The organism is Micromonospora fiedleri (assembly GCF_016774385.1).
GTDB classification, from domain to species: domain Bacteria; phylum Actinomycetota; class Actinomycetes; order Mycobacteriales; family Micromonosporaceae; genus Micromonospora; species Micromonospora gifhornensis.
The window spans coordinates 228,577-286,247 of sequence record NZ_JAETXL010000001.1; the positions used below are offsets into that span (position 1 = coordinate 228,577).

48 protein-coding genes, 2 pseudogenes and 1 riboswitch (2 of these 51 only partly in view) are annotated in these 57,671 nt (G+C 72.5%); of the genes and pseudogenes, 13 read left to right on the plus strand and 37 right to left on the minus strand.

Going from position 1 to position 57,671, the window contains the following annotated elements; all coding sequences use genetic code 11:
• The 7 genes and pseudogenes from JMF97_RS31695 to JMF97_RS01085 all read right to left on the minus strand — a co-directional run.
• Window positions 1-163 carry the 5' end (the start) of a hypothetical protein gene (locus tag JMF97_RS31695; protein ID WP_377676526.1) on the minus strand. It extends 338 nt beyond the left edge of the window, so only the first 163 of its 501 coding nucleotides appear in the window; it begins with the start codon at window positions 161-163; its stop codon lies off the left edge, out of view.
• Window positions 164-334: 171 nt separating this feature from the next.
• Window positions 335-889, minus strand: a pseudogene (locus JMF97_RS32290) (LAGLIDADG endonuclease); the annotation flags it as partial.
• 60 nt (window positions 890-949) lie between these two features.
• A pseudogene (gene recA, locus JMF97_RS31705) lies at window positions 950-1,801 on the minus strand (recombinase RecA); the annotation flags it as partial.
• 185 nt (window positions 1,802-1,986) lie between these two features.
• The gene (locus JMF97_RS01070) at window positions 1,987-2,187 is read right to left on the minus strand and encodes a DUF3046 domain-containing protein (RefSeq protein WP_013732231.1); all 201 of its coding nucleotides are present in this window, start codon (window positions 2,185-2,187) and stop codon (window positions 1,987-1,989) included.
• Window positions 2,187-3,566: an MFS transporter gene (locus JMF97_RS01075; protein ID WP_203219810.1), complete on the minus strand. Its 1,380-nt coding sequence runs from the start codon at window positions 3,564-3,566 to the stop codon at window positions 2,187-2,189. The genes JMF97_RS01070 and JMF97_RS01075 overlap by 1 nt, the downstream gene beginning before the upstream one ends.
• Before the next feature lie 365 nt (window positions 3,567-3,931).
• Window positions 3,932-4,624 (minus strand): UdgX family uracil-DNA binding protein, encoded by a 693-nt coding sequence (locus tag JMF97_RS01080; protein WP_203219811.1) that lies wholly within the window; start codon window positions 4,622-4,624, stop codon window positions 3,932-3,934.
• A 482-nt stretch (window positions 4,625-5,106) separates the two neighbouring features.
• Window positions 5,107-6,447, minus strand: a complete 1,341-nt coding sequence (locus JMF97_RS01085; protein ID WP_203219812.1) for an aminotransferase class I/II-fold pyridoxal phosphate-dependent enzyme — start codon at window positions 6,445-6,447, stop codon at window positions 5,107-5,109.
• A gap of 34 nt (window positions 6,448-6,481) precedes the next feature.
• Here JMF97_RS01085 and JMF97_RS01090 point away from each other — a divergent pair, with 34 nt between their 5' ends.
• Window positions 6,482-7,723, plus strand: coding sequence for a bifunctional pyridoxamine 5'-phosphate oxidase family protein/GNAT family N-acetyltransferase (locus JMF97_RS01090; RefSeq protein ID WP_203219813.1), 1,242 nt, complete (start codon window positions 6,482-6,484; stop codon window positions 7,721-7,723).
• Window positions 7,723-8,385: a leucine efflux protein LeuE gene (leuE, locus tag JMF97_RS01095; protein ID WP_203219814.1), complete on the plus strand. Its 663-nt coding sequence runs from the start codon at window positions 7,723-7,725 to the stop codon at window positions 8,383-8,385. The genes JMF97_RS01090 and leuE overlap by 1 nt, the downstream gene beginning before the upstream one ends.
• A 96-nt stretch (window positions 8,386-8,481) precedes the next feature.
• On the opposite strand, the gene JMF97_RS01100 is transcribed toward leuE, so the two are convergent.
• From JMF97_RS01100 to JMF97_RS01145, 10 genes are all read right to left on the minus strand, one after another.
• Window positions 8,482-9,390, minus strand: coding sequence for a sporulation protein (locus JMF97_RS01100; protein ID WP_203219815.1), 909 nt, complete (start codon window positions 9,388-9,390; stop codon window positions 8,482-8,484).
• A gap of 11 nt (window positions 9,391-9,401) precedes the next feature.
• Window positions 9,402-10,469: a hemolysin family protein gene (locus tag JMF97_RS01105; RefSeq protein WP_013732224.1), complete on the minus strand. Its 1,068-nt coding sequence runs from the start codon at window positions 10,467-10,469 to the stop codon at window positions 9,402-9,404.
• Window positions 10,466-11,818, minus strand: a complete 1,353-nt coding sequence (locus JMF97_RS01110; RefSeq protein WP_203219816.1) for a hemolysin family protein — start codon at window positions 11,816-11,818, stop codon at window positions 10,466-10,468. Before JMF97_RS01110 ends, JMF97_RS01105 begins: the two co-directional genes overlap by 4 nt.
• A gap of 224 nt (window positions 11,819-12,042) precedes the next feature.
• Complete coding sequence (mnhG, locus tag JMF97_RS01115; RefSeq protein ID WP_043723396.1) at window positions 12,043-12,372, minus strand: monovalent cation/H(+) antiporter subunit G; 330 nt, start codon at window positions 12,370-12,372, stop codon at window positions 12,043-12,045.
• 29 nt (window positions 12,373-12,401) lie between these two features.
• Window positions 12,402-12,644 carry an MrpF/PhaF family protein gene (locus JMF97_RS01120; RefSeq protein WP_238358597.1) on the minus strand — a complete coding sequence of 81 codons (243 nt, stop codon included), beginning with the start codon at window positions 12,642-12,644 and terminating at the stop codon, window positions 12,402-12,404.
• 17 nt (window positions 12,645-12,661) lie between these two features.
• Window positions 12,662-13,258, minus strand: coding sequence for a Na+/H+ antiporter subunit E (locus JMF97_RS01125; RefSeq protein ID WP_203219817.1), 597 nt, complete (start codon window positions 13,256-13,258; stop codon window positions 12,662-12,664).
• Window positions 13,255-14,757: a Na+/H+ antiporter subunit D gene (locus tag JMF97_RS01130; RefSeq protein WP_203219818.1), complete on the minus strand. Its 1,503-nt coding sequence runs from the start codon at window positions 14,755-14,757 to the stop codon at window positions 13,255-13,257. The genes JMF97_RS01125 and JMF97_RS01130 overlap by 4 nt, the downstream gene beginning before the upstream one ends.
• Window positions 14,758-14,791: 34 nt before the next feature.
• Window positions 14,792-15,262, minus strand: coding sequence for a Na(+)/H(+) antiporter subunit C (locus JMF97_RS01135; protein ID WP_203219819.1), 471 nt, complete (start codon window positions 15,260-15,262; stop codon window positions 14,792-14,794).
• Window positions 15,259-18,099: a Na+/H+ antiporter subunit A gene (locus JMF97_RS01140; RefSeq protein WP_203219820.1), complete on the minus strand. Its 2,841-nt coding sequence runs from the start codon at window positions 18,097-18,099 to the stop codon at window positions 15,259-15,261. The genes JMF97_RS01135 and JMF97_RS01140 overlap by 4 nt, the downstream gene beginning before the upstream one ends.
• A gap of 306 nt (window positions 18,100-18,405) precedes the next feature.
• Window positions 18,406-18,765 (minus strand): hypothetical protein, encoded by a 360-nt coding sequence (locus JMF97_RS01145; protein ID WP_013732216.1) that lies wholly within the window; start codon window positions 18,763-18,765, stop codon window positions 18,406-18,408.
• 189 nt (window positions 18,766-18,954) lie between these two features.
• On the opposite strand from JMF97_RS01145, the gene JMF97_RS01150 reads away from it, so the two are divergent.
• Entirely contained in the window at window positions 18,955-23,538 is a 4,584-nt protein-coding gene (locus JMF97_RS01150) for an ATP-dependent helicase (protein WP_307816717.1), read from the plus strand.
• A gap of 28 nt (window positions 23,539-23,566) precedes the next feature.
• On the opposite strand, the gene JMF97_RS01155 is transcribed toward JMF97_RS01150, so the two are convergent.
• Window positions 23,567-24,151: a hypothetical protein gene (locus JMF97_RS01155; protein WP_203219822.1), complete on the minus strand. Its 585-nt coding sequence runs from the start codon at window positions 24,149-24,151 to the stop codon at window positions 23,567-23,569.
• 147 nt (window positions 24,152-24,298) lie between these two features.
• Between JMF97_RS01155 and JMF97_RS01160 the strand changes: the two genes are divergently transcribed.
• Both JMF97_RS01160 and JMF97_RS01165 read left to right on the plus strand, forming a co-directional pair.
• Complete coding sequence (locus JMF97_RS01160; protein WP_203219823.1) at window positions 24,299-25,135, plus strand: SAM hydrolase/SAM-dependent halogenase family protein; 837 nt, start codon at window positions 24,299-24,301, stop codon at window positions 25,133-25,135.
• Window positions 25,136-25,199: 64 nt separating this feature from the next.
• Complete coding sequence (locus JMF97_RS01165; protein ID WP_307816718.1) at window positions 25,200-25,427, plus strand: CPCC family cysteine-rich protein; 228 nt, start codon at window positions 25,200-25,202, stop codon at window positions 25,425-25,427.
• A 75-nt stretch (window positions 25,428-25,502) separates the two neighbouring features.
• Here the strand turns inward: JMF97_RS01165 and JMF97_RS01170 are convergent, their stop codons facing one another.
• Window positions 25,503-26,699 carry a DUF8814 domain-containing protein gene (locus JMF97_RS01170; protein ID WP_203219825.1) on the minus strand — a complete coding sequence of 399 codons (1,197 nt, stop codon included), beginning with the start codon at window positions 26,697-26,699 and terminating at the stop codon, window positions 25,503-25,505.
• A gap of 111 nt (window positions 26,700-26,810) precedes the next feature.
• Here JMF97_RS01170 and JMF97_RS01175 point away from each other — a divergent pair, with 111 nt between their 5' ends.
• Both JMF97_RS01175 and JMF97_RS01180 read left to right on the plus strand, forming a co-directional pair.
• On the plus strand, window positions 26,811-27,605 hold the full coding sequence (locus JMF97_RS01175; RefSeq protein ID WP_203219826.1) for a DNA-formamidopyrimidine glycosylase family protein: 795 nt from the start codon (window positions 26,811-26,813) through the stop codon (window positions 27,603-27,605).
• Between the two features lie 196 nt (window positions 27,606-27,801).
• Window positions 27,802-31,443: a hypothetical protein gene (locus JMF97_RS01180; protein WP_203219827.1), complete on the plus strand. Its 3,642-nt coding sequence runs from the start codon at window positions 27,802-27,804 to the stop codon at window positions 31,441-31,443.
• Between the two features lie 77 nt (window positions 31,444-31,520).
• Here JMF97_RS01180 and pspM read toward each other — a convergent pair whose 3' ends face one another.
• The 7 genes from pspM to JMF97_RS01215 all read right to left on the minus strand — a co-directional run bounded on the left by pspM (window position 31,521) and on the right by JMF97_RS01215 (window position 37,764).
• Complete coding sequence (pspM, locus tag JMF97_RS01185; RefSeq protein ID WP_126711480.1) at window positions 31,521-32,303, minus strand: phage shock envelope stress response protein PspM; 783 nt, start codon at window positions 32,301-32,303, stop codon at window positions 31,521-31,523.
• 23 nt (window positions 32,304-32,326) lie between these two features.
• The gene (locus JMF97_RS01190) at window positions 32,327-33,190 is read right to left on the minus strand and encodes a PspA/IM30 family protein (protein ID WP_203219828.1); all 864 of its coding nucleotides are present in this window, start codon (window positions 33,188-33,190) and stop codon (window positions 32,327-32,329) included.
• 196 nt (window positions 33,191-33,386) lie between these two features.
• Complete coding sequence (locus tag JMF97_RS01195; RefSeq protein ID WP_203219829.1) at window positions 33,387-33,839, minus strand: helix-turn-helix domain-containing protein; 453 nt, start codon at window positions 33,837-33,839, stop codon at window positions 33,387-33,389.
• Window positions 33,840-33,964: 125 nt separating this feature from the next.
• Window positions 33,965-34,492 carry a CinA family protein gene (locus JMF97_RS01200; RefSeq protein ID WP_203220275.1) on the minus strand — a complete coding sequence of 176 codons (528 nt, stop codon included), beginning with the start codon at window positions 34,490-34,492 and terminating at the stop codon, window positions 33,965-33,967.
• A gap of 103 nt (window positions 34,493-34,595) precedes the next feature.
• Complete coding sequence (pgsA, locus tag JMF97_RS01205) at window positions 34,596-35,189, minus strand: CDP-diacylglycerol--glycerol-3-phosphate 3-phosphatidyltransferase (RefSeq protein WP_203219830.1); 594 nt, start codon at window positions 35,187-35,189, stop codon at window positions 34,596-34,598.
• A gap of 53 nt (window positions 35,190-35,242) precedes the next feature.
• Window positions 35,243-36,721, minus strand: coding sequence for a 30S ribosomal protein S12 methylthiotransferase RimO (gene rimO / locus JMF97_RS01210; protein WP_203219831.1), 1,479 nt, complete (start codon window positions 36,719-36,721; stop codon window positions 35,243-35,245).
• 113 nt (window positions 36,722-36,834) lie between these two features.
• Window positions 36,835-37,764: an ornithine cyclodeaminase family protein gene (locus tag JMF97_RS01215; protein ID WP_203219832.1), complete on the minus strand. Its 930-nt coding sequence runs from the start codon at window positions 37,762-37,764 to the stop codon at window positions 36,835-36,837.
• Between the two features lie 94 nt (window positions 37,765-37,858).
• A riboswitch (guanidine-III (ykkC-III) riboswitch) is annotated at window positions 37,859-37,924 on the plus strand.
• 57 nt (window positions 37,925-37,981) lie between these two features.
• Between JMF97_RS01215 and JMF97_RS01220 the strand changes: the two genes are divergently transcribed.
• Both JMF97_RS01220 and JMF97_RS01225 read left to right on the plus strand, forming a co-directional pair.
• Complete coding sequence (locus JMF97_RS01220) at window positions 37,982-38,296, plus strand: DMT family transporter (RefSeq protein ID WP_013732201.1); 315 nt, start codon at window positions 37,982-37,984, stop codon at window positions 38,294-38,296.
• Window positions 38,297-38,378: 82 nt separating this feature from the next.
• Window positions 38,379-38,606, plus strand: coding sequence for a hypothetical protein (locus JMF97_RS01225; RefSeq protein WP_013732200.1), 228 nt, complete (start codon window positions 38,379-38,381; stop codon window positions 38,604-38,606).
• Between the two features lie 108 nt (window positions 38,607-38,714).
• Here JMF97_RS01225 and JMF97_RS01230 read toward each other — a convergent pair whose 3' ends face one another.
• The gene (locus tag JMF97_RS01230; RefSeq protein WP_203219833.1) at window positions 38,715-41,159 is read right to left on the minus strand and encodes a DNA translocase FtsK; all 2,445 of its coding nucleotides are present in this window, start codon (window positions 41,157-41,159) and stop codon (window positions 38,715-38,717) included.
• Between the two features lie 113 nt (window positions 41,160-41,272).
• Between JMF97_RS01230 and JMF97_RS01235 the strand changes: the two genes are divergently transcribed.
• Window positions 41,273-41,752, plus strand: coding sequence for a type III secretion system chaperone family protein (locus JMF97_RS01235; RefSeq protein WP_203219834.1), 480 nt, complete (start codon window positions 41,273-41,275; stop codon window positions 41,750-41,752).
• Window positions 41,753-41,787: 35 nt separating this feature from the next.
• Window positions 41,788-43,506 carry a type III secretion system chaperone family protein gene (locus JMF97_RS01240; RefSeq protein WP_238358487.1) on the plus strand — a complete coding sequence of 573 codons (1,719 nt, stop codon included), beginning with the start codon at window positions 41,788-41,790 and terminating at the stop codon, window positions 43,504-43,506.
• A gap of 141 nt (window positions 43,507-43,647) precedes the next feature.
• On the opposite strand, the gene JMF97_RS01245 is transcribed toward JMF97_RS01240, so the two are convergent.
• The 6 genes from JMF97_RS01245 to JMF97_RS01270 all read right to left on the minus strand — a co-directional run bounded on the left by JMF97_RS01245 (window position 43,648) and on the right by JMF97_RS01270 (window position 50,577).
• Complete coding sequence (locus JMF97_RS01245; RefSeq protein ID WP_203219836.1) at window positions 43,648-44,829, minus strand: S1 family peptidase; 1,182 nt, start codon at window positions 44,827-44,829, stop codon at window positions 43,648-43,650.
• A gap of 70 nt (window positions 44,830-44,899) precedes the next feature.
• Window positions 44,900-46,591 carry a ribonuclease J gene (locus JMF97_RS01250; protein WP_203219837.1) on the minus strand — a complete coding sequence of 564 codons (1,692 nt, stop codon included), beginning with the start codon at window positions 46,589-46,591 and terminating at the stop codon, window positions 44,900-44,902.
• A gap of 52 nt (window positions 46,592-46,643) precedes the next feature.
• Complete coding sequence (gene dapA, locus JMF97_RS01255) at window positions 46,644-47,570, minus strand: 4-hydroxy-tetrahydrodipicolinate synthase (RefSeq protein ID WP_203219838.1); 927 nt, start codon at window positions 47,568-47,570, stop codon at window positions 46,644-46,646.
• Window positions 47,571-47,652: 82 nt separating this feature from the next.
• Window positions 47,653-48,396 carry an FAD-dependent thymidylate synthase gene (thyX, locus tag JMF97_RS01260; protein WP_043723373.1) on the minus strand — a complete coding sequence of 248 codons (744 nt, stop codon included), beginning with the start codon at window positions 48,394-48,396 and terminating at the stop codon, window positions 47,653-47,655.
• 193 nt (window positions 48,397-48,589) lie between these two features.
• Window positions 48,590-49,204: a DUF2752 domain-containing protein gene (locus JMF97_RS01265; RefSeq protein ID WP_238358606.1), complete on the minus strand. Its 615-nt coding sequence runs from the start codon at window positions 49,202-49,204 to the stop codon at window positions 48,590-48,592.
• A gap of 143 nt (window positions 49,205-49,347) precedes the next feature.
• Window positions 49,348-50,577 (minus strand): winged helix-turn-helix domain-containing protein, encoded by a 1,230-nt coding sequence (locus tag JMF97_RS01270; RefSeq protein ID WP_203219839.1) that lies wholly within the window; start codon window positions 50,575-50,577, stop codon window positions 49,348-49,350.
• 79 nt (window positions 50,578-50,656) lie between these two features.
• Here JMF97_RS01270 and JMF97_RS01275 point away from each other — a divergent pair, with 79 nt between their 5' ends.
• The gene (locus tag JMF97_RS01275) at window positions 50,657-51,208 is read left to right on the plus strand and encodes a GNAT family N-acetyltransferase (protein ID WP_203219840.1); all 552 of its coding nucleotides are present in this window, start codon (window positions 50,657-50,659) and stop codon (window positions 51,206-51,208) included.
• Here the strand turns inward: JMF97_RS01275 and JMF97_RS01280 are convergent.
• Window positions 51,107-52,393: a glycosyltransferase family 87 protein gene (locus JMF97_RS01280; RefSeq protein ID WP_203220277.1), complete on the minus strand. Its 1,287-nt coding sequence runs from the start codon at window positions 52,391-52,393 to the stop codon at window positions 51,107-51,109. The genes JMF97_RS01275 and JMF97_RS01280 overlap by 102 nt on opposite strands.
• A gap of 35 nt (window positions 52,394-52,428) precedes the next feature.
• On the opposite strand from JMF97_RS01280, the gene JMF97_RS01285 reads away from it, so the two are divergent.
• Window positions 52,429-53,010 (plus strand): GNAT family N-acetyltransferase, encoded by a 582-nt coding sequence (locus JMF97_RS01285; protein WP_203219841.1) that lies wholly within the window; start codon window positions 52,429-52,431, stop codon window positions 53,008-53,010.
• Between the two features lie 111 nt (window positions 53,011-53,121).
• Here JMF97_RS01285 and dapB read toward each other — a convergent pair whose 3' ends face one another.
• The 3 genes from dapB to JMF97_RS01300 form a co-directional block, all read right to left on the minus strand.
• Complete coding sequence (gene dapB / locus JMF97_RS01290) at window positions 53,122-53,889, minus strand: 4-hydroxy-tetrahydrodipicolinate reductase (RefSeq protein ID WP_102660119.1); 768 nt, start codon at window positions 53,887-53,889, stop codon at window positions 53,122-53,124.
• A 208-nt stretch (window positions 53,890-54,097) separates the two neighbouring features.
• Window positions 54,098-55,420, minus strand: coding sequence for a M16 family metallopeptidase (locus JMF97_RS01295; RefSeq protein WP_203220278.1), 1,323 nt, complete (start codon window positions 55,418-55,420; stop codon window positions 54,098-54,100).
• Between the two features lie 179 nt (window positions 55,421-55,599).
• Window positions 55,600-57,671: the 3' portion of a polyribonucleotide nucleotidyltransferase gene (locus JMF97_RS01300; RefSeq protein ID WP_203219842.1), read on the minus strand. Its footprint extends 304 nt past the window's final position; only the last 2,072 of its 2,376 coding nucleotides appear in the window; its start codon lies off the right edge, out of view — the gene reads right to left on this strand; the stop codon is at window positions 55,600-55,602.

The following is a 57,671-nucleotide window of genomic DNA, read 5'->3' on the forward strand; positions in this document are numbered from 1 at the left end:
CGGTGCCGTCCTTCAGGCTCTCGATGCGCCGCACGTCGAGCCGGACCGAGGCGTAGAACTTCAACGCCCGACCACCCGTGGTCGTCTCGGGGCTGTTGTGCACCATGACCCCGTCGACGAAGTAGTTGTGGTTGCCCTCCACCTCGATGTCGAACCGGTTCATCGAACGGGTTTTCGGCTTGACCCGCACATCGATGATCCGGGCCGGCACCGGCATGATCTCTTCCGGAACGAACTGCGGCTCGACGGTGCACTGACCCCGCAAGCGCGGCAGCAGCTTGGCCTCCATCGCGGCAGGCACGTACGGAGCGATCAGTTCCTGGAACTTCGCTGACGCCTCGGTGGTGAAGATGATCGACGCTGTCTGACGTGCGCCACGGGAGACCAGCTTCACGTCCATGCCGTACGCGTCGCGCAGATGCTCCACCAGACGGCTGCGGCTGCCCTCCGCCATCGCTTCGACACAGATCTCGATCCGGCCGGAGCCACCAGCCGTGCGCGCCTGAACCCCCTTCGACCGGAGCGTGAAGCAACCATCGTCCATGTACCACACCGCGAGGGCCAACGGATTGAGCGCCTTGAGGTAATCCCAGCTCAGGTGCTTCTTGCCATCGCCCAGGTAGACCGCACGACGCAACTCGGCCAGCTCGGGCAGCGGCGTGAAGTCGACGAAAGCAGCACCTCGGGTGTCGGTACGCCGGGAGTGGCTGATGTTGCCTAGCAGCGAGACCTTCCAGTCGAGGTAGTCGACCTGCTGCTCGCCGTGGCCAAGGCGGAATCGAACGCCGTTGCGGTCGTGGCGGTTCGGCGACAGGGCACCGTCACCCATCAGCGAACCGAGCACGACCTGCCACTGCTGCTCGCTGAGCCGCCGCGCCTCGGCGAGCATCACCCGGTCACCGGCGATAAGCTCGCCCGCCTCTCGCCAGCCGCCCGGCGTACGCACCAGGTGGTTTGCGGTGGCAGCGAACTGGGCGCGACCGTTTCCGCCCGACTTGGCGACGGTGAACTGAAGGAACTGTTCCGCCGGACCGTTGTTGAACCAGTTGGTGATTCGTTTCGGCTCCACCCGGTCGGTGTCCGGGTTGTAGGAGAGGACCTCGACGTCCAGCCGCTGGTTGACGATCTTGCCGATCTTCTCCTGCGTGCCGTCGGCGAGAGTGACCCTGGTCGAGTACGACATGCACCCGAACATCACGCCGATCTTCTCGCGGAGCTGGTTGATGAAGATCGCGGTGGTGCCGGTGTTGTTGAGCACACCGGTGATCTTCCGCAGCGCCTGGCTCATCAGCCGGGCCTGCAGACCCACGTGGCTGTCGCCCATCTCACCCTCGATCTCGGCGCGCGGCACCAGCGCGGCGACCGAGTCGATCACGATGATGTCCAGCGCGCCGGAGCGGACCAGCATGTCCGCGATCTCCAGCGCCTGCTCACCGGTGTCCGGCTGGGAGACCAGCAGGGCGTCGGTGTCGACACCGAGGGCCTTGGCGTACTCCGGGTCGAGCGCGTGCTCGGCGTCGATGAAGGCGGCGATGCCGCCGTTGCGCTGGGCGTTGGCCACCGCGTGCAGGGCGACCGTGGTCTTACCGCTGCTCTCCGGGCCGTAGATCTCGATGACCCGCCCTCGGGGCAGACCACCCACGCCGAGCGCGACGTCGAGCGCGATGGAACCGGTGGGAATGATCGCGGTCTGCACGACCGGCCGCTCCCCCAGCCGCATCACCGAGCCCTTGCCGAACTGCTTGTCGATCTGAGCAAGAGCAAGGTCGAGCGCCTTCTCCCGGTCAGGCCCTGCCGCCATCGTTGCCACCCCTGCCTTCGCCGGCGTCTTTCCTGAGCTTCGCGTCACGCGACACACGCTAGGCGCTGGGTCCGACAGAAAACCAGCCGACCGGCCGTGGCCTGTGGACGAGCACCTCGCTGTGGACAATAGCCGAACAGGTGTACGAGTCGGCAAGAGACACGCGGAAGTAACGAATCGACTGCTCAGCGTAGCCGGGTCGGCACCCGGTCGGGGTAGGCGGCGACCACCGCCCGCCACACCACGTGCGTCTGCTCACCCTCGGCGAAGGCCTGCTCGATGGTCCGCCCACCGAGCTGCGACAGCACCTGATCGCTGGCGATACTGGCCGCGTAGCCCGGCCCGAACGCCTCCTCCAGTCGCGTCCAGAAATCGGTCAGCCGCACTATGCCCGACCCTCCTCGTCCGGTGCGCCCGGCCGCACCGGACGCAACGCTAGCGCCAGCAACGGTGCCACCGCGACCGCGGCGAGCAGGCTCAGCACCGGATAGCCCGCCCACTGCATGACAAACCCGCTGACCGCACCGGCCAGCGCGCCGGCCAGCCCCATCAGCAGGTCGGACAGGCCCTGCGCGTTCGGACGGATCGCGTCGGGCACCGACTCCGACAGCAGGGTGGAACCGGCCACCATGGTCGCCGACCAGCCCAGCCCGAGCAGCACCAGCCCGACGGCGAGCCGGAAAGTGCTGTGCCCGGCGGTGCCGGCGACCGCGCAGGCGGCCAGCAGCATGCCGACCCCGCCCAGGATGACCCCGCGCCGGCCGAGCCGGTCGGCCAGCCAGCCGACCACCGGCGCCAGCGCGTACATGCCGGCGATGTGCAGGCTGAGCACCAGGCCGACCACCGGGAGCACGTCCTCGACGGGATAGTGGTCCCGCAGGTGCACCGGGGCCATCGCCATCACCGCCACCATCACCAGGTGGCCGACCGCCACGGCGGCGACACCGAGCCGGGCGGCGGGCTGGGCGCGTACCGCCAGCCAGCCGGCACGCAGGCCCGCGCCGCGCCCGGCCGACGACGCGGCGGGCAGCTTGACCGGCGTCGCCGCACCGGCCCCGGCGGCCACCGCCCCGGCCGGCTCGGTGCCGCCCGGCCCGGTGGCGGGGTCCGCGCCGGCCGCCGCGAGCCGGCGGGCGGTGAGCAGCGGGTCAGGTCGCAACAACAGCAGCAGTACGCCGGCAGCCAGCAGGAACGCCACCGTGCTGAAGGCGAACGGGCCGGACAGTGGTGGCAGTCCCAATCCTCCGCCGGCCCGGTCGGCGAGCGCGGCGAAGTTCGGTGCCGCCACCGCGCCGACCGTGGTGGCCCAGACGATCAGTGACAGTTGCCGGGCCCGACGGTCCGGCGCGGCAAGATCGACCGCGGCGTAGCGGGCCTGGAGATTGGCTGCGGAGCCGCCACCGAACATGAGCATGCCGAGAAAGAGCAGCGGAATCGACCCGCTCGCCGCGGCGAGCACCACCAGGGCCCCGCCCACGGCCCCGACACCGTACGCGAAGGCCAGGCCGGGGCGACGACCGTGCCGGGTGATGATCCGGGTGACCGGGATGGCGAGCAGCGCACCGCCGACCACGGAGGCGCTCAGCACCAGGCCGGAGACCGCAGTGCCGGCGATCTCGGCAGCGAGCAGCCCGCCGACGGCGATGCCGATGGTCACCCCGATGCCACCGATGATCTGGGTGCTGAACAGCAGCCGCAGGGTACGCCGCTGAATCGGCACGATGTCGGGCGGCGCGGCTGCCGTGGTGGTCAGATCGGTGGTCAACGCTCGTCCTCGGCTTCCGTCACGATTCCCGGCCGCGCCCGATGATCTCTCCTTCGTGATCTCCTGGTGCTGCCTGGCCTGCTGGCGGCAAGTGTGTCACTGACCTGCCGGATTCCGCTGCCTGGTGGCGAGCCGACGAACCCGGTCAGGGTCAGGACGGCCGCGCCGCCACGACTGCGAACACCAGGGCCCAGGACGCCTCGCCGACGACCCGCACGCCGACCAGTGCCAGCGTGCCGGATCCGGTGATCATCACGGCGAGCGGCGTTCCGTGTCAGGTAGGTGGGCAGTTGGGTGCGTACTCGGAGCCGGGTGCGGGCAACGGTCAGGTGAGGGCTCGTGCAGCGGTCACGCTCGTGCAGCGGTCAGGTGAGGGCTCGTGCGGCGACGGTCAGGTCGGCGACCAGTCCTTCGTACGCCTTGTCCTGGTCGTCCGCGCGGAGCACGGCGGACGGGTGGATGGTGGCCAGCAGCTGGGTCGGTGGCGCGTCCGTGGTGTCCCCGGCACTGTCCACCGGCACCCGCTGGAAGTCCTCAGGGTGCTCGGCGGCGGCCGGCCAGGGCAGCAGCTCGCCGCGCTGACGGGTGACCCGGAAGCTCGGGCCGAGCAGCGCCTTCGCGGCGGTCGCGCCGAGCACCACGATGACCTGCGGGTTCAACTGGGTGAACTCGGCGACCAACCAGGGTCGGCAGGCGGTGATGTGCACCCGGTCCGGGGTCTGGTGGATCCGCCGCTTCCCGCGCAGCTCGAACCGGAAATGCTTGACCGCATTGGTCAGGTAGATGTGCCCGGGGTCCAGCTTGGCGTCGTCGACAGCGCGGCGCAGCAGCCGACCTGCGGGACCGACGAAGGGCAGACCCTTCTGGTCCTCCATGTCGCCGGGCTGCTCACCGACGAAGACCACCCGCGCCGTGGCGTCTCCCCGGCCGAAGACGGTCTGTGAAGCGTCGCGGTACAGCTCGCAGCCCTGACAGCCGGCAGCCGCGGCCCGCAGTTCGTCGAGAGTGTCCGCCTGCGGCGGAATGAACTGCTGGGCACCAGGCGCAATCTCGACCATGCCGACCTTTCTACCCGCCCCTCCCACCACACCACTCCCCACCCCTACTCCACCCACACCACGCACACCACCCACGCACTCCACCACGCCGCCACACCAGCACATCGCCCCGCAGCCGCCCCCGCGCCGCCGCCGCCACCCGCACCGTCCACGTCGATCAGATTGCGTCGATCATGCACTTCCGGTCTCCCTTTGGGGCGGATATGACCGTTACGCCGCGACAAGAAGTGCAAGATCGCGGGGCGAGGGTCGGCGGTGCCGCCCGCGCCGTCGGCGATCGCTCGACCGCACCGTCCGCGCCGACCAGACCACGTCGATCATGCACTTCCGGTCCCTCTCTTGGGCAGATATGACCGTTGTGCCCCGACAGAAAGTGCAAGATCGCGGGGGCGAGGGCGGGCACGCGCGGGACGAAGGGCGGTGCGCGCGGGCGCGCGAGGGCGAGGGCGGGCGGGGCGCGCAAGGGCGTGGCTCGAGGGCTGTTAGGTGGTGAAGGTGGGGGGTGGGGTGGGGTGGGCGGCTTGGGTGAGGGTGTGGGCGAGGGGGTGGAGGTCTGCGTCGGTGAGTGGGCTGACGGTGAGGCGTAGGGCGGGTGGGCTGGCGATGCGGAAGAGGGCGCCGGGGGCGGCTAGCCAGCCGGCGTCGCGCAGCATGGTGGAGGCGACGGTTTCGTCGGTCACCGGTACCCACACGTTGAGTCCGCTGCGGCCGTGTGCGGTCAGGCCGCGTTCGACGAGGGCGTCGACGAGTCCGCGGCGGCGGCGTTCGTAGCTGTCGGCGGCCTGTTCGATCAGGGCGGTCACCGCCGGGTCGCGCCAGAGGGACAGCACCAGCCGCTGCGCCACGGTGGAGACCCAGCCGGTGCCGACCCGGGTACGGCCGGCCACCCGGGCCACCGTCGTCTCGTCCCCGGCCAGCACGGCCAGGCGCAGGTCGGGGCCGAAGGGTTTGCTCACCGAGCGGACGAAGGCCCAGTGAACGGTCGCCCCGGCGAGCGGGTGCAGCGGTACGCGGGCCAGTTCGGCGGCGTGGTCGTCCTCGATCAGCAGGACGTCGGCGCGGCCGGCAAGCAGGTCACGCAGGGCGGCGGCGCGGTCGGCGGAGACGGAGGCGCCGGTGGGGTTCTGGGCACGGCTGGTCACGATGAGCGCCCGGGCACCGGCCGCGAGCGCGGCGGCGACGCCCGCGACCAGTGGGCCGTCGTCGTCGAGTGGTACGCCGATCGGGCGCAGGCCGAGGGCGGCGATGAGGTCGAGCTGGTTGGCCCAGCCGGGATCCTCCACCGCGACGGCGTCACCGGGGCGCAGGTGGGCGGCGAGGAGTCGTTCGATGCCGTCGAGCGCGCCGCTGCTGAGGGTCAGTTCGGTGGCGGGTACGCCGTCGGCGGTGAGTCGCCGGCGGGCCGCCTCGGCGAACTCGGGCAGCGTGCCGGCGTCGGAGTAGCTGATGGCCGGGCCGATGGTGTCGGCGAGCGTGGCGAGGTGGGGGCCGAGCGGCGGCAGCAGCCGCGCGTCGGGTTCGCCTTTGGACAGGTCGCGCAGCCCGGCGGCGGGTGGGGGGCGTAGTGCGGCCCGGCGGGCGGCCACCGGTGGGCGGGGGCGGACCCGGGTGCCGTGCCGGCCGGCGGTGACGATGAGTCCGCGTTGGCGCAGTTCGGCGTAGGCGCGGGAGACGGTGGCCGGGCTGACGGCCAGGTCGGCGGCGAGGGCGCGTACCGGTGGTAGCGGGTCGCCGGGGGCGAGGGCGGCGTCGCGGATGCCGGACTCGATGCTGGCGGAAATCTCGGCGGCTGTCGCACCGCTCACCTGATATCGTGCTGACACAAATTCAGCATTGTACTAGAACAAAGGTGGGAGCATGTACGCGCCGACCGCCCGCACCACCGCCACTCGCTCCCGGGAGCGGATGAGCTACGACCGCTCCGCCGCCCACGCAGTCCTCGACGAGGCGTACCACTGTGCCCTCGGGTTCACTGTGGACGGTGAGCCTCGGGTGCTGCCCACCCTGCACGTACGCCTCGGCGACACGCTCTACCTGCACGGCTCCACCGGCAGCCGGCCGCTGCTGGCCGCGCGCGGCGACGGGCTGCCGGTCTGCGTGGCGGTCACCCTGCTCGACGCCCTGGTCTACGCCCGCTCGCAGGTCCACCACAGCGCCAACTACCGCTCGGTCATCGCGCACGGCACCGCCCGGCTGGTCACCGACGCCGCCGAGAAGGCCGACGTGCTGACCGCCCTGGTCGACAAGGTCGGTGCCGGTCGCGCGGCGGACAGCCGGCCGCCGAACCGGCGGGAACTGGCCGAGACCGCCGTGCTGGCGCTGCCGTTGACCGAGGTCTCGGTACGCTCCCGTGCCGGTGGCGTCATCGAGGAACCGGCCGACCACGCGCTGCCGCACTGGGCCGGGGTGGTCCCGTTGCGGTTGACCGCGGGCCTGCCCGAGCCGGACGTCGGGGTCACCACGCCCGTGCCGGCCTACCTGCGACCGACCCGTACGCCGTGGCACGAGCCCGTGGTGCTGCGCGGCGAACACGTGCTGCTGGAGCCGCTGGACCTGAGCCACGCCCAGGACCTGTTCGCCGCGACCGCCGATCCGCAGGTGTGGCGGCATCTCGGGTTCCCCCGGCCGGCCGCCGCCGACGAGTTGGCCGCCCACGTCGGCGCCTACCTGGCCGCCTGGCAGCGGGGTGAACAGGTGCCGTGGGTGCAGCGCTGCGCGGTGACCGGTGCGGTGGTCGGCACCACCTCGTACTACGAGATCGACCCCGAACGGCGGTCGGTGGCGATCGGGCACACCTTCCTCGGTCGGCCCTGGTGGCGTACCGGAATCAACACCGAGGCCAAGCTGCTGCTGTTGGAGCGGGCCTTCGGCGACTTGCAGGCGGTGCGGGTGGTCTGGCACACCGACATCCGCAACGAACGTTCCCAGCGCGCCATCGAGCGGCTCGGAGCCACCCGCGAGGGCGTGCTGCGCAAGCACCGGCTGCGCCCGGACGGCTCGTGGCGGGACACCGTCCAGTATTCGATGACCGTCGAAGAGTGGCCGAATGCACAGGTCAGGCTGCGGGAAAGGCTTCGCGCGAAGGCACCTTCGGCCTGATGATGTCCAGCGTGCTGGGGATCACCGACATCTGGACGTACGTGCTGGGCACCGTGGCCATCGTGCTGCTGCCCGGGCCCAACTCGCTGTTCGTACTCTCCACCGCCGCGCGACGCGGGGTGGGCGCCGGTTACCGGGCGGCGGGCGGGGTGTTCGTCGGTGACGGGATGCTGATGTTCCTCTCCGCCGCCGGGGTGGCGTCGCTGCTCAAGGCGTACCCGCCGGTCTTCCTCGTGATCAAGTACGCGGGTGCGGCGTACCTGGGCTATGTCGGGTTGACCATGCTGCGCGCGGCCTGGCGGCGCTGGCGGGACCGCAACGATCCCACCACCCCGCGCCTGATCGACGCCGCGCAGCCGGCGGAGATGCGCAGCCCGTTCCGCAAGGCGCTGGTGATCAGCCTGCTCAACCCGAAGGCGATCCTGTTCTTCGTCTCGTTCTTCATCCAGTTCGTCGACCCGACCTACCCGTGGCCGGCGTTGTCGTTCCTGCTGCTCGGCCTGATCGCCCAGGTGACCAGCGTGCTCTACCTGACCGCGTTGATCTTCGCGGGCACCTTCCTGGCCGCCCAGTTCCGCCAGCGTCGCCGGCTCTCCGCCGGCGCGACCACCGCCGTCGGCGCGCTCTTCCTCGGCTTCGGCGTCAAGCTCGCCCAGGGCTGAGGTGCAAGGAAGGGCCCCTTGTTAACGCCTGAGGTAGTAAAGGGGCCCTCTGTTAACACCTCGGTTCGGCGTGGCTCGGCGCGCGGGTGGAAGGGGTCAGGTGCCGTCGCCGCCGGTGCCGGCACCACCGGCCGTGCCGCCCAGGCCGTAGCCGGGCGGGATCGGCTCGTCGGGCGGGCGGCTGACATGCGCGGACTCGCTGATGGTCGCCGACCAGTCGGCGTGCGCCGCGGCGGCGGCGTGCCGGTTGATCGTCTCGCGCAGCCAACCGTCGACCGTGGCGGTCCAGTCCCGCTTGTCGGCGTCGACGTGCCAGATCCGGAACCGGCTGATGCTGGTGTGGGTGATGCCCGCCAGCGCCAGCCGACGGTCGCACCAGAAGATCACCTCAAGGCCGGCGGAGTTGGTCACGAAGATCACCTCCAGCTCGGTGATCGGCCCGGCGTAGAGCGGGCCGACCCAGAACCCCCACCGCTGGTGCAGGGGCAGGGTCTGCTCCACCCCGGGCAGCCGGCCGTCGATCAGACCGGACTGCCGCGCGCTGAAGCCGAGGGTGTCCAGCGCGCCGAGGATGTGCTGCTGGGTGGGGAGCGGGTGGACGAAGATCGGCACCATCGCGCCCTGGTCCAGCGCCGGTTCGATGGCCACCTCGGTACGCAGCCCCATCCGCAGGCTGAGCAGCGGTACGCCGCCGAGCGTGGTCACCGGGGTCTCCCAGGGCAGCGGGAACTCGAACGGGATCGACCGGGCCCGCCCCGCCCGTAGGACCAGAGCGTCGGACACCTGCGCCTGGTGGAACTGCACCAGCCGGCGGGGTGCCTCCGGGTCGTCCGGCTCGACCGTGCTGACCAGGCCGAGCCGGACGTGGTAGACCGGCACGTCGACGGAACCGGCGATCAGGTTCACCCGCCCCGGCAGCCGTAGGCCGGGGCGGGTGCTCGGATTGGCCAACGCGGTCTGCACCGTCAGGCCCGTACCGCCCGGTGACACCCCCGTCAGCCGCATCCGCGTCGCTCCTACCTCAGCCGGCGTACCGCACGCGGGATCGGGTCGGTTTCGTCGTCGAACTCACCGATGACCTCCTCCAGCAGGTCCTCCAGCGCGACGAAGCCGACCGGTCGGGTCGGACCGGCGCCGTTGCGGACCATGGCCAGCTGGGACTGGCGGGCCCGCATCACGGCCACCGCCTCGGTCACCGTCGCCGAGTCGGGCAGGGTGATCGCGTCGTTCATCAGATCCGCTGCGGTGGCATCGGGCCGCACGGCGGCGGCACGTACCGCCTCCCGTACGTGCACCAGACCGCAGACGTCACCGGCGGCGTCCAGCACCGCCAGCCGCGACCGGCCGCTGTCCCGGCTGACCTGTTCGATCCGCTCGACCGGGTCGTCGCGGCGGACCGTCACCATCCGGTCGAACGGCTCCATCACCTGGGCCACCGTGGTCCCCTGCAACTCCAGCATGCTGGTCAGCAGCTCGTGCTGGGCGGCACCGAGCAGGCCGTGCTCGCGGGACTGCTCCAGCAGCATCCGCAGCTCGTCCGGGCCGTGCACCTGCGCCAACTGGTCCTGCGGATTGACCTTCGCCAACCGCAGCATCGCGTTGGCCACCGCGTTGAGGGCCGACAGCACCGGCCGGGCCACCCGGGCGAAGGCCCGGAACGGCAGGGCCAGCAGCAGCGCGGAGCGCTCCGGGTGGGTGATCGCCCAGGACTTCGGCGCCATCTCGCCGACCACCAGGTGCAGGAAGGTGACCAGGCTCAGCGCGAAGATCAGTGCGATCACGTGGCTGGCGCCGGAGGGCAGGCCGACGGCGTGCAGCAGCGGCCCGACCAGCCGTTCGATCGCCGGCTCGGCCAGGGCACCGAGGCCCAGCGTGCACAGGGTGATGCCCAGTTGCGCGCCGGCCAGCATCAGCGACAGCTCGCGTACGCCGTCGAGGGCGGCCTTGGCCGCCCGGCCACCGCCGACGGCCGCCTGTTCCAGGCGGTACCGCTTGCTCGCCACCAGAGCGAACTCGGCGGCGACGAAGAACCCGTTGAGGGCGAGCAGGATCACCGAGGTGATCAACGCGAATCCGGTACTCACGCGGTCACCTCCTCACGCCCGCCGGCCAGCTGCAGGCGGACCGAGTCGGCCACGTGCCGATCGACCGCGAGCACCTCGACCAGGGCTCGCGGGGAGACCTCGGCGTGGTCACCGTCGGCAGGCAGGTCGATCTCCAATCGGTCCCCGACCTCGGGCACCCGGCCCAGCTCACGCATGACCAGACCGGAGAGGGTGTCGTACTCGGGATGTTCGGGCAGCGCGATGCCGGTGCTGTCGGCGACCTCGTCGATGCGCCAGCGCGCCGGCACCACCCAGGAGCCGTCGTCCTGACGGGCCGGGGCCCGCTCCGGCGGGTCGTCCTCGTCGCGGATCGGGCCGACCAGTTCCTCGGCGATGTCCTCCAGCGTGATCACGCCGGCGAAGCCGCCGTACTCGTCGACCACGCAGGCCAGCTGACGGTGCCCGGAGCGCAGCCGGTCCAGGACCGTCGGCAGCGGCAGCGTCTCGGGCACCAGCAACGGTGGTACGGCCACCTCGCTGATCGGGGTGGTGGCGCGCTCGGCCGGGGGCACCCGGAGCACGTCGGAGATGCCGACCACCCCGACCAGGTCGTCCACGCCCTCGGCACCGCGTACCGGGAAGCGGGACCGGCCGGTGTCGAGCAGTTCGACCACCCGGCTGATCGTCTCGTCGGCGCGTACGGTGTGCACGTCGACCCGGGGCACCATGACCTCGCCGGCGGTCAGCTGGCGGAAGTCGAGCCCCCGGTCGAGCAACTCGGACATCTCGGCGTCGAGGTGCCCTTCCAGGCGGGACTCGGCGATGATCTGTTCCAGGTCCTCCGGGGTGGCGCCGCTGGGCAGTTCCTCGATCGGCTCGATGCCGATCCGCCGCAGCAGCCGCACCGCGGCCCGGTCGAACAGCTTGATCAGCGGGCCGGCGATCGCCATGTAGAACAGGGTCGACCGGGACAGCGCCCGGGCCACCGGCTCGGGGCGGGCGATGGCCAGGTTCTTCGGGGCCAGCTCGCCCACCACCATCTGCACCACGGTGGCGATGACCAGAGCCAGCACGACGGACAGCGGCAGGGTGACGCCGGAGGAGACGCCGGCCACGCCGAGCAGTTCGGCCAGTCCGGCGCCCAGGTACGGCTCGGCCACGTAACCGACCAGCAGGGCGGTGACGGTGATGCCGAGCTGGGCGCCGGAGAGCATGAACGACAGCCGCGCGGTCACCTCCAGGGCCCGGGCGGATGCCTGGTCGCCCTCGGCGGCGCGCTGCTTGAGCTTGCCCCGGTCGACGGCGACGTAGCCGAATTCCTGCGCGACGAAGTAACCCGTCGCGACGGTCAGAACGATGATCAGGAGAAGACCGACGAGGATCAACACGGGAAGCTCAGGGCTCCCGGGGTCGTCGGGTCATGTGGATGCCGGGGCTTACCCGGCTGGCTACTGCTGCCCTCCTGGGCAGAAGAGTCGATCATGCGGTCATTCTACCGGCCCGGCCGCCCCCGTCGTGGGGGCTGGGCGGCCCGCGCCCCCGGGATGTGAGATGTCCGCCGGCCCGAGCGTCACCGGGACACCGCTGTCATCAGCAGACCCATTCGTCACCGTCAGCGGTCGGCCAGTTCGTCGGCGTCGAGCAGGCCCCGATCGAAGCGCCCGGTGCGGTAGGCGGCCCGACCGATCATCTGCGCGGCGACCGGGGCGGTGGCCAACTGGAAGACGCCCACCAGCGCGACCATGCCGAGGTCGGAGAGGGTACGCAGCCGCAGCACCAGCCCGAGCAGCAGCAACAGCACGCCCAGCACCTGTGGCTTCGTGGCGGCGTGCATCCGGCTCAGCGTGTCGGGGAACCGCAGCACCCCGATGGCGGCGGCCAGGCTCAGCAACGCACCGGCGACCAGGCTGACGGCACCGAGCCAGTCCGCCACGTCGGTCACGGTGAGCGCCCGGTCCACGGCCAGCGGCGTCACGACTGCTCCCGGACGGCGAAGCGCACCAGGGAGACCGAGCCGACGAAGCCGAGCAGGGCGAGCACCACCAGTACGGGCAGCGTGCTGGCGTGCCGGTTGAGCGCCGCCTCGGCGCCCACCGCGCCGACCATCGTGGCGAGCAGCATGTCGGCGGCGACCACCCGGTCGAGCAACGACGGCCCCCGGTAGAGCCGGACGAGGGCGAGCAGCGCGGCCACCGAGAGCAGGCCGGCGATCATCAGACCGAGGAGGAAGGTCACGACAACTCCTTGTCGACGGGTACGGAGAGCACCTGACGCAACTCGGCGTTCGAGCCGACCGCGGCGACGATCCGCCGCTCCACGACGCGGACCTGCCGGCGGGCGGCGACGAGATCCGCCGGGCCATGCACGTCGAGCACGTGCACGTAGAGAACCGCGGCCTGCCGATCCGTCTCCACGATCAGGGTGCCGGGGACGAGCGACAGCACCTCGGCGGTGAGCGCCAGGTTCAGGTCGGTGGGCACCCGCAGTCGGACCGCCACGATGGCCGAGCGGGGGACGTAGCCGGGCTGCACCGCGATCCGGGCCACGTGCAGGCTGGCCCGGATCAGTTCGCTGACGAACCGCACCGTGAACACCAGCAGCCCGCGCAGCCGCAGTCGACCGTCGAAGGTCACCGGCGGCAGTGGGAAGAACAGCACCACCGCCGCGGCCACCAGCATCCCACCCAGCAGGTTCGCCCAGCTGAAGTCGCCCCAGAACAGGTTCCAGGCCACCACCAGCCAGCCCACCGCCAACACCCGGTCGCGTCGACGTCCCAGCCGGGAACGCACACCCTGCGTGGGCGTCGCGTCCGGCTCCGGCCGGGTCACGGCGGGCCGCCCGGCAGGACGGCATGGATGTACGGGGTTCGTTCCCGCAGGTCGACCGCTGCGCCCGTGGTCACGTCGAACAGGGGTCCGGCCGCCACGGTCAGGGCCACGCCGAGGACCACCAGGGCCGCGGTGGCCCCGACGGTCAACATGGGCAGCGGTGCGCTCGAGTTGACTGTCACGCAGGGCACCCGCCAGAACGCCATGCTCCACGCCCGGCTGGCCACGTAGAGGGTGAGCAGGCTGGTGATCGTGCCGACCGCCACGAGCGTCCAGGGCAACGCTCCGCCGACGGCCGCGCCGGCCTGGAGCAGGCCGAGTTTGCCGAGGAACCCGGAGAACGGTGGGATGCCGGCCAGGTTCATGGCCGAGACGAAGAAGAGCAGTCCGAGCAGGGGCGCGACCCGGGCCAGCCCGCCGAGGCGGCGCAGGTCGGTGCTGCCGGTGCGTTGCTCGACCAGGCCGGCGACCAGGAACAGGGTGGTCTGGATGGTGATGTGGTGGACCACGTAGAAGATCGCGCCGACCAGTCCGGCCACCGTACTGAGCCCGACTCCGAAGATCATGTAGCCGATGTGGCTGACCAGGGTGAACGAGAACAGCCGCTTCATGTCCGACTGGGCCACCGCGCCGAGGATGCCGACCAGCATGGTCAACCCGGCCACCACCAGCAGCAGCGTGCCGGCCTGCCCGCCGGGGAAGAGCAGCGTCTGGGTCCGGATGATCGCGTACACGCCGACCTTGGTGAGCAGGCCGGCGAAGACGGCGGTGACCGGGGCCGGGGCGGTCGGGTAGCTGTCGGGCAGCCAGGCCGACAGCGGGAAGACCGCCGCCTTGATGCCGAAGGCCAGCAGCAGCATCAGTTGCAGGCTCAGCCGGACCCCGTCGGGCAGGGCGTCCAGTCGGGCGGCGAGGTGGGCCAGGTTGAGGGTGCCGGTCGCCGCGTACACCAGGCCCACCGAGATCAGGAAGATCATCGAGGCCAGCACGTTGACCACCACGTACGTGGAGCCGGTACGGATGCGCAGCCGGGTGCCGTTCAGGGTGATCAGGACGAAGCTCGCGGCGAGCAGCATCTCGAAGCCGACGTACAGGTTGAACAGGTCACCGGCGAGGAAGGCGTTGGTCACGCCGGCGGTCAGCACCAGGTAGGTGGGGTGGAAGATGGCCAGCGGCGCGCTCTCGCCGCTCTCCCCCTGGCCCTGGCCGATCGAGTAGAGCAGCACGCAGAGGGTCACCGCCGAAGAGACCACCAGCATCAGCGCGGCCAGTTGGTCGGCGACCAGCACGATGCCGACCGGTGCGGGCCAGGCGCCGATCTGCACGACAAGTGGTCCGTGCTGGTACGCCCGCATCAGCAGCAGCACCGACACCAGCAGGGTGGCGCTCAGGCAGCCGACGCTGACCATCCGCTGCGGCAGGGGCCGGTTCGCCAGCAGCAGCGTCAGTGCCGCGCCCAGCAACGGCAGCAGCACCGGCAGCGGTACGAGCGCGCTCATCGTCCGCTCCGGCCGGGCTTCGGCGCGTACCGGCTCATCCCGGCCCCTCCCCGCGTCGCCGCCCGGGTGCGGGCGCGTCGAGTTGTTCGGGGTCGAGTTCCGGTGGTTCCTCACCGAAGTCGACGGTCGAGACCTCCTTGCGCGCGGCGCGTTGCTTGATCCGCTGGTCCTCGATGTCGTCGGGCACCTCGTCGTCGCCGTCCAGGTACCAGCTGCGGTAGCTGATGGCCAGCAGGAACGCGGTGAAGCCGAAGGTGATCACGATGGCGGTGAGCACCATGGCCTGCGGCAGCGCGTCGCTCATCGCCGCCGGTTCGGTGACCCCGACCACCGGCGCCCCGCCGGGCCGCCCACCGAAGATGATCAGCAGGTTGATCCCGTTGCTGATCAGGATCACGCCGAGCAGGACCCGGCTCAGGCTGCGTTCCAGCAGCAGGGTCACACCGCACCCCACGAGGATCCCGATCGCGAGGAAGGACACCAGGTTCGCACCGGTACCGGTCACCTGCGCCGCCCTCTCCCACGTTCGACGGCGAGCACCCCGGGCCGCCCGCCCGAGGCCTCGATGTTCCGGTCGACCTCGGCACCGAGACTGCGCAGCACGTCCAACGCCAACCCGATCACCACCAGGTAGACACCGACGTCGAAGAAGAGCGAGGTGACCAGGTAGAAATCGCCGACCAGCGGCAGCCAGAGGTCGATCTTGGCGCTCTCCAGCGCCGCGCCACCGGCCACCATGCTGGCCAGCGTGCCGCCGACCGCCACCGCCAACCCGGCCCCGAGCACGGTGCCGGCGTTGACCGGCGCGGCCTCGGCCAGTTCGTACCGACCACCGGCGAGGTACCGCATGGTCAGCGCCAGGCTGGCGACCAGCCCGCCGGAGAAGCCGCCGCCGGGCGCGTTGTGGCCGGAGAACAGCAGGTAGAACGAGAACAGCACGGCGGTGTGGAAGATCAGCCGGGTGACCACTTCCAGCACCAGGGAACGGTTGCGCTCGTGCAGGGTGGCACCGCCACGCAGCCAGACCGGTCGACCGGCGAGGACCTCGCCCCGGTCGACGTCCAGTCGACGTGGCCGGGGGCCGGTGCGGGACCGTTGGAAGACCAGGCTGGCCACCCCGGTCGCGGCGACCACCAGGACCGACAACTCACCCAGGGTGTCCCAGGCGCGGATGTCGACGAGCGTCACGTTCACCACGTTGCGGCCATGTCCCTGCTCGACGGCGAGCCGGGGAAAGTCCTCCGAGATGCTGCGTGCCTGTCGGGCGGAGGCAGCGGCGACGGCGAGGCCGGCCACGGTCAGCCCCACGATCGCCCCGATCCCTCGTCGGAGCCATCGGCTGCTCCACAGCGGACGCACCGAGAACCGTTTCGGCAGGCGGCGCAGCACCAGCACGAAGACCGCGATCGTCACGGTCTCCACCAGGAACTGGGTCAGCGCGAGATCGGGTGCGCCGTACAGCACGAAGAACATCGCGGTGCCGTAGCCGGTCATGCCGACCAGCAGCATCGCGGTCATCCGGCGACGGGCGCCCACGGCCAGGAGCGCCGCCACGCTGATCACCACCAGCACCACCGGCTGGACCGGCGTCAGCCACAGCGCGATCGGGTACTGCCACGGCTGGATGTACAGCAGCACACCACCGGGCACGGCAGCCAGCACCAGCAGGATCAGACCGAGGTACTGCGGCAGCGAACCCCGTTGGGTGACGCTTGTGACGTCCACCGCGACCCGGTCGAAGCGGTGGGTGACCCACTCGTACCCCTGCTGGCCGGTGACCGGCGCGCGTACCCGCGCCAGCGCGGGGGCCAGCGGACGGCGCAACCAGAACACCACCGCGCCGCCGGCCAGGGCCAGCACCGACAGCCCGAGCGCCAGGTTGAGGCCCGACCAGATCGCCAGGTGCGCGTGCACCGGCCCGAAACTCTCGGCGTACGGCCGCAGCAGGTGGTCGACGGGGCCGGCGGCCACACCGGCGGCGAGCCCGACGACTGCCAGCCCGGCCGGCGGCAGCAGCATCGCCGCCGGGATCCGCTCCAGCCTGGTCGGCGCGATCCCCGGGCGGCTGCCGAAGGCGCCCCAGAGGAACCGGAGGCTGTAGGCGACGGTGAGCACGGTGCCGACGACCAGCACCGTCAGGACCAGCGGCCGGTCGGTGAACGCGGCGAACACCGCCTCCTTGGCCACGAAACCGAGCAACGGTGGCACGCCGGCCATGGAGGCGGCGGCGAGCACGGCGACGCCGGTCAGCACCGGTGCGGCGCGCCCCAGCCCGGAGAGTTTGCGCAGGTCCCGGGTGCCGGCACCGTGGTCGATCACGCCGACCACCAGGAACAGCGTCGCCTTGAACAGCGCGTGCGCGGCCAGCATCGCCACGCCGGCCAGCGCGGCGTCCGCGGTGCCGACGCCGATCGTCACCGCCAGCAGGCCGAGTTGGCTGACCGTGCCGTAGGCGAGCAGCAGCTTCAGATCGTGCTGCCGCAGCGCCGCCCAGCCGCCGATCACCATGCTGGCCAGGCCGGCGACCAGCACCACCGGTCGCCACGGCGCGACCCCGGCCAGCACCGGGGCGAGCAGGCCGAGCAGATAGACGCCCGCCTTCACCATCGCTGCGGCGTGCAGGTACGCGCTCACCGGTGTCGGCGCCGCCATCGCCACCGGCAGCCACGAGGTGAACGGCAGCAGCGCCGACTTGGACAGCGCGCCGAGCAGGATCAGCAGCACCGCGACCACCAGGTACGTGCCCTCGGGCAACGGGCGCGCGGCGATCTCCGACCAACGGTAGGTGCCGGCGTGATGGCCGAGCATGATGAACCCGACAAGCATGGCCAGGCCACCGAGCGTGGTCAGGATCAACGCCTGACCCGCCGCCCAGCGGGCCGAACGCCGCTCGGCGCTGTGCCCGATCAGCAGGTACGAGAAGACGGTGGTCAGTTCCCAGCAGACGTAGAGCAGGAGCAGATCGTCGGCGAGGACGAGCCCGAGCATCGCCCCGGCAAAGCCGACCATGACGGCGGCGTACTGGGCCGTACCGACGGCATCGGCCGGCAGGTAGCGCGCGCTGTAGACCAGCACCAGCGCGCCGACACCACCGACCAGCAGCGTCATCAGCCAGGACAGGGTGGTCATCCGCAGCGCCAGGTCCAACCCCAACTGCGAGATCCACGGGTACGTCTCGACCACCGCGCCGCCGTGCGCCACGTCCGGCGTACGCACCAACGCCCAACCGAACGCGGCGGCGGGTGCCAGGGCCAGCGGGTAGCAGGCACGCGGACCCCACCGACGCACCAGTAGCGGCGCCACGATGGCTGCCGTCAGGTGCAGGGTCAGCAGTACGAGCACGCGCGCTCCCGTCGAGGTGGGGCAGCGGCGCCCCTTTTCGCGTGCCGGCGCCTAAGAGGGATCAGACGACAGTTTCGGCGCAAGCCAGGCGGCTTTGGCGAAAAAACCCCATATCTGATGCACCTTGCCGCAATGGCATGACACTCCCCGGCCGGCCGTGCCGCCGCCGCTTCGGTGGCACGACGCCGGCTGCGCGTCGGACGCGGTGTGGTGGCGCGACGCCGGCTGGGTGTCGGACGCGGTGAGCTGGCGCTACGCCGGGTGCGCGTCGGACACGGTGTGCTGGTGGTGGCCGGTGGCGCGCGGTCAGCTGTGCGAGGGCCGCGCCGGGTCGCGGGCGGGCTCCACCATCAGATCCGGCCGGCCGATGCGCCGGGCCGCCTCGTTGACCAGCCGCTGGGTGGCGGTCAGGGAGCGGACGGAGAGCAGTCGGCCCCGACTCTCCCGACGCAGCACGAAGTAGTGCACGGCGACCCGCACCTGCGCCCGGTCGGCGGCGCTGGCCTGCGCGGTGACAACGACCAACTCCCGCAGGCAACTGGCGAGCCGTTCGGCCAACTCGAGGTCGGGGCCACGCAGCCCGGCACGCAGAGCGACGACCCGACTGTCGACCTTGCGGATCAGAACGTCGGTGCCGGATCCTGGGCCCCGCTGCTCGACGGCCATCCGACCTCCCCCCGCTCATCACGCCGCGGGTGAAGTTACTTTATGTTGCCTGCCACAAGCAAGCAGTTAAGTAAGACTTAACGGATTAAGCGCTCAAACAGCGATGAGCCTTTTAATAACCCCCTAATCTCCTCAGTTTGCCCCCGGTGCAGGTCCGCGGATGTCGGTGCCCCGGTGCAGGATGGGCTGGTGGACTCCAGCGCAGCACCGACGGGCGACCCGACGCTCTCCCGTTTCGGTGCGGCGACCCGGGAATGGTTCAGCGCCGCCTTCGAGGCACCGACGGCCGCCCAGGCGGGTGCCTGGACGGCGGTCGCCGCCGGCCGCAACGCTCTGGTCGTGGCGCCGACCGGGTCCGGCAAGACCCTCGCCGCGTTCCTCTGGTCACTCGACCGGCTGGCCCGCGAGCCCGCCCCGGCCGATCCCCGACACCGGTGCCGGGTGCTCTACGTCAGCCCGCTCAAGGCGCTCGCGGTCGACGTCGAACGCAATCTCCGCACCCCGCTGGCGGGCATCCGGCAGGCAGCCAGCCGGCTCGGGCTGCCCCCGCCGGAGATCACTGTCGGGATGCGTACCGGCGACACGCCGGCCGACGAACGCCGGGCTTTCGCCCGTACCCCACCGGACATCCTCATCACCACCCCGGAGTCGCTGTTCCTGCTGCTGACCTCGGCGGCACGCGACTCGCTGCGCGGCGTCGAGACGGTGATCGTGGACGAGGTGCACGCGGTGGCCGGCACCAAACGCGGCGCGCACCTGGCGCTGTCCCTGGAGCGGCTCGACGAGCTGTTGCCGGCGGCGGCGCAGCGGATCGGGCTCTCCGCGACGGTCCGACCGGTCGACGAGTGCGCCCGGTTCCTCGGCGGTGCCCGCCCGGTCGAGGTGGTCGCCCCGGTCACCGCCAAGACGATCGAGGTCAGCGTCCAGGTGCCGGTGGAGGACATGACCCACCTCGACGAGCAACCGACCCCGGAGGACGCGCTCGGCGGCCCGCGTACCGCGTCGATCTGGCCCGCCCTGGAGGAACGGGTGTACGCCCTGATCCAGGCGCACCGATCGACCATCGTGTTCACCAACTCCCGCCGCAGCGCCGAGCGGCTCTGTGCCCGCCTCAACGAACTCGCCGCCGAGCAGTCCACAGGCGAGCAGTCCACGGGCGAGCAGTTGGCGGCGGCGACCGTTGCCGGCCGCACCCCGGCGCTGATGATGGCCCAGGCCGGGGCGGTGGCCGGTGCCCCACCGGTGGTCGCCCGGGCCCATCACGGCAGCGTCTCCCGGGAGGAACGCCGGCACATCGAGGAGTCACTCAAGGCGGGTCAGTTGCCCGCCGTGGTCGCCACCTCCAGCCTCGAACTCGGCATCGACATGGGCTCGGTCGACCTGGTGGTGCAGATCGAGGCACCGCCGAGCGTCGCCGCCGGTCTGCAGCGGGTCGGCCGGGCCGGGCACCAGGTCGGCGCGGTGTCGCGCGGCGTGGTGCTGCCCAAGCACCGGGGCGACCTGCTCTCCTGCGCGGTGGTCGCCGAGCGGATGAGCGAGGCCACCATCGAGGAACTGCACCATCCCCGCAATCCGCTGGACGTGCTCGCCCAGCAGATCGTCGCGATGGTCGCGCTGGACCAGTGGCGGGTCGGGGACCTGGCCGCGGTGGTACGCCGGGCGGCCCCCTTCGCCGAGCTGCCCGACTCGGCCCTGCACGCCGTGCTCGACATGCTCTCCGGGCGCTACCCGTCGACCGCCTTCGCGGAGTTGCGTCCCCGGCTGGTCTGGGATCGCGCCACCGACGTCCTGACCGGCCGTCCGGGCGCGCAGCGACTCGCGGTGACCAGCGGCGGCACCATTCCGGACCGAGGGCTGTTCGGCGTCTTCCTGGCCGGCGCGCAGCGTGCCGCCCGGGTCGGCGAGCTGGACGAGGAGATGGTCTACGAGTCCCGGGTCGGCGACGTCTTCCTGCTCGGCTCGTCCTCCTGGCGGATCGAGGAGATCACCCCGGACCGGGTGCTGGTCTCCCCCGCGCCCGGGCAGGCGGCCAAGATGCCGTTCTGGAAGGGCGACCAGCCGGGCCGTCCGGTGGAGCTGGGCCGGGCGATCGGCGCCCGGATCCGGACCCTGCTGCGTCACGGCGACGAGCAGGCCACGGCGGCGCTGCGGGCCACCGGGTTGGACGACTGGGCCGCCGGCAACCTGATGGCGTACCTGCGCGAACAGCAGGCCGCGACCCGTGCGCTGCCGGACGACCGGACGGTGGTGGTCGAGCGGTTCCGCGACGAGCTGGGCGACTGGCGGCTGGCCGTGCACAGCGTCCTCGGCGCCCGGGTGAACGCACCGTGGGCGCTGGCCGTCGCCCGTCGACTCAGCGAACGCTACGGCCTGGACGCCCAGGTCCTGCCCTCCGACGACGGCATCGTCGTACGCCTGCCGGACACCGCCGACAGCCCACCCGGTGCCGACGTGGTGGCCTTCGATCCCGACGAGATCGCGCAGCTGGTGGAGGAGTCGGTCGGCACCTCGGCGCTGTTCGCCGCCCGGTTCCGGGAGTGCGCGGCGCGCGCGCTGCTGCTGCCCCGCCGGGATCCCCGCCGCCGGCAGCCGCTGTGGCAGCAGCGGCAGCGCGCCGCGCAACTGCTCGACGTCGCCCGCGAGTACGCCGACTTCCCGGTCACCCTGGAGGCGGCCCGGGAATGCCTCCAGGACGTCTTCGACGTGCCCGCCCTGGTCCAGGTGATGCGCGACCTCGCCGGCCGCCGGGTACGCCTGGTCGAGGTGGAGACGCCCCGACCGTCGCCGTTCGCCCGCTCCCTGCTCTTCGGGTACGTCGGCGCCTTCCTCTACGAGGGCGACGCCCCACTCGCCGAACGCCGGGCCGCGGCCCTGGCCCTGGATTCGGCCCTGCTCGGTGAGCTGCTCGGCCGGGTCGACCTGCGCGAGTTGCTCGACCCGGCGGTGCTGACCGAGTCCGAGCGGCAACTGCGCTGGTTGACCCCGCAGCGCCGACCCCGCGACGCGGAGGACGTGGTCGAGCTGCTGCGCCAGCTCGGCGACCTGAGCACCGAGGAGTTGGCCGAGCGGGGCGTGCCGGTGGACTGGCTGACCGATCTGGCGGCGGGCCGCCGGGTGCTGCGGGTACGCATCGCCGGGCAGGACCGCTGGGTGGTGGTGGAGGACGCCGGTCGGCTGCGGGACGCGCTCGGGGTGGCGCTGCCGGTGGGGGTGGCGCAGGCGTACCTCGAACCGGTGGCCGACCCGCTCGGCGACCTGGTCGCCCGGTACGCCCGCACCCACGGTCCGTTCGCGGCGGCCAGTTGCGCGGCCCGGTTCGGCCTGGGGGTCTTCGTGGTGGAGCAGGCGCTGCGTCGACTGGCCGCCACCGGGCGGGTGGTCTCCGGCGAGTTCACCCCGGACAGCGTCGGCACCCAGTGGTGCGACGCGGAGGTGCTGCGTCTGCTGCGCCGCCGGTCCCTCGCGGCGCTGCGTCGGGAGATCGAGCCGGTGCCGCCCCGCGCGCTCGCCACCTTCCTGCCCCGCTGGCAGCAGGTCGGGTCGTCGGCCCGGGGCGTGGAGGCGGTGGCCGCCGTCGTGGAGCAGTTGCAGGGCGTGTCGGTGCCGGCGTCGGCGCTGGAGCGGCTGGTGCTGCCGGTCCGGGTGGCCGACTACTCTCCCGCGTTGCTCGACGAGCTGTGCGCCAGCGGCGAGGTGCTGTGGGCCGGTGCCGGTGCGATCGCCGGCGGGGACGGCTGGGTCACGCTGGCCTACGCCGACGTCGCGCCGCTGCTGCTGCCCCCGCCGGACGAGGCGCTGGCGCGTACTCCCCTGCACGACGCGGTGCTCGACGCCCTCGGTGACGGTCAGGCGTTGTTCTTCCGGGCGCTGTCCGACCGGGTCGGTGCCACCGACGACGCCGAGTTGACCACGGTCGTCTGGGATCTGGTCTGGGCCGGGCACCTCACCAACGACACCCTGGCGCCGCTGCGGACGGTGCTCGGCGGTGGCGGCGCGCACCGGGCCCGACCGGCGGCGGCGCGCGGTCGCTACCGACGCCCGGGGCGGGTGGCGCTGCCCAGCCGGGGCGGTCCACCGACGGTGGCCGGCCGGTGGTCCCGGTTGCCGGAACGCGACGTCGATCCGACGCGGCGGGCCGCCGCCCTGGCCGACGTGCTGCTGGAACGGCACGGCGTGCTCACCCGGGGGGCGGTCGTGGCCGAGCAGGTGTCCGGTGGCTTCGCCGCGGTCTACCCGGTGCTGGCCGCGTTGGAGGAACGCGGTGCCGCCCGACGTGGCTACTTCGTCGACGGGCTCGGCGCGGCACAGTTCGCCGTGCCCGGCGCGGTGGACCGGATCCGCGCCCTGGCCGAGCCACTGGAGGCCACGCCGGCCCGTGGTGGCCCGGCCGTGGTGCTGGCCGCCACCGATCCGGCCAACCCGTACGGTGCGGCGTTGCCCTGGCCGGAACGGGTGGTCGACTCCGGCGACGCGGCGGCACCGGCCACCGGCCACCGGGCCGGCCGCAAGGCCGGTGCCCTGGTGGTGCTGGTCGCCGGTGACCTGGTGCTCTACGTGGAGCGGGGCGGGCGGACCATCCTCTCCTTCACCGACGACGCCGACGCCCTGACCGGTGCCGGAAAGGCCCTGGCCGACGCCGTCGGTTCCGGCGCGTTGGGGCCGATCTCGGTAGAACGGGCCGACGGCGAGGCGGTACGCACCTCCGCGCTGCACGACGCGCTCACCGCCGCCGGTTTCCGGGCCACCCCGCGCGGTCTGCGCCTGCGCGCCTGATCCCACGGGCGGCGGGTCGCCGCCGCGCTCAGTCCAGGTCGGCGAGGACCTTCTCGTAGCGCGGTCGCTCGGCCTTCGGCGTCGACGCCTTCAGGTAGTTCAGCACCACCGTGCCCTTGCGGTACGAGACGCCGTCCCACAGGTCGGCCATGTCGGTGGCGCTGCCCTCGTCCGGGAACACGTACACCGCGATGCCGTCGGTGACGACCAGTTCGGAGCAGCCCAGCCCGAGCCCGTCCGGACCGCACTCGTCCGAGCGGTCCCGCGAGTTGGCGACCTTCAGCCCGGCGGCCCGGAACGCCGCGATGACCTTCCGGGCACTGGGCGCGTCCGCCTGGCGGGGCGGCAACTCCAGCGGCGGCGGGCTCAGCGGCAGCTTCGGCGAACTGCTCTCGGTGCGCGCCTCGTCCGAGGGCGCGCCAGTGGACTCGGGTCCGGCGGTGGCGGTGGCGGCGGCGGTGGCTTCCGGGCTGGTCGGCGGCGGCGCGGCGCTGTCGGCCGAGGTTGCCGTCGGGGCGGCCGTGGACGGCCGATCCGGGTCATCACCGCAGGCGGTGAGCGCAACGGTGGCCGAGAGCAGGACGACGGCGGGCAGGATCTTCCGGTAAGTCACTCCTGGCAGTCTGCCGAACCCTCCGGTCGTCGGGCAGTGGCCGGTCGGTCAGTGCGCCTGTCGCCTATCCGCTATGGCGGGCGCTGCCCGGCCGGATGGCGGGCGCTGCCTGCGGGGGCCGGGTCGCCGCACGTACCATCCGATGCCGTGACCAGTCGTACGCGCACCACCGGGTCGGCCGAGGTCGTCTCGCTGACCACCGACTACGGTCTGGCCGACGGTTTCGTGGCGGCCTGCCACGGGGTGATCGCCCGGCTCGCGCCGACGGTCCGGGTGATCGACGTGACCCATCTGGTGCCACCGGGAGACGTCCGGCGGGGTGCGGCGGTGCTCGCGCAGACCGTGCCGCACCTGCCGGTCGGGGTGCACGTGGCGGTGGTGGACCCGGGTGTGGGCACGGCCCGCCGGGGCATCGCGCTGGCCACGCCGGAGGGCCTGCTGGTCGGGCCGGACAACGGTCTGCTGCTCGACGCCGCCGCCGCGCTCGGCGGGGTGACCGCAGCGGTGGAGTTGACCAACCCCCGGTGGCAGGCGGATCGGGTCTCGGCGACCTTCCACGGTCGGGACGTCTTCGCCCCGGTCGCGGCCCGGTTGGCGGCGGGTGGCGCGCTGGCCGACACGGGCCGGGCCGTCGATCCGTCGACGCTTATCCGGCTGCCCGACCCGGTGGTCGAGGTACGACCGGACGGCTTCACCGCCGAGGTGCTGACGGTGGACCACTTCGGCAACGTGCAACTGGCCGCCGCGGCCGAGTTGCTGCTCCCGCTGCCGGGCCGGGTCCGGATCCGCCGCGTGGGCGGGGAGGGCTGGGAGCGTACAGCGGTGCACGGTCGTACCTTCGGCGACGCCCCGACCGGGGCCCTGGTGGCGCACGCCGACTCGGCCGGCCGGGTCGCCCTGTCGGTCAACGGCGGCCGGGCCGCCGAGGTGCTCGCCGTCACTGCCGGTACGCTGCTGCGGATCGATCGACTCGCCGGCTGTTGACCGGCCCGCTGCCACACGCACGAAACGTCCACTGTGGAAGGCTGTCGGAGTGGAAGAACGCTGGGTGCCTGCCGCCTGTCCCTGCTGCGCCTCCCGCACCGGCGGCGGCACCTGTCCGGTCTGTTTCTGGACCGACGACGGGCAGGCCGACGCCGACGCCGACGTGGTACGCGGCGGGCCGAACGGCGACCTGAGCCTGACCATGGCCCGGCTCAACTTCGCCGTCTACGGCGCCTGCCACCCCCGCTACCAGGAGTCGGTACGCGCCCCACGGCCCGAGGAACTGCCCTGACCACAGGGCGAGCCGCGCCCAGCCAGCCGAGGCGGGCCAGTGCCACCTGACACCGACCCGCCTCGACGCACCGGTTCAGCAGCGCGGCACCGTGCCGCCCCAGACCGCCGAGATGTACGCGTGGCTGACGAACTGCCCGCTGGCCAGCCGGTTCCACCGGTTGGTGGTGCGGTACGGGCCGGTCACGGTCTGCCCGGTCACGTAGCACTGGATCGGCACGTTGGCGTACTGGGCGGCCAGACCGCGCGTCGCGTAGCTGGTGCCGGGGCCGCTGCGGATGTTCAGCGGTCCGTCACCGACCACACCCCGAGATCCGGTACCGGTCCACAGGTACGCCACGTCGACCCAGGCGTTCGTGGTCAGTTGCAGCCCGTCCCAGAAGGTGCCGTCGGCCAGGTCGATGCCGGCCGGGTTGAGCACCACTCGACCGAACTGGTCCCGTCCCCCGTTGTAGCCGGACTGGTAGGCGGCCTGCGCCTCCGGCCGACCCTGCGGCAGGTCCTTCCAGTTCTCCCGGACCGCGCTGGGGTTCCAGTAGTCGTCGCGGGTGTTCCACGGACCGACGTCCCAGACCGGGGCGTACTCGCATCGGCTGCCGGTGGTGGTGCAGACCCGGACGGTGTAGTCGCCGCTGTTGCGCGGTGACAGACCGCGCCGGGACGGCAGGGCCACGAAGTGGTCGCGGGCCACGACGACGTGCCCGTTCGCGGTCGTGTTGCCGACCAGGCCGATCCGGGTCGCGTACACCCGGTAGGTGAGGCCCGGGGTGGCGGCGGTGACGGCGACCCGGTCGGCGGTGAGCCGGACGGCGCGGACCTCGGCGGTCTCGCCGGACCGGCTCGCGGTGAGCACCACCCGGGCCTGCACCTGGCGGACCGGGCTGTCGAAGACGGCGGCCGGGACGGCGTCACGCCATTCGGTCCAGCCGTGGGCACGCCAGCCCCGGACCTGGACCGTCGCGGCAGCGCCGGGCCGGGTGGTGACGGTGACGTCGGCGCGGACCCGGGTCGCCGGTGCGGCGAGGGTACGCGCGGAGGTCACCAGCATGCCCTCGGCGACGGCGCTACGCCGGGCCGGGGCGGCGGGTGGGCGGGCGTCGGCCAGTCGCAGACCGGCTCGGGTGTGCCGCACGTTGACGTCGTCTCTGTCGACGGCCGACAGATCGGCCTGCCACCGGTCGGCACGGGCGGCGGACGCGGATGCGGGGTGCAGGGCCACCGTGAGCACGGCGACCATGGCGAGCGAGAGGACGGGGATGCGGAGATAATTCATGGGCAATCCTCCAGATATTTGCCCAATCCTGCCCAGATACGCATATCAACGAGAAGTGCGATACAGATAGCGATACACGCGAATTGCGCTCGGTCAGGGGATAATGCCGGGATGCCCGAGGGTGACACCGTGTGGAACACCGCCCGCGTCCTGGCTCGCGCGCTCACCGGGGTCCGGCTGACCGGCAGTGACTTCCGGGTGCCCCAACTGGCCACCACCGACCTCACCGGGTGGCGGGTGACCGACTGCGCCAGCCGAGGCAAGCACCTGCTGATCCGGCTGGACGAGCCGACCGGCGCAGCACACTGGACGCTGCACTCACACCTGCGCATGGACGGCACCTGGCGGGTGTACGCCCCGGGAGAACGCTGGAACGCCCGCCCGGCCCACCTGATCCGGGTGGTGCTGTCCGCCGCGACCTCGACCGCCGTCGGCTACCACCTGCACGAGGTGGCCCTGGTGCCGACCGCCGAGGAGCATCGGCTCGTCGGGCACCTCGGCCCCGACCTGCTGGGGACGGACTGGGACCCGCAGGAGGCGGTCCGCCGGCTGGCCGACCGACCGGCCGAGAACATCGCCGAGGCACTGCTGGACCAGCGCAACCTGGCCGGGGTCGGCAACCTCTACAAGTGTGAGCTGCTGTTCCTGCGCGGGATCAACCCGCGCACCCGCGTCGCCGACGTGCCCGACCTCGCCGGCCTGGTCACCCTGGCGCACGACCTGCTGGCCGCCAACCGGGGACGGTGGACGCAGAGCACCACCGGGTCGCTGCGTCGCGGCCAGACCAGTTACGTGTACGGGCGACGGGCCCAGCCGTGCCGGCGGTGCGGCACCGCGATCCGCAAGGAGGAACTGGGTGAGCGGGTCACCTACTGGTGTCCCCGCTGCCAGCCCGCCCCGACCTGACCTGGCCGGACCGGCCACTGTCGGGGTGGCGGGCGACAACACGCCGGATGAGCAGCAAATTGACACGATTGGGTACTTCCTTAACCGGCAGGTCACGTCGCATGCTGCGGTTGAGCGCTCACGGATAGTCAACGCAGCGCGATGTGGCCGACCACGTCGGGGTGGTGGCCGCCGCGCCCCGATCACCGGGAGAGCCATGGCCGTGTTCCGTAGACTCCGGTCGACCTGGCTCGACCGTGCCACCCGCAGTGACCAGGGCTCGTCCCCGACCGTCCCCAGTGCTCGCACCGGCCCGGCGGCGGTCACCGACGTCACCGCCGTACCCGAAGCGGCCGGCACCGCCGCACCGGCGAGCCTGGACCCGGCGGCGGCACCACGCTGCTTCGGCCCGGTGCCGAACCACGCCTACAGCCCCCTGCCAGCCCTCGACCCCACCGGCGCGGTGGTGACCGGCACCGGCATCCGCAAGTTCGTCGACCCGCTGCCCGGCCTCGGCGCGTTGGGGCGTACCCCCCTCGGGGCGGAGTTGCCCGTCGCGGTGCCGGACACCATCAGTCACCCCGGCTGCGACTACTACGAGATCGGGCTGACCGAGTACACCCAACGGCTGCACCAGGACCTGCCGGCGACCCGGCTGCGCGGCTACCGGCAGCTGAACCTGGGCACCGACGGCGACGGGCACAACACCGTCGCCCCGCCGTCGCGTGCGTGGCACCTCGGCCCGGTCGTCCTGGCCCGCCGGGGCCGACCGGTGCGGATCAAGTTCATCAACCAGCTGCCGGCCGGCCCGGCCGGTGAACTCTTCCTGCCGGTGGATCCGACCGTGCCCGCAGCGGGCGAGGGTCCGCTCGGCGGCCCGGCGCCGTACCCGCACAACCGGGCGGTACTGCACCTGGCCGGGGCGCACACCGGTTGGATCAGCGCCGGCAACCCGTACCAGTGGATCACGCCCGCCGGTGAGATCACTCCCTATCCGACAGGCGTCGGCCTGACTCCGGTGCCCGACATGCCGCCGCCGGGGCCGGGCGCCACCACGCTCTACTACCCGAACGAGCAGAGCGCCCGGCTGCTGTGGTTCCACGACAACACCGTCGGACTGTCTCGGCTGACCGTCTATTCCGGACAGATTGCGCTCTTCCTGCTCACTGACGAGGCGGAGGATCGGCTGGTCGCCGACGGGGTGCTGCCCGACGAACAGTTGCCCCTCGTCTTCGAGGACAAGACCTTCGTGCCGGACGACGCCCAGCTCGCCGCGCAGGACCCGACCTGGGACCGGCACCGCTGGGGAGCCCGGGGCAGCCTCTGGCACCCGCACGTCTACCAGCCCCGGCAGAACCCGTACCAGCCCGACGGCCGCAACCCGACCGGCCGCTGGGACTACGGCCCGTGGTCCCGTACTGTGCTCGCTGCCGGGTCGGACGCGACGGCGGTGCCCAACCCGCGCCACGACCCGGTCATCGAGCCGGACGAGCCACCGGAGATGCCCGGGGTGCCGCATCCCAGCGCGGTGCCCGGCGCGTACGGCGACACCGTGCTGGTCAACGGCGCCGCCTACCCGTACCTGGAGGTCGAGCCCCGGGTGTACCGGTGGCGGATCCTCAACGCCTGCACCGACCGCTGGCTCAACCTCCAGCTGTACCGGGCCGGCTCGGACGAGCCGATGTGGACGCCCGAGGGCCGGCTCGTCGATGCCGACGCCGGTGAGGTGCCGATGGTCGACGCGGTACGGGCACCGGGGCGTCCGGCGGGCTGGCCCACCGACGGTCGGCCCGGTGGGGTGCCCGACCCGGACGCCGGCGGACCCGAGCTGATCCGGATCGGCAACGAGTGCGGCCTGCTGCCGGCCCCCGTGGTGATCCCCAACCGGCCGGTCGGGTTCCGCTACGACCGACGCGATCCGGCCGTGCTCAACGTCGACGGGCACGCGCTGCTGCTCGCCCCCGGCGAGCGGGCCGACGTGCTCGTGGACTTCGCCACCGTCGCCCCGGGCAGCACGCTGATCCTCTACAACGACTGCCCCGCACCGTTTCCCGCCTTCGACCCCCGCTACGACCACCACACCGGCGCGCCCGACCGCACCGCCGAGGGTGGCGCGCCGCCGCCCGTCGCCGGCTACGGCCCGAACACCCGGACCCTGCTGCAGATCCGGGTGGCGGGCACCCCGGCCACGCCGTACGACCTCAACCGGTTGCGCGAGCGGCTACCCACCGCGTATGCGGCCAGCCAGCACCCCCCGATCGTGCCCGACCCGGCGTACGACCCCTGCTACGGCACCGTCACCGCCGGCGCGACCCGCATCCCCGTGCACGCCACCAGGGTCGAGTTCACCCCCGCCGGTGCCGCCGCACCGGCCGCCCTGCCGCTGACGGTCAAGGCGGTGCGGCAGATCTTCGAGCCCGAGCACGGCCGCCTCACCGGGCGGCTCGGTGTGGCGCATCCGCACGCCGGGCCACGCGCCGAGACCGTCCTGCCACTCGGGCCGACCGACCCGGCCACCGAGGTGCTGCACGTCAGCGACCCGGCCGTGCCGGTCGGCGCGCCGGGCGACGGCACCCAGCTGTGGCGGGTACGCGGCACCGGCCGCCAGAGCCACCCGGTGCGCTTCGACGGGCTGGACGTGCAGGTGGTCGGCCGGGTCGGGCGCGACGGCGCGATCCGCCACCCGTATCCGGGGGAGCTGGGCTGGAAACAGATCGTCCGGGTCGACCCCGGCGAGGACGTGATCCTGGCGCTGCGCCCGGAGGCACCGCCACTGCCGTTCAAGATCGGCGACAGCGTACGGCTGCTCGATCCGACCCGGCCGGTCGGTGAGCCGGTCGGGTCCACCCCGGTCAGCCCGCTGGACGGGCGACCAGCCTCGGTGGTCAACCAACTGGTCAACCTGGGTTGGGAGTACCGCTGGTGCAGCGGCGCGGGCGGGCACCGCGACCAGGGCATGAGCCGCCCCCTCGTGGTACGCGTGTCACCCCGGGCACCCAGCGGGCTGACCGCCACCGCCGCGCCCGGCTCGGCGACCGCCCTACCGGCGATCAACCTGACCTGGACCGGCAACGGCAGCCGCCCACCGGCCACCAGTCACCTGCTGCAACGCGCCACCGACGCGACGTTCACCAGCGGGCTGACCGAGCTGACAGTGGCGGCCACCGCGACCCGGTACACCGACGCCACCGTCACCCCCGGCGTGACCTACCACTACCGGATCCGGGCCGAGAACGCGGTCGGCTGCTCGGCCTGGTCGAACAGCACCCCGGCCTCGGTACAGCTCACCGCGCCGACGAAGCTCTCCGCGGCGATACCACCGGCCGCGCCGCTGCGTGTCGCGCTGCGCTGGGCCAACCGGTCCTTCGCCACCGGCATCGACGTGCAGCGGGCCACCAACCCGACGTTCACCAGCGGGCCGGGCACCACCGCCATCGGCGTCGGCGACCATCACCTCGACCCGGCGGTCGCCCCCGACACCACCTACTACTACCGGGTACGCACCACCTACCTGGGTGCCGCCTCGCCCTGGTCGACGGTGGCCACGGTGACCACCCCACCGGCACCGGGGGTACCGACCTCGGTGAGCGTGGCCACCAGCGCACCCGGCCCGGACACGGCGACCGTGGTGTTGAGCTGGGCGGCGAGCACCCCCGCCAGCCAGGGCGCGGGCTTCACCGTGGAACGGGCCCTCGACGTCGCCTTCACCCGCGACCTGGCCACCTTCACCGTCACCGGCCGAGGCTTCACCAACACCGGCCTGGCCCGAGGAGTCACCTACCACTACCGAATCCGCTCGTTCAACGTCGTCGGCGCCTCCCCCTTCACCCCACCCCTGCCCATCACCACCCCCGAATAGCCCTCCCGCAGCCCTCTCCCGCGTTGATCAAGAGGTTTTGGTCTGGATCCGTCGTCCTGGAGACCAAAACTTCTTGATCAACGGGGCATTCCGGGAGTGGGGTGGGGGCGGAGTTCGGAGAGGGCGGAGGCGAAGCCGTGCAGCAGGTCGGTGGCCTCGGTCAGGCGGGTGGCGGCCGGGTGTTCGAGTTGGGGGCGGTACTCCTCGGCGAGGTAGCCGGCGGCGGCCACCACCAGCCGCTCGTACGCCGTCACGCCGGCCTCCAGTTGGCCGGTGAGCGCCTGGTGCGCCTCGGCCAGCGGTGGGCGGGCGTCGGCCGGCGCGAGGCGCAGGGTGCGCTCCACGCTGGCGACCCGGTCGGCCAGCTCACGCAGGGACTGCTCGGCGACGCTCGCCTCCGCGACCGCCGGCTCGGCGAGACCGGTGAGCCGGTCCGTCATGCCGGCCATGGTGGTGGCGGCCCGGTCCAGCCGTTCCCACGGACCGGCGGCGCTGGTGCCACGCAGTGCGGTGCGGGTACGGACCCGGCGCACCTCGGCCACCACCCCGGCACCGGCGGGCAGTCGTTCCACGGCGGCCACCAGGCGGGCCCGGTTGCGGGCGGCGGCCTGGGCCGGATCGAGGGCGGGCGGAGCCGGTTGGGCGGCCAACGCCCGCAGATCCACCCAACGCCAGGCGGCCAACGCGGTGGTGGCGCCCGCAGCGGCGGCCCAGACCGCGTCGGCCAGCCCGATCCCGGCGTACGGAGTCAGGATGACCGTCGCGCCGCCGAACCCACCGGCCAGGACGCTCCACCGCCGCGCGGAACGGCGCAGCTTGCCCAACCGCCGGAAGTACCGGGTGCGTTCGTCTGCTGCCACCGTGGGCCTCCTCGATCCCCCGCTCAACCGGCGGCGCTGGTGTCCCCGGTGCCCCGGTCCCGATTCATGGTCGCCCTGATCTCGTCCAGTCGGGCGACGGCCGGGTCGGCGGTCGCCGGCTGCGGGGCACCGACCGCGCCCTGCCCGGTGCCCGCACCGAGCTGCTCACCGGCCATGCTCGCCCGGATCTGGTCCAGCCGGGCGGTGCCGGCGGTGTCCAGGGTGGCCTTCTGGATCTCCAACATCCGACCCTCGGCCGAGTTGCTGGCCAGCTCGGCGCGGCCCATGGCGTTGGCGTAGCGCCGCTCGATGCGGTCGCGGACCTCGTCCAGGCTGGGCGTCGTGCCGGGCGCGGTGAGCGCCGACATCGACTCCAGCGAGGCGGCCACGCTCTCCTGCATCTTGGCCTGCTCAAGCTGGCTGAGCAGCTTGGCGCGCTCGGCCAGCTTCTGCTGGAGGATCATGGAATTGTTCTCCACCGCCCGGCGGGCCTGCCCGGCGGCGGCGAGCGCCTGGTCGTGCAGCGTCTTCAGGTCCTCCGCGGCCTGCTCGGCGGAGACCAGCTGGGTGGCGAGGGTCTGCGCGGACTGCTCGTAGCGCCCGGCCTCGGCCTCGTCACCCTTGGCCCGGGCCTGGTCGGCGAGGACCAGCGCCTGTCGGGCGTTTGCCTGCAGCCGCTCGACGTCGGACATCTGCCGGGACAGCTTCATCTCCAGCTGACGCTGGTTGCCGATCACCGCGGCGGCCTGCTGGACCAGCGCCTGGTGTTGCCGGTGCGCCTCGTCGATGGCCTGTTGGAGCTGCACCTTGGGATCGGCGTGCTCGTCGATACGGGCGCCGAAGAGCGCCATCAGGTACTTCCAACCCTTGACGAACGGGTTCGCCATCTCCGCGGTATCCCCTCAGTAACGTCGCTGCGCCAGCCCCCATGTCGGGTGGCCCAGCTCGGCCACCGGCGATGGTGGGTCCATCGTCCCAGCCGAGCACCAGCACGACATCCGTACCGGCGACGAGGGGACGTACGCGATCAACCCTACGCGGCGGTCGCCACCGCGACCATCCGCCACTGAGCCCTTCGCGCGCTCAGGCGGCGCAGACCACGTCCCGGTCGGTGCGGTCGGCGGGCCGGACCCGGGTGCTGCGCAGGGTCGCCTTGAGCGGGGACTCCTGACGCACCGAGACCGCGACACCGTCCGCGCTGACCTGGCGTACGGAGCGGTTCGTCGGCGCGCCCACCGTCGCGGTGACCGGGGTCGACTCGGCCGGCTCGTCCTGCATGGGCACGAGCACACCGGGCAGCTGCTCGGCGAGCGCCACGGTGTCGCTCACCTCCCGCAGCAACTCGGAGAGACGGGCGCCCAGCGCATCGCAGATCGCGGCGAGCAGTTCGCTTGAGGGTTCCTTCTGGCCGCGTTCGATCTCGGACAGGTAACCCAGGCTGACGTTGGCCGCGGACGAGACCTCGCGCAGCGTGCGGTGCTGCCCCTGCCGGCGCGCCCGTAGAGCGTCACCGATCACCCGGCGTAGCAGGACCATCGCACCTCCCCTGGGGGACAGAGTACGCCTGACCGTGCGGCCGGGCGGCGGCACCGGCTCCGATCGACGGAGCCTTCCCGCAACCGTACCCGCTATGGGCCGCCACGACATCCCACCCCGCCCGGCTACTCCGCTGCGTAACCGCCGCGACCACCGCCCCCGGCCGCCGCCGTGACGCCTTCGGAAAGCTGCGCATGCTCGGTGAGCAGCCGCAACGCCTCGGTCACCGAGGCGCCCCGGATCTGGTCCCGCCCGCCGTCGAGGTGCAACTCGCGTACCTGTGTGCCATCGGGGCCGGCGACCGCGACGAAGACCAGCCCGACCGGCTTGCCGTCCTGCGGCTCCGGACCGGCCACGCCGGTGGTGGCCAGGCCCCAGTCGGCCCCGCAGCGCTGCCGCCCACCCTCGGCGAGCGCCGCCGCCACGTCGGCGTCGACCGGGCCACGCTCCGCCAGCAGTTGCGCCGGTACGCCCGCCAGCCACTCCTTCAGCTCGGTCGCGTACACCACCAGCCCGCCCCGGTAGACGGCGCTCGCCCCGGCGATCTCCACGATCGTGGCGGCCAGCAGTCCCCCGGTCAGCGACTCGACGGTGGCCAAGGTCTCCCGCCGCTCGGTGAGGCGGTGCACCACGCCGGCCGCCGCACGGCCCATCGATCCTTCGGCTTCTCTCACACCCACGACTGGCATCCTTCCCGACCGGACCGGTTCCTACTCGCCACCACGCGGGATTTCAGCTGGCAGAAGCGGCACCGGCTCAGCCGCGGGCGCGACGCAGCCGCAGGGCCTGGGCGATGTAGTCGAACCCGGTGACGACCGTCACCACGACCGCCGCACCCATGATCCAGGGACCGACCACGGCCAGCCCGTCCGGCATCGGCCACAGGTACCAGACGATGGCCAGGATCTGCAGGGCGGTCTTGACCTTGCCGCCACGGCTGGCGGCGATCACCCCCCGCCGGATCACCCAGAACCGCAGGGCGGTGATGCCGAGTTCGCGAGCGAGGATGAGCCCGGTCACCCACCAGGGCAGCCGGTCGTACCAGGACAGCAGCAGCAGGGCGGCACCGGTGAGCGCCTTGTCGGCGATCGGATCGGCCACCTTGCCGACTGCGGTGATCAGCCCGAACCGGCGGGCGATCCAGCCGTCGACCAGATCCGTCGCCGAGGCGACAGCGAAGATCAGGCAGGCGATGATCTGCCACCCGGCGTGGGTCATGCCCGAGACGATCACCGAGGCGGCGAAGACCGGTACGAGCAGCAGTCGCAGGGCGGTCAGCGCGTTGGCGGCGTTCACCACCGGCACCCGGGCCGCCACCGGAGCCGGTGTCGACTCGGTCGCGCCGGTCATCGGCCCACGCTCGGGCACCCCATGCTGTCGTTCCCTCTCGTCTCGCCCCGCCGTCACCGTGTCGCGCCGGGCGCCGCCGAGATCATCTCATCCGGCACCGCCAGCAGGTCCACACCCTCGGTACCGGTCACGGTGGCCCGGACCAGGTCACCCGGGCGAAGCGCGGCCAGGTCGACGCCACCGCCGTCGGGCGCGACGAGGGTGGTCGAACCGTCCACCTCCGGCGCCTGGTGCGCGGCCCGTCCCTCGACGATGTCGCCGTCGATCGAGTCGACAAGCACCTCGACGGTCGTGCCGAGCCGGTCCTCGGCGCGCTGCGAGCACAGCTCGTCGGCGAGCGCGCTGAGCTTGTCGTACCGGCGCTTGATGGTGGTGGCGGAGACCTTGCCGGGCAGCCCGGCGGCCTCGGTGCCGTCCTCGTCGCTGTAGTCGAACATGCCGATCGCGTCCAGCCGGGCCTCGGTCAGGAAGCGGACCAGTTCGGCGACGTCGGCCCGGGTCTCGCCCGGGAACCCGACGATGAAGTTGCTCCGGGCCCCCGCCTGGGGGTCCAACTCCCGCGCCGAGGCCAGCAGCTCCAGGAACCGGTCGGTGGAGCCGAAACGTCGCATCCGACGCAGCACGGGCTCGCTGGAGTGCTGGAACGACAGGTCGAAGTAGGGCGCGACCCCCGGCGTGGTGGCGATCGCCTCGATCAGGCCGGGACGGGTCTCGGCCGGCTGGAGGTAGCTGGCCCGGACCCGGACGATGCCGTCGATCGCGGCGAGCTGCGGCAGCAGCTTCTCCAGGGCGCGCGGATCACCCAGATCCTTGCCGTACGAGGTGGAGTTCTCACTGACCAGCACCAGTTCGCGGACACCGCTCTTGGCCAGCCACTCCGCCTCGGCGAGCAACTCGTCCGGGGTACGGGAGACGAAGGCGCCACGGAAGGCCGGAATGGCGCAGAACGCGCAGCGACGGTCGCAGCCGCTGGCCAGCTTGAGCGAGGCCACCGGACCGCTGTCGAGCCGGCGACGCAGCACCGGGCGCAGATGCGCGGGGGTGTGCTCGTCGACATCGGCCCCTCGACCGTGCCCGGGCAACGACACCGCGCTGTCCCGCCGGGCGACCGGGGTCAACGGCAGCAGCTCACGCCGGTCGCGGGGGGTGTGCGCGGTGAACTCACGGCCCTCGACCACCGCGTCCAGCCGGGCCGCGATCTGCGGGTAGTCGTCGAAGCTGAGCACCGCCTGGGCCTCGGGCAGGCTGTCGGCCAACTCCCGGCCGTACCGCTCGGCCATGCAGCCCGCGGCGACCACCTTCGCGCCGGTGTCGGCGGCGGCCAGCAGCGTCTGGATGGAGTCCTGCTTGGCCTTCTCCACGAAGCCGCAGGTGTTGACCACCACCACGTCGGCGCCCTCGCCGTCGGTGGTCACCTGCCAGCCGTCGGCGTGCAGGCGGGCGGCCAACTCCTCCGAGTCGACCTCGTTACGGGCACAGCCCAGGGTCAGCAGGGCGACACGGCGACCGTCAGAAGAGGTGGCAGACACCATCCGAGGGTACCGGGCCGCCGCGCCAAGCCCGGCGGGGCGGGCGCGGCGTCCAACGGGTTGGGCACGCTGTCCACCAGGTGGGGCGGGGCGTCCAACGGGTTGGACGGGGCGGATCAGGTCCCGACGGCCGGGGCGAGGGCCCGGACCAGCTGGTCGAGCAGGAACACTTCGGTGCCGGCCAGGCCGACCGAGCAGAAGACCGAGACCTGGTCCGCGTCGGTGCGGCCGGGCACGGCGCCGGCCAGCACCGCCCCCAGATCACACAACCGCGAGGCGTACGGCGCCTCGGCGGCCAGCATCGGTGGCACGTACGCCCCGGCCTGCGCCGGTGAGTCGGTGACCAGCACGGCGGCGGCATCGAGGAGATCGGTGCCGAATTCGGCCCGGTCGCGCTGTTTGAAGCCGACCGCGTTGACGTGCGTGCCCGGGGCCAGGTCCGCGGCGTCCAGCACCGGGGTCGGGCTGGTGGTGGCGAGCACCACCACGTCGCGGTCGCACACCGCCGCGCGGGCGGTGTCCACGGCACGGGCCGGGACACCCAGTTCGGCACGGACCCGGTCGGCGAACGTGGTCCGCCGGGCCGCCGAACGACTGAACACGGTGACCTCACGCAGCGGGCGTACCGCGGCGGCCGCCCAGACCTGGGTCCACGCCTGACCGCCGGCGCCGATCACCCCGAGGGTGCCGGCGTCCGGGCGGGCCAGTGCGTCGACCGCGACCCCACCCAACCCGCCGGTACGCCGGGACCCCAACTCCTCCCCCACCGCCACCGCCCGCACCGCGCCGGTCTGCCCGTCGTGCAGCACCACCACCTGCTCGGCCTCCGGGTGACCGAAGGTGTCGTACGACCGGTAGCCGTACCACTGTCCGGTCAGGTGCCCGGCGGTGAGCACCATCCGGCCCCCGCCCAGCGGCGCGGCGGCCCGGGGCGGGGCCACCAGCCGCCCGTCGTACGCGGCCAGCAGAGCCCGGCGCATGGCGTCCACAGTGGTCGATGCGTCGAGCGCGGCAGCGACCTCCGGATCGGAGATGAGCAGGGTCATTCCCCCATCGTGCAATGTCAAGCAAGGTTGAGGTCCACCCGAGGTGATCGGCCTCACCCGAGCCACGGCTTCGCCCCCGGTGCTACGGTCGGTCCCGGTGGCCCGCGAGGGTCCCCCGGACGAGTCGTGGGCGTACCCGGTCAGGCCAAGACGCCCCGTGCAAGGACCCGACTCGTCCCGTGCCGGATGGCCCGGGCGACCGCGAAAGGTGACCCCGATGGCCTGGATCGTGCTGGTGCTCTCCGGACTGCTGGAAACGGCGTGGGCGATCGCCCTGGACCGCAGCGCCGGCTTCACCCGTCCCCTCCCCTCCGCGATCTTCGCGGTCACGCTGGTGCTGAGCATGGGCGGCCTGGCGTACGCGCTGCGGGAGATCCCCGTCGGCACCGGGTACGCGGTCTGGGTCGGCATCGGCGCGACCGGTACCGCCCTGGTGGGGATGCTCGCGCTGGGCGAGTCGACAAGCCTGCCCCGGATCCTCTGCCTGCTGCTGGTGGTCGCCGGAGTGGTCGGCCTGAAGATCTACCACTGAGCCTCGGCACCGGGGGCGTGACGAACCGCACCAGTGGGTAGAGACCGGACGGCAGACGCAGACTCACCATCCGGAGGCAGACATGGCCACCAGCACCGTTCGTTCGACCAGCGCCGCCCGCATCTGCACCATCGTGGGCTTCGTGTGCGCGGTTCTCGCGTTGCTGCTCAATCCGATCCTCTTCGGAGTCATCGGTCTGGTCCTCGGTGTCGTCGGCGCGGTGCTCGGCGACAAGCCACTCGGCTGGTACGCCGCCGGCGCCAACGTGGTCGCCATGCTGCTCAGCATGTTGATCCTCAGCGCGCTCTGAGCCACCAGCACGACGGGCCCGCCGCAGCACGCGGCGGGCCCGTGGCATGTCTACGGCAAGGTCGGCCGCTGCCGGCGGCCCTCGCCGCCGGTCGGCCGCTGCCAGCGGTCAGTCCTCGTCGCCGCGCAGGCCCGCCAGGACCTCTTCCAACTCGTCCGGTTTGACCAGCACGTCGCGGGCCTTGGAGCCCTCCGAGGGGCCGACCACCCCCCGGGTCTCCATCAGGTCCATCAGCCGGCCCGCCTTGGCGAAGCCGACCCGCAGCTTGCGCTGGAGCATCGAGGTCGAGCCGAACTGCGAGGTGACCACCAACTCGACCGCCTGCACCAGCAGGTCCAGGTCGTCGCCGATGTCCTCGTCGATCTTCTTCTTGCTGTCCTGCGCGGGAGCAAGCACGTCCGGACGGAACTCCGGTTCGCGCTGGTCCTTGCAGAACTTGACCACATCGTTGATCTCGCGCTCGGTGACCCAGGCGCCCTGGATGCGGATCGGCTTGGAGGCGCCCATCGGCAGGAACAGCCCGTCGCCGCGGCCCAGCAGCTTCTCCGCGCCCGGCTGGTCGAGGATGACCCGGGAGTCGGCCAGCGACGAGGTGGCAAACGCCAGCCGGGACGGCACGTTGGCCTTGATCAGGCCGGTCACCACGTCCACGCTCGGCCGCTGGGTGGCCAGCACCAGGTGGATGCCGGCGGCCCGGGCCAGCTGGGTGATCCGGACGACGGAGTCCTCCACGTCGCGGGGGGCGACCATCATCAGATCGGCCAACTCGTCCACGATCACCAGCAGGTACGGGTACGGCCGGATCTCCCGCTCGCTGCCCGGCGGCGCCTTGATCTCACCGTTGCGCACCTTGCGGTTGAAGTCGTCGATGTGCCGGACGCCGTTGGCCGCCAGGTCGTCGTAGCGCATGTCCATCTCGCGGACCACCCACTCCAGCGAGTCGGCAGCCTTCTTCGCGTTCGTCACGATCGGCGTGACCAGGTGCGGAATGCCCTCGTAGCCGGTCATCTCGACCCGCTTCGGGTCGATCAGCAGCAGCCGCACCTCGTCCGGCGTGGCCCGGGTCAGGATGGACACGAGCAACGAGTTGAGGCAGCTCGACTTGCCAGCGCCGGTGGCGCCCGCGATCAGGATGTGCGGCATCTTCGCCAGGTTGGCCACCACGTAGCCGCCCTCGATGTCCTTGCCGAGGGCGACCACCATCGGATGGTGATCGCTGGTGGCGGCACGGGAGCGCAGCACGTCGCCGAGGGCCACATTCTCCGGGTCGGTGTTCGGGATCTCCACGCCGACGGCGCTCTTGCCCGGGATCGGGCTGAGGATGCGGACGTCCGGCGACTTCACCGCGTACGCGATGTTGCGGGAGAGCTGGGTGATCCGCTCGACCTTGACGCCGTGGCCCAGCTCGACCTCGTAGCGGGTGACCGTCGGGCCCCGGGTGAAGCCGGTCACCGCGGCGTCCACGTCGAACTGTTCGAAGACGCCGGTGAGCGCGGCGATCACCTCGTCGTTGGCCTTGCTGCGGGTCTTCGGCGCGGCCCCGCTGCCGAGCATGTTCGCCGGTGGCAGGGTGTAGTCGCCGGCCAGGCCGGTCAGCGCGAGCTGTTCGGCCCGGGTGGGTGCCGGCGAGTGCTCCGGCGGCTCGGCCGGCTTACGGCTGGCCGGCACCCGCGACGGCGGCTTGCGCGGCAGGACGATGGTCTCCTGGAGATCCACATCGCCCGGGTCGTCGAAGTCGTCCGGGTCGAGCGGCGGCGGGGTCCGCTTCGCGGGGCGTCGCCGGGCCGGCGTGGCGGCCGGCTCGTCGGTGTCCTGTTCGGTCTGGCCGATCACGCTGCCGGCGAGCAGGCCGAGCCGTTCAGGGATCTTGTTGATCGGCGTCGCGGTGACCACGAGCAGGCCGAACACCAGCAGCAGGATCAGCAGGGGCACCGCGACCCAGGCGGTGACCGCCCGTTCCAGCACGCTGCCCACACCCGCGCCGACCAGGCCACCGGCGAAGTCCCGCTCACCCGGGTCGCCCGGCTGCTGACCGATGTGCAGCATCGCGGCGGTGGCGATCAGCATGGAACCCCAGCCGATCCAGCCCCGGCCGCGGTGCTCGGGGTCGCCGGGCTGGCGCATCAGCCGCCAGGCACCGATGCCGAGCAGCACCGGCACCACCACGGAGATGGCGCCGAGGAAGAGCCGGACCGTGTCGGCCAGGCGGGCGCCGACCGGCCCGGCGGCGGAGAACCACAGGGCTGCCGCGCTGAGCAGGGCGAGGCCGATCATCAGCAGCCCGGCGCCGTCCCGGCGGTGCTCCGGGTCCAGGTCACGGGCCGAGGCGGCCTGCCGGCCGACGGCGCGTACCGCCCAGCCGACGCCGTGGGCCAGGCCCATCCACAGTGCCCCGACCGCACGACCGACGTAGGCGGCCGGACCGGGGCCCCGCGACGTGGTGCGACGCCGCGCCGGGGCGGCCTTCTTCGCCGGTTGACGGGCACGACTGTTCGCGCCAGCACGCGGCGACGCGCCGCGTCGCCGGCTCGCCTGAGAGGTACGGCCCGCCATAGCATCACCGTAACGGCGGGTCCCGCGATACGCCGGTCTTCCTGGTCGGCTCCGCGTGTCGCAACGCGGTCCCCGCCAGCTGCCGTGATATTTGCCTGGCGAAGGGATGCCCGATGGCGTCGCCGGAGTACGACGACGGTCTGGACGGCCCGCTGGCCGGGCATCCGGACACGCTACGACCGTTGACCCACGACCTGATCGCCGCGGTGCTCGCCAACCGGGGTCACGCGGTCACCACCGACGCCGGCGGCAACCTGGTCGGACGATGGGCCGAGGCGCACATCTGGTTCCTGCGCGCCGGCGACCTCGGAGAACTGCTCCAGGTCCGTACGGTCGCCACGCACACCTTCCCGGTGGAACTCGTACCGAGGCTGCACGAGTTCTGCAACGGCTGGAACCGGGACCGGTTCTGGCCGAAGGCGTTCGTGCACGTCGACGACGCCGGGCAGGCCCGGATCTGCGGCGAGGTCATCACCGACCTGGAACGGGGAGTGACACCGCACCAGCTGGACCGCCTGCTCGACCGGGGCATCGTCACCGGCTGCGGGCTGGCCACCGAGGTGGGGCAGATCCTCGGGACGGCACCCCGGTGAGCGGGTGGGCCACCGGCCGCCGCAGCCGGCCACGGATGGCGACGCCGGGCGACGGACGGGCCGACCGGGGCCCCGCCGACCTGCTGGCCGACGCGCGTGACATGCCCGACGGCGAGGCGCGCATCGCCGAGCTGGAACGGGTCGCCGCCCGCGCCGAGGCCACCGGCGATGCCGGGTCCGCGATGGACGCCTGGGCCGAACTGGTCGAGGCCCACCTGCGTGGCGGCCAACGGTGGCGGCTCTTCGAGCCCGTCCGGCGCTGCCTCGACACGGCCCGCCGGCCGCAGCGCCCCGGCGACGGCACGCGCCCCGTCGGCCCGGACGACGAGACGCTGCGCCGCTACCAGCGGTACGCCGTGGAGGCCCTGCTCGGCACCTCCCGCATCGGCCTCGACCAGGCCCGGACCGTACTGGACGGGCTGGACGACCCGACGTGCCACGAGGGCGAGGCCCTCGTCGCCCAACTGCGCTGCCGCATCGCCGACCACGTCGGGGACGAGCCCACCGCCCGACACTGGCTGCAACGGTGGCGGAGCGCCGGCCCGGACCCGGCCGCCGGCTGCCCCGACTGCCTGCCGGTACGCCAGGCCGAACTGCTCGCCGGCTGGGGTGACTGGGCCGAGGCGCTGGCCGCCGTCGAACCCCTGCTCGACGGTACGGTCGGGTGCACCGCCCAGCCGGAGGCCGCGTTGGCGGCTGCGCTGCTGCCGTGGTTGCGGGCGGGCGCGGCGCAGCGGGCGGCGCAGGCGCACGTGCGGTCGTACCGTCGACACCGCGTCGCCCCGGACGGGTTCGACCACCTCGCCACCCATCTGCGGTTCTGCGCGCTCGGCGGCCACCTCGACCGTGGGCTGGAGATCCTCGTCGAGCAGCTGCCCCGGCTCGACCAGCCGCACGACGACCTGGCCGTGATGGAGTTCGCCACGGCGGGCGCGCTGGTCTGCACCCTGGCCGTCGAGCAGCGCGGCGATCGGACGGTACGCCGGCCGGCGTACCACGGGCGGCCCGCCGCGACGGTCACGGTGGCGGCCCTCGGTGCGGAACTGCTCGCGGTGGCCACCGAGTTGGCCGGCAGCTTCGACGCCCGCAACGGCACCGGACACCAGTCCGGCCGGATGGCCGCCTGGCTGGCCGACCGACCGTCGGCCCCGCCGGTGCCCCTCCCCGCCGACGAGCCGGCCGACGACGAAGCCCTCGACGACGAACCGGCCGATGACGTATCGCTGGACGGCAGGCCGGTGGACGGCGGCGAACTGGCGGACGACGACGAGCCGGCGGGCGCGCCCTGGTCGGACGGCGGGGGGCGCGGCGGGGCGACGGGCGAGCGCCGGAGCATCGCCGAGGAGGAGTTGGCGGCGCTCTCCGTGGCGATGATCACCACCGTGCTGGATCGGCGGGGCGACCGGTACGCCCTCGACAGCGCCGGCACCGTGCTCGGGCGCTGGGGCGACGCGGTGATCCAGTTCCGGCGGGCCGGGGAACGCGGCGACGTGCTGCACGCGCGGGTGGTCGCCGACCGTCGACTGCCGACGGCCCGCCGCGCCGAGGCGTACGCCTTCTGCAACGCGTGGAACCGGGACCGGCTGCTACCCAAGGCGTACGTGCACGATCCCGGTGACGGTGAGCTGGTGTTGGCCGGTGAGGTGGCCACGGACCTGGCGTACGGGGTGGCCCCGGCCCAGGTGACAGTCCTGGTCGACGCGGCGGTACGGACCGGCGTCGCGTACGCCGAGGCGGTCGCCGCCCTGCCCTGACCCCAGCCGGCGCTCGGACGCGGTCCTGTCGTCGCGGGCGCGTGCCTGCTTCCGCCGCGACGAACGCGCCTGGCGGGGCCGCTCACTGGCCCGAGCCGCGAGCGGGCCCGGCCGGCTGGCGTGCCGGCCGGGCCCGGCAGATCAGCGCTGGCCGCTCAGGGCGCGGAAGTTCTGCGTGGTGAGCAGGGTCAGGTTGTTGCGTTGCAGGATCTCGTTGATCGGCTGGTAGAACGTGGTGCCGCCACGGACGCAGTCACCCGAGCCACCGGAGGTGACGCCCTGGGCCTGGTTGCCCGAGATCCACGAGCCGCCGGAGTCGCCGGGTTCGGCGCACACGTTGGTCCGGACCAGCCCGCTGACCAGCCCTTCCGGGTAGCGCACGGTGGCGTTGCGGGCCTGCACGGTGCCGCAGCGGACCCCGGTGGTGGAGCCGGACCGGCAGATCGACGAACCGGCGGGCACCTCCCGCGAGCCGGCGACCCGGGCGATGCCGCCCCGGAAGTCGGTCACCTCCGGCAGCACCCGGGTGTTGCTGTTGACCTGCACGAAGGCCCAGTCGTCGCCGGGGAACGAGGAAGCCCGGAAGACGCCCTGCAACTCCCCGTCGGCACCGGAGGTGCGGGCACCGACCCGGCCGCAGTGCCCGGCGGTGACGTAGCCGCCGACCACCGCGAAGCCGACCGAGCAGCGTCCCGCGCCGACGAAGAACGGCTCACCGCCACGTACATCGGCGAAGAGGCGCGGTTGCTCCTCGGTGGCCATCCGGACCGCTTGGCGCGGCACCCCGGCGCGGGCCACGAACCGCCAGCCGGCCGCCTCGGCGCCCGGCTGGGCGAGCACCACGAGGCTGTTCGAGGCCACGTCGACGTACCAGCCGGAGACCTGCTGGGCGCGGGCGGCGCTGCGGTCCATTCTGGTCTTGAGCGCATCGAGCTGCCCGACCCCACGCTCGACCACCTTCGGCACCGCCCCGGTGGCGCGGACCCGCGCCGCCTCGGCCGGGTCGGCGACCGCCACGTTCAACTGACTGCCGTCGGCGCTGAGCCAGCTGCCGCCGTAGTCCGCCCCCAGCTCCGTCCGGAGTTGGTCGACCACGCCGCTGGCCCAGCGTTCGGTCTTCAGCCGGGCCGCGACCTGGGTCTCGTCGAGGCCCAGATCCCGGCGCAGCGCCTCGACCACCTGCGGGTCGGCACCCTCCACCGCCTGACCGGCCGGCACCCGCGGCGCGCCGTTGTCACCGGCGAACGACGGCAGCGTCACCGCCGCCGCCGCGCCCACCGCGGCCACCACGACACCGATGGCTGTCAATCTTCTGCAGTCCATCCGCCACGCTCCTCCCGGCGGGCGCGGGCACGCCTGCCGGGTCGGAGTACGGGCAGAACCGCCGGACGGTTCAGACTTCGACGACGGTGGGCACGATCATCGGCCGGCGCCGGTAGGCGTCGTTGACCCAGCGGCCCACGGTCCGACGGACGATCTGCTGAAGCTGGTGTGGATCGGTGATCCCCTCCGCGGCGGCCCGGTTCAGCGCCTCGGTCACCAGCGGGATCACCGCGTTGAACGCCGCAGCGTCCTCCGAGAAGCCCTTGGCGGAGACGGTGGGACCGGCGACCACCTTGCCGGTGACCGAGTCGACCACCACGGTGGCGGCGATGAACCCACCGTCACCGAGGATGCGCCGCTCGGTGAGCAGCGACTCGCTGACGTCACCGACGGCGAGTCCGTCGACGTAGACGTACCGACTCTTGACCCGCCCGACCAGGCTGGCTCGGCCCTCGACCAGGTCGACCACGTCGCCGTCCTCGCAGAGCACCACCCGGTCCGGCGCGACGCCGGACTCGATGCCCAGTCGCGCGTGCGCCCGCAGGTGCCGCCACTCGCCGTGCACCGGCATCAGGTTGCTCGGGCGTACGACGTTGAGCAGGTAGAGCAGTTCGCCGGCCGGGGCGTGGCCGGAGACGTGCACCTTGGCCACGTCCTTGTGCACCACCACGGCACCGGCGCGGGCCAGGCGGTTGATCACCCGGTAGACCGAGGTCTCGTTGCCGGGCACCAGCGAGGAGGCCAGCACCACGGTGTCGCCGGGGGCGATGGTGATGTGCCGGTGATCGCCGCTGGCCATCCGGCCCAGGGCGCTCATCGGCTCGCCCTGCGAGCCGGTGGACATCAGCACGATCTGCTCCGGCGGCATCGAGGTCGCCTCGTCCAGGCCGACGACCAGGCCGGCTGGGATGTTCAGCAGGCCGAGGTCGCGGGCGATGCCCATGTTGCGCACCATCGACCGGCCGATCAGGGCGACCTTGCGGCCGTGCTCCAGCGCCGAGTCGAAGACCTGCTGCACCCGATGCACGTGGGAGGCGAACGAGGCGACGATGATCCGGCCGCGGGCCTTGGCGAAGATCGAGTCGAGGACCGGGCCGATCTCCCGTTCCGGCGTGACGAAGCCGGGGATCTCCGCGTTGGTGGAGTCCGACAGCAGCAGGTCCACACCCTCGGCGCCGAGCCGCGCGAACCCGGCCAGGTCGGTGATCCGCCCGTCCAGCGGAAGCTGGTCCATCTTGAAGTCGCCGGTGTGCAGCACCAGCCCGGCCGGCGTCCGGATGGCCACCGCCAGCGCGTCCGGGATCGAGTGGTTGACGGCGAAGAACTCACACTCGAACGGGCCGAGCCGCTCCCGGCCGCCCTCACGCACCGTCAACGTGTACGGCTGGATCCGCCGCTCGGCCAGCTTCGCCTCGACCAGCGCCAGGGTGAACTGCGAGCCGACCAGGGGAATGTCGGCCTTGTGCGCGAGCAGGTACGGCACGGCACCGATGTGGTCCTCGTGGCCATGGGTCAGCACGATCGCCTGGATGTCGTCGAGCCGGTCGAGGATGGGCCCGAAGTCGGGCAGGATCAGGTCGACGCCGGGCTGCTCCACATCGGGGAAGAGCACCCCACAGTCGACGACCAGCAACTTCCCGTCGAACTCGAAGACGGTCATGTTCCGACCGATGGCGCCGAGCCCACCGAGCGGGATGATCCGCAATCCGCCCTCCGGCAGCGGCGGGGGAAGTTGAGCCTCCTCGTTGTGCGCCTCGGTCACGCGCTCACCTCATTCTGTGACGCCGTCACCCGGCGTCCGTCCGGTCGTTTGATCATTCGGGAAGTGGTAGGCCCGCTGCTGCGCAGTCGGCGCGCAGCTGAGCCACCTGGTCCTCGGTGGCGTCCACCAACGGCGAGCGGACCGGGCCGGCCGGTAGGCCCTGCACGGTCAGGCCGGCCTTGACCAGGATGGTGCCCTGGGTACGGAAGATCCCGGTGAACAGCGGCAGCAGTCGACGGTGCAGCGTCAACGCGGTCGACATGTCCCCTGCGTCGTACGCCTCGATCATCCGCTTGGTGTCCGCGCCGCTGAAGTGCGTGGAGGTGCCGACCACGCCGACGGCACCGACGGCCAACGCGGGCAGCGTGAGCGAGTCCTCGCCACTGTAGTACGCCAGGTCCGTACGGCTGGTCACCCAACTGGTGGCGGTCAGGTCGCCCTTGGCGTCCTTCACCGCGACGATGCGGCCGTGCTCGGCGAGCCGGACCAGGGTCTCGGTCTCGATCGGCACCCCGGAGCGGTGCGGGATGTCGTACAGCATCACCGGCAGCCCGGTGGCGTCGGCCACCGCGGTGAAGTGTCGCAGCAGCCCTGCCTGGGGCGGCTTGTTGTAGTACGGGGTGACCACCAGCAGCCCGTGCGCACCGGCCTTCTCCGCCGAGGCGGCCAGCTCGATGGTGTGCCGGGTGTCGTTGGTGCCCACCCCGGCCAGCACCCGCGCCCGGTCCCCCACGGCCTCCACCACGGTACGGATCAGCTGTTCCTTCTCGACCTCCGTGGTGGTCGGCGACTCGCCGGTGGTGCCGTTGATCACCAGCGCGTCGTTGCCCTGCTCCGCGACGAGATGGTTCGCCAGCCGCGCGGCGCCGTCCAGGTCGAGCGTGCCCTCGGCGGTGAACGGGGTCACCATGGCGGTGATCACCCGGCCGAAGGGGCGGGACACCGCCCGTGCCGGGGCGTCAACGTGGTCGTGCGTCATGGTGACAACCTATCGGACAGCGACTGGAGGACTGCCGGGGAAGGGTGGCATGCGCCCTGGGCGGGCAGCGCCCGGAACCCGATCAGGACTGCTCGGCGAGCGGGCTCGCCGCGACCTCGGTGCCGTCGGGCAGGGTCGAGATGACGAAGTCGGCGAAGACGTTCGGCGCGACCCGCTGCAACTGCCGCAGGCACTCCACCGCCAGCTCGCGGATCTCCACGTCGGCGTGCTCGGTGGCCCGCATCGCGATGAAGTGCCGCCAGGCGCGGTAGTTGCCGCTCACCACGATGCGGGTCTCGGTGGCGTTCGGCAGCACCGCCCGGGCCGCCTGACGTGCCTGCTTGCGCCGCAGCGTCGGGTTGGGCTCGTCGACGAAGTGCCGCTCCAGCCCCTCCAGCAGCTCGTTGTAGGCCCGTACGCTCGCCTCGGCGGCCTCGACGAACCGCTTGTGCAGCTCCGGGTCCTCGGCGATCACCCGCGGCTCGACCATCGCCGCGTCCCGCTCCGGCACGTACCGCTGGGACAGCTGCGAGTACGAGAAGTGCCGGTGCCGGATCAGCTCGTGAGTGAACGAACGGGACACCCCGGTGAAGTAGAAGCTGACCGACCCGTGCTCCAGCACGGAGAGGTGCCCGACCTCCAGGATGTGCGCGAGGTAACCGGCGTTGGTGGCGGTGGCCGGGTTCGGCTTCTTCCAGCTCTGGTAACAGGCCCGCCCGGCGAACTCCGCGAGCGCCTGCCCGCCGTCCGCGTCCGTCGACCACGGCACGTCCTGCGGCGGCTCAAAATGAGTCCACGCGATCAACCTGACCTGGGGCTGCACCATCTCCGGCATTCCGCGACTCTAACCCCACCCCTCCCCCACCCCCACACCCTCCCCTACCCCACCCACCACTCCGCGATCTTGCACTTACGGTCGCCGAGATGCACCCTTCACCCCTTATGCCGCGACCACAACTGCAAGATCGCGGGGCAGGGAGGGGTGCGGGAGGGCGCGGGGAGGGTGGGGAGGGGTGGGGTTAGACGTAGAGGGTGGTGAAGGGGTACCAGGGGAGGTTGCGGGCTATGGAGAAGGCGAGCCAGGCGGCGAGGAAGACGCCGACCGCCTTGGGGCCGACGCGCAGCTCCGGCAGTCGCCAACCGAACGCCTGCTTGCCGGCCCAGGCGATGAAGAAGTACGCCAGGAAGGGCAGCGCGAAGACGAAGAGGAAATGGTGCCGGGCGGCGGCGGGCAGGTCGGCGTGCAGCACGTACCACAGCGCGCGGGTGCCACCACAGCCCGGACAGTCCAGCCCGGTGGTCAGCTTGAGCAGGCAGCTCGGCAGGGCGTCCGGCGCCGACCGGGTGGGGTCGCTGATCAGGGTGTAGCCGATGCCCGCGCCGACGCAGCCGAGCGCGGCCAACGGCACCACCCAGCGGGGCGTACGAGCGTGCAGCCGCGCGACCCACCGGGACAGCCGATCCGACTCGACCACCGGATAGCCGCCCGGATATCCCTGCGGCCACTCACCCGGCCCCACACCATGCGGCGCACCAGCGCCCGGCGCGACACCGCCCGGCGCGACACCGCCCGGCGCGACACCGCCCGGCCAGGCTCCGTCCGCCCCGGCAGGGGTCGGCCCCGCTTCGCCCAGCCCGACAGCACCGGGTGCGGCAGCGGCCTGCCCGACACCGCTCGGCGCGGCGTTGCCCGATGGGGCACCGGGTGCGGTGGGGGTTGGTTCGCCGCTCGGCTGGTGCGGCTGGGCGGGCGGCTGGTCAACGCTCGTCACGAGCCTCACCGTACACCGGACACGCCCAGCAGGGCGGCGGCCAGCGGGGCGGCGAGGTCACCGGCGGCCGGCGGCGCCACCGCGTCCAGGCCCAGCCAGCCGGCCAGACGGTACAGCTCGGCGGCCAGCGCCACGGCGGTCTCCCCCGGGTCGGCGCCCGGCTCGACCCAGGCAGCCGGCACCAGCAGCACGCCGGCCTTGCGGTCGGCCTTCAGGTCGACCCGGGCGGTGAAGCGTTCACCCTGCCGGAACGGCAGCACGTAGTAGCCGTGCACCCGCTTCGCCGCCGGCACGTAGATCTCGATGCGGTAGCTGAAGTCGAACAGCCGCTCGGCACGGGCGCGTTCCCAGATCAGCGGGTCGAAGGGGCTGACCAGCGTGTTGCCGCGTACCCACCGAGGTAGCCGGGCGTCGGCGTGCAGCCAGGCCGGATGCCGCCAGCCCTGCACCGTGACCGGTCTCAGCTCCCCCGCCTCGACCAGCTCGGCGATGGCCTGCCGAGCCCCGGCCACCGGCAGCCGGAAGTAGTCGCGCAGCTCCGGCTCGGCGGCCACCCCGAGCGACCGGGCGGCGATGCCGACCAGGGTCCGGTACGCCTCGGCCGCGGTCGGCGTCGGCGCGGCCAGCACCTCGGCCGGCAGCACCCGTTCGGGCAGGTCGTAGCGGCGGGCGAAGGACGTGGTGCGGGTGGCGGCGCAGACCTCACCGGCCCAGAAGAGGAACTCCAGGGCCTGCTTGACCGCCGACCAGTTCCACCCCCAGTTGCCGGTCGTCCGGGGCGCGTCGTGCTCGATCTCGGCGGCGGTCAGCGGCCCCCGGGCAGCCACCTCGTCGCGGACCCAGGCCACCAGCTGCGGCTGTTCCTGCGCGATGCCCCGCATGCCGCCCCAGGCGTCGTCGTGCGCCCGGGCCATCCGCCAGCGCAGCGTCGGATGCAGCCCGACGGGCACCAGCGACGCCTCGTGGGCCCAGTATTCGAACAGCTCACGGGGCGCTCGGTAGGCGGCCGAGTCGAGCAACGACGTCGGGTAGGGCCCGATCCGGCTGTAGAGCGGCAGGTAGTGCGCCCGTTGCAGCACGTTCACCGAATCCATCTGGATCAGGCCGACCCGGTCGAGCACCCGACGCAGGTGCCGGCGGGTCGGTGCCCCGGTGGGCAGGGGGTCGGCGAAGCCCTGGGCGGCCAGCGCGATGCGTCGGGCCTGGGCGAGCGAGAGCGATTCCGGTGCGGCCATCGCAGGCAGGCTACGTCAGCCGTATGACACTCGTGCGCCACGCTGGACCTGCCGTCGTCGGCCGCGTAGAACGGCAGTCATGCCGACCATCCGCCGCGAGCAGGCCACCGACGCCGAGGCGATCGCCCGGGTGCACATCAGCGGATGGCGGGCCGGGTACGCGGGGATCATGCCGGACGAGGTGCTGGCTCGGCTCAACCCGGTGGCCTGGGCACAACGCCGCCGTGATCTCGGCACCGCCGAACCGGAGCACCCCTTCACCACCCTGCTCGCCGAGATCGACGGCGTGCTGGCCGGGTTCACCACCTTCGGGCCGTACCGCAACAACCAGGACCGGGGCGACCTCGACCCGACGTACGGCGAGGTGGTGGCGATTTACGTGGCACCCGAGCACTGGGGTGACGGCACCGCGAAGGCGCTCTTCGCGGCGGCCCGGGCCGGCCTGCGTGATCGGGGCTGGACGCAGTACCGGGTCTGGGTGCTGGCGGACAACCATCGGGCCCGCCGGTTCTACGAGCGGGCCGGGCTGTCACCGGACGGTGAGCGGTCGACCTATCAGGTGCCACTGTCCGGCGGGCGTACGCCGCTCGGCCTGGTCGAGCTGCGCTACACCGGACGGCTCGACGACTGAGGCCGGTGGCCCGTCGACCCGGACGGCTCGGCGTACCGGCAGGAAAGCCAGCAGCGCCAGGCTGATCCACACGTAGGTGTTGCTGAACACGAACCCGTCCAGCCCGGTGAAGTCCCTCTCCCACGCCCAGACGATCCGGCTGATCAGGAAGCCGTACCCGACGATCGCGCCGGCCAGCAGGAGGCGGCGTCGGCGGCTGCGCGACGGCGCGGCCACACCGCCCTCGACCAGCAGCAGCAGCGCCGGCAGCAGCCAGACCAGGTGGTGCACCCAGGTGACCGGGCTGACCAGGCACATCACCGCGCCGGTCAGGGCCAGGCCGGCGGTCTCGTTCCCGGCGGACACGGCGGCACGGGACCGCCACACCCACAGCGCCACCGTCGCCGCCACCAGCGCCAGCCAGGCCAGCGTGCTGGGGCTGGTCGGGTCGAGCCGGGCCACCACGCCACGCAGCGACTGGTTGGAGACGAACGCCAGCTCACCGACCCGGCCGGTGTTCCACAGCGCGGTGGTCCAGAACTCCCGGGAGGCGTCCGGGAACAGCGCTGCGGCGAGCACCGTCGCACCGGTCGCGGCGGCGACGGCGGTGACCGCGGCCCGGATGCGGCCGGTCACCATCAGGTAGACGATGAAGATGCCCGGCGTGAGCTTGATCGCGGTGGCCAGGCCGATGCCGATGCCGGCCCACCGGCTGCCGCCCGGCAGCAGCCGCAGCAGGTCCACCGCGACCAGGAACAACAGCAGCGTGTTGACCTGGCCGAAGTTGATGGTCTCGCGCATCGGCTCGAACGCGGCGGCGAGGCAGAGCGCCACCGCGAAGGCGAACCAGCGGTTCCAGCCGGCCCGGCGCGACACCGGGTCGAGCAGCCACCAGATCAACACCGCGCTGGTCGCCACGCCGGCGGCCACGCTCACCACGATCGCCGCATGCCAGGGCAGGTACGCCATCGGCAGCATCAGCAACGCGGCGAACGGCGGATAGGTGAAGCCGTACTGGGTGCCGGGGCGCAGGTAGTCGTAGAGTTCCCCGCCGTCGCGGGCCCACCAGACCAACGCCCCCCGGTAGACCTGAAGGTCGAAGAAGCCGTGTCGGGCCGCGGCCACGGACAGGAAGGCGGCCACCGCGACGGCGAGCACGACCACGACGACGATCTGTCCGACCGTCCGCCTGGCACCCTGCGCCACCGTCGCCTCCCTCACCCTGCGTAGGCTGTCGTCCCATGGCTCTCGGGTTTGTCCGCCCGGCGCGTCCCGAGGACGCCGGCGAGATCGCACGCATCCAGCTCGCCACGTGGCGGGTCGCCTACCGGCGACTGCTGCCCCGGCACGTGCTGGCCAACCTCGACGAGGCGTTGCTCGCCCAACGCTGGGAGGCTGCGGTACGCCAACCGCCCAGCGAGAACCATCGGGTACTGGTCGCCGTCGAGCAGGCCGAGCAATCGTATCTGGTGGGCTTCGCCGCCTCCGGTCCGGTCGACGCCGAGGCGCTGGCCCCGAACGAGCCGGCCGAGGCCCTCGGCCCGGACGTGGTCGCGGTGACCGACCTGCTGGTCGAGCCCCGGTGGGGCCGCCGTGGACACGGCAGCCGGCTGCTGGCCGCCAGCGTCGACCTGTGGCGCGAATCCGGCTTCAGCACGGCGCTGGCCTGGGTGTTCGAGGGCGACCAGGCGTCCCGCAAGTTCCTCACCGCGGCCGGCTGGGAACCCGACGGCGCGGGCCGGGCGCTGGACGTGGACGACATGCTGGTCCCCCAGCTCCGCCTGCACGTCGCCGTCCCCACCGAGCCGACCGACGCCACCTGACCGGTCCTGCCGCGCTTGTCTGACGCCGGTCGTCCGGTGCCGGCCCCTGCCAGGCCGGGTGGCCCGCGTCCAGGAGCAAGCCGGGTGGCCCGGCCTGCTCCTGGAGGGCGGTCAATCGAGCAGCGGGTCCAGGCCGACGGTCAGGCCGGGGCGGTTGCCGACCGCGCGGACCGCGACCAGCACGCCGGGCATGAACGAGACCCGGTCGTACGAGTCGTGCCGGATGGTCAACGTCTCACCGGTGGTGCCGAAGAGCACCTCCTGGTGGGCGACCAGCCCGGTGGCACGAACGGCGTGCACGCGTACCCCGTCGATGTCGGCGCCCCGGGCACCGGCGACCTCGTCGGCGGTGGCGTCCGGCACCGGGCCCAGGCCGGCCTCGGCGCGGGCCGCGGCGATCAGACGGGCGGTGTGGGTGGCGGTGCCACTGGGCGCGTCGAGCTTGCGCGGATGATGCTGCTCGATGATCTCGACGGACTCGAAGTGCCGGGCCGCGCGGGCCGCGAACTGCATCATCAGTACGGCGCCGATGCCGAAGTTCGGGGCGATCACCACGCCCACGCCCGGCTTGCCGGCCAACCAGTCGCGCACCTGGTCGAGGCGCTGCTCGGTGAAGCCCGTGGTGCCGACCACCGCGTGGATGCCCTGCTCGATGCACCAGCGCAGGTTGTCCATGACCACACCCGGGGTGGTGAAGTCGACCACCACCTGCGCACCGGCGTCCGCGACAGCAGCCAGCTCGTCGCCCTGGTCCACCGCCGCCACCAGCGTCGTGTCGGCAGCGGCGTCGACGGCCTTGCACACCTCGGCACCCATCCGGCCCCGCGCACCCAGCACGCCGACCCGGATCGGCCCACCCTTTTCCCGCTCGTCAGTCACGCGGCACAACCTATCCCAACAGGCCGTCCGGGCAGCCGCAGAGGCGGGAGATCGGGCATGATCGGCTCCGTTACCCCGCAACGGCGGTATCCGCCCGGCCGGGTTACCCCCATCGCGCCGTAACGGAGTCGATCACCGCGCAACACCGAGGCCGAGCCGCCCCGACAAGGGCGGTCAGGCGGGGCGGGCGGTCAGGCGGGGCGGGCGGTCAGAAGGTGCGGTTGGCGAAGGGGCCGACGACTGCCAGGGACATGGGTCGGGCGAGCAGGTCGGCGGCGAGGGTGTTGACGTCGTCCAGGGTGACCGAGTCGACCCGGTCGAGCAGTTCGTTGACCGGCATCAGGTTGCCGTAGAGCAGCTCACCCTTGGCCAGTCGACTCATCCGCGAGCCGGTGTCCTCCAGGCCGAGCACGAACGAACCCTTGCTCATCCCCTTGCCCCGGGCCAGCTCGGCCTCGGTGATGCCCTGTTCGGCGGTACGCGCCAGTTCGGCGCGAGTCAGCTCCAGCACCTCGTCGACCCGCCCGGGCGCACACCCGGCGTAGACACCGAACAGTCCACTGTCGGCGTACTGGCTGGCGTAGGAGTAGACCGAGTAGGCCAGCCCTCGCTGCTCCCGGATCTCCTGGAACAGCCGGCTGGACATGCCGCCGCCGAGCACGTTGTTCAGTACGCCGAGGGCGAAGCGCCGCTCGTCGAGCCGGTCGATGGCCGGGCAGCCGAGCACGACGTGCGCCTGCTCGGTCTCCTTCACCTGCACCACAGTGCTGGCGGCCCGGGTGCGTACCGCCGGGGTGGCCGGTCGGTGCGGCGCGGGCGACGCCGGGTCGGTGTCCAGCGGGGTGCCGCGCAGCGCCTGCCGGACCAGCCGGACCACGGCGGCGTGGTCGAGGTTGCCGGCGGCGGCGATGACGATCTGCGGCGCGACGTACCGACGCCGGTAGAAGGTCTGGATCTGGCGGCGGGTCATCGGGGTGACCGTGTCCGAGGTGCCGGAGATCAGCCGACCCAGCGGATGGTCGCCGTAGACGGCCCGGGCGAACAGGTCGTGCACCTCGTCGCCCGGCTCGTCGTCGTGCATGGCGATCTCTTCGAGGATCACGCCCCGCTCGGTCTCCACGTCGGCCGGTTCCAGCACCGAGTCGGCGACCAGGTCACACATCACGTCGATGGCCAGCGGCAGGTCCTCGTCGAGCACCCGGGCGTAGTAGCAGGTGTACTCCTTCGTGGTGAAGGCGTTGGTCTCGCCGCCCACCGCCTCGATCGACGAGGAGATCTCCAGCGCGCCCCGCTTGTGGGTGCCCTTGAACAGCAGGTGTTCCAGGAAGTGCGCGGCGCCGGCCGTGGGCCCGGTCTCGTCCCGCGAACCGACCGCGACCCAGATGCCGAACGAGACGCTGCGCATCGCCGGGATCGCCTCGGTCAGCACCCGCAGCCCGCTGGGCAGCACGGTGCGGCGCACCGTACCCCCCAGGGGGTCCTCACTCAGCGTCCGGGTGACGGCCCGGGTCGAGCCGCCGGCCGACCGGATGGTGCCGACGGCGTGCCGGGCGGTGCCGGGCGGCGTCGCCCCCGGGCGAGCCACGGACGGGAACGAACGCCGGGTACGACTCACGGCAACCTGCTTCCAGTACGACGAGGGTGGACGGTGACGAACCGGCCGGGCGACAGAGTCGCCCGGCCGGTCAGTGCATCAGTACGGGTGGGAGATCAGCTGTGCCGGGTGCGCCGGCGCGGCCGGGAATCGCCGCCACCTTCGCCGCCCTCGCCCCGCTCCGGGCCACGGCCGCCACGGTCGCCACCGCGGTCGCCACCGCGGTCGCCACGGTCGCGCGGGGCACGGTCGCCCCGGTCACCACGGCTGGCCGGCCGCTCGCCGCCCGCCTCGGCGGGAGCCGGCTCCTCGGCGCCCTCGGGACGGACCTTGTCCAGGTAGATCTTGCCGCGCTGGTCGATGTCGGCGATCTCGACCTCGACCCGGTCGCCGACGTTGAGGAAGTCCTCGACCTTCTCGACCCGCTTGCCGTCGCCCACCTTGGAGATGTGCAGCAGGCCGTCACGACCCGGCAGCAGCGAGATGAACGCGCCGAACGGTGCGGTCTTGACCACGGTGCCGAGGAACCGGTCACCGGCCTTCGGCATGGTCGGGTTGGCGATCGCGTTGATCCGCTCGACCGCCGCCTGCGCCGACGGGCCGTTGGTGGCGCCGACGTAGATCGTGCCGTCGTCCTCGATGGAGATCTCGGCGCCGGTCTCGTCCTGGATGGCGTTGATGGTCTGACCCTTCGGGCCGATCACCATGCCGATCTTGTCGACCGGGATCTTCACCGTGGTGACCCGCGGCGCGTAGTCGGACATCTCGGCCGGAGCCTCGATGGCCCGCTGCATCACGTCGAGGATGGTCTGCCGGGCCTCGTGGGCCTGCTGGAGCGCGGCGGCCAGCACGTCGGACGGGATGCCGTCGAGCTTGGTGTCGAGCTGCAACGCGGTGACGAAGTCCCGGGTGCCGGCGACCTTGAAGTCCATGTCACCGAAGGCGTCCTCGGCACCGAGGATGTCGGTGAGCGTCACGTACTGGGTCTTGCCGTCGACCTCGTCGGAGATGAGGCCCATGGCGATGCCGGCCACCGGCGCCTTCAGCGGCACACCGGCGCTGAGCAGACCCAGCGTCGAGGCGCAGACCGAGCCCATCGAGGTGGAGCCGTTGGAGCCGAGCGCCTCGGAGACCTGGCGGATGGCGTACGGGAACTCCTCGCGCGAGGGCAGCACCGGGATCAGCGCCCGCTCCGCGAGCGCGCCGTGGCCGATCTCGCGACGCTTCGGCGAGCCGACCCGGCCGGTCTCACCGGTCGAGTACGGCGGGAAGTTGTAGTTGTGCATGTAGCGCTTGGACTTCTCCGGGGAGAGGGTGTCCAGCGCCTGCTCCATGCGCAGCATGTTGAGCGTGGTGACGCCGAGGATCTGCGTCTCGCCGCGCTCGAACAGCGCCGAGCCGTGCACCCGGGGCAGCACGCCGACCTCGGCGTTCAGCGGCCGGATGTCGCGCGGGCCACGCCCGTCGATGCGGACCTGCTCACGCAGTACCCGGTTACGCACCTCGGACTTGGTCAGCGAGCGGAAGGCAGCCGACAGCTCCTTCTCCCGGCCCTCGAAGCGCGGGCCGAGCTCCTCCACCAGGCGGGACTTGATCGCGTCCAGGGCTTCCTCGCGGTCCGCCTTGCCGGCGATCTGGAGGGCCTCGGCGACGTCGCCGCGAGCGAACTCGGCGACGGCGTCGTACGCGTCGTCCTGGTAGTCCAGGAAGACCGGGAACTCGGCGACCGGCTTGGCGGCGACCTCGGCCAGCTCGCTCTGCGCCCGGCACAGCTCACGGATGGCCGGCTTGGCGGCCTCCAGGCCGCTGGCCACGACCTCCTCGGTGGGGGCCGGGGCACCGTCGGCGACCAGCTTGACGGTGTGCTCGGTGGCCTCGGCCTCGACCATCATGATCGCGACGTCGCCGTCGGCCAGGGCCCGACCGGCCACCACCATGTCGAAGGTGGCGCGGCTCAGCTCCTCGTGGGTCGGGAAGGCGACCCACTGGCCGTCGACGTGCGCCATCCGGGTCGCCCCGATCGGGCCGGAGAACGGCAGGCCGGACAGCTTGGTCGACATCGAGGCGGCGTTGATCGCCACCACGTCGTACGGGTGCTGCGGGTCGAGCGCGAGGATCGTCTCGACGACCTGGACCTCGTTGCGCAGGCCCTTGACGAAGGACGGGCGCAGCGGACGGTCGATCAGGC

Coding starts and splice junctions, on each gene's coding strand:
- JMF97_RS01080 (WP_203219811.1), bottom strand. CDS start 4,624: ATGGTCGAGATTGCGCCTGGTGCCCAGCAGTTCATTCCGCCGCAGGCG.
- JMF97_RS01090 (WP_203219813.1), top strand. CDS start 6,482: ATGTACGCGCCGACCGCCCGCACCACCGCCACTCGCTCCCGGGAGCGG.
- leuE (WP_203219814.1), top strand. CDS start 7,723: ATGATGTCCAGCGTGCTGGGGATCACCGACATCTGGACGTACGTGCTG.
- JMF97_RS01100 (WP_203219815.1), bottom strand. CDS start 9,390: ATGCGGCTGACGGGGGTGTCACCGGGCGGTACGGGCCTGACGGTGCAG.
- JMF97_RS01120 (WP_238358597.1), bottom strand. CDS start 12,644: ATGATCGCCGGCCTGCTCTCGGTGGCCGCGCTGCTCGCCCTCGTCCGG.
- JMF97_RS01130 (WP_203219818.1), bottom strand. CDS start 14,757: ATGAGCGCGCTCGTACCGCTGCCGGTGCTGCTGCCGTTGCTGGGCGCG.
- JMF97_RS01145 (WP_013732216.1), bottom strand. CDS start 18,765: ATGGCCGTCGAGCAGCGGGGCCCAGGATCCGGCACCGACGTTCTGATC.
- JMF97_RS01170 (WP_203219825.1), bottom strand. CDS start 26,699: ATGAATTATCTCCGCATCCCCGTCCTCTCGCTCGCCATGGTCGCCGTG.
- JMF97_RS01175 (WP_203219826.1), top strand. CDS start 26,811: ATGCCCGAGGGTGACACCGTGTGGAACACCGCCCGCGTCCTGGCTCGC.
- JMF97_RS01180 (WP_203219827.1), top strand. CDS start 27,802: ATGGCCGTGTTCCGTAGACTCCGGTCGACCTGGCTCGACCGTGCCACC.
- JMF97_RS01190 (WP_203219828.1), bottom strand. CDS start 33,190: ATGGCGAACCCGTTCGTCAAGGGTTGGAAGTACCTGATGGCGCTCTTC.
- JMF97_RS01195 (WP_203219829.1), bottom strand. CDS start 33,839: ATGGTCCTGCTACGCCGGGTGATCGGTGACGCTCTACGGGCGCGCCGG.
- JMF97_RS01200 (WP_203220275.1), bottom strand. CDS start 34,492: ATGGGCCGTGCGGCGGCCGGCGTGGTGCACCGCCTCACCGAGCGGCGG.
- pgsA (WP_203219830.1), bottom strand. CDS start 35,189: ATGACCGGCGCGACCGAGTCGACACCGGCTCCGGTGGCGGCCCGGGTG.
- rimO (WP_203219831.1), bottom strand. CDS start 36,721: ATGGTGTCTGCCACCTCTTCTGACGGTCGCCGTGTCGCCCTGCTGACC.
- JMF97_RS01215 (WP_203219832.1), bottom strand. CDS start 37,764: ATGACCCTGCTCATCTCCGATCCGGAGGTCGCTGCCGCGCTCGACGCA.
- JMF97_RS01220 (WP_013732201.1), top strand. CDS start 37,982: ATGGCCTGGATCGTGCTGGTGCTCTCCGGACTGCTGGAAACGGCGTGG.
- JMF97_RS01225 (WP_013732200.1), top strand. CDS start 38,379: ATGGCCACCAGCACCGTTCGTTCGACCAGCGCCGCCCGCATCTGCACC.
- JMF97_RS01230 (WP_203219833.1), bottom strand. CDS start 41,159: ATGGCGGGCCGTACCTCTCAGGCGAGCCGGCGACGCGGCGCGTCGCCG.
- JMF97_RS01235 (WP_203219834.1), top strand. CDS start 41,273: ATGGCGTCGCCGGAGTACGACGACGGTCTGGACGGCCCGCTGGCCGGG.
- JMF97_RS01240 (WP_238358487.1), top strand. CDS start 41,788: ATGGCGACGCCGGGCGACGGACGGGCCGACCGGGGCCCCGCCGACCTG.
- JMF97_RS01245 (WP_203219836.1), bottom strand. CDS start 44,829: ATGGACTGCAGAAGATTGACAGCCATCGGTGTCGTGGTGGCCGCGGTG.
- dapA (WP_203219838.1), bottom strand. CDS start 47,570: ATGACGCACGACCACGTTGACGCCCCGGCACGGGCGGTGTCCCGCCCC.
- thyX (WP_043723373.1), bottom strand. CDS start 48,396: ATGGTGCAGCCCCAGGTCAGGTTGATCGCGTGGACTCATTTTGAGCCG.
- JMF97_RS01270 (WP_203219839.1), bottom strand. CDS start 50,577: ATGGCCGCACCGGAATCGCTCTCGCTCGCCCAGGCCCGACGCATCGCG.
- JMF97_RS01275 (WP_203219840.1), top strand. CDS start 50,657: ATGCCGACCATCCGCCGCGAGCAGGCCACCGACGCCGAGGCGATCGCC.
- JMF97_RS01285 (WP_203219841.1), top strand. CDS start 52,429: ATGGCTCTCGGGTTTGTCCGCCCGGCGCGTCCCGAGGACGCCGGCGAG.